This is a genomic window from Candidatus Thioglobus sp. NP1 (assembly GCF_003326015.1).
Lineage (GTDB): Bacteria > Pseudomonadota > Gammaproteobacteria > PS1 > Pseudothioglobaceae > Pseudothioglobus > Pseudothioglobus singularis_A.
Genome location: NZ_CP023860.1, coordinates 691,217 through 748,555, shown reverse-complemented (window position 1 = coordinate 748,555; position 57,339 = coordinate 691,217). Strand labels below are relative to the sequence as shown.

At 35.1% G+C, this 57,339-nt stretch carries 62 protein-coding genes and 2 tRNA genes (2 of these 64 only partly in view); 25 read left to right on the top strand and 39 right to left on the bottom strand.

Annotated elements, in window-relative coordinates; genetic code table 11:
* A protein-coding gene (locus CRN91_RS03870) for a pyridoxal-phosphate-dependent aminotransferase family protein (protein WP_114115131.1) crosses the window boundary here: on the top strand, nt 1-1,080 show its 3' portion. 30 nt of this gene lie to the left of the window's left edge; only the last 1,080 of its 1,110 coding nucleotides appear in the window; the start codon falls outside the window, past its left edge; the stop codon is at nt 1,078-1,080.
* 3 nt (nt 1,081-1,083) lie between these two features.
* Here the strand turns inward: CRN91_RS03870 and CRN91_RS03865 are convergent, their stop codons facing one another.
* Nucleotides 1,084-1,320: a YfhL family 4Fe-4S dicluster ferredoxin gene (locus CRN91_RS03865; RefSeq protein WP_114115130.1), complete on the bottom strand. Its 237-nt coding sequence runs from the start codon at nt 1,318-1,320 to the stop codon at nt 1,084-1,086.
* A 143-nt stretch (nt 1,321-1,463) separates the two neighbouring features.
* On the opposite strand from CRN91_RS03865, the gene CRN91_RS03860 reads away from it, so the two are divergent.
* From CRN91_RS03860 to CRN91_RS03845, 4 genes are read left to right on the top strand one after another with little or no spacing between them, the layout of a single operon-like run.
* The gene (locus tag CRN91_RS03860) at nt 1,464-2,462 is read left to right on the top strand and encodes a peptidylprolyl isomerase (protein ID WP_114115129.1); all 999 of its coding nucleotides are present in this window, start codon (nt 1,464-1,466) and stop codon (nt 2,460-2,462) included.
* 2 nt (nt 2,463-2,464) lie between these two features.
* Entirely contained in the window at nt 2,465-3,550 is a 1,086-nt protein-coding gene (gene mraY, locus CRN91_RS03855) for a phospho-N-acetylmuramoyl-pentapeptide-transferase (protein ID WP_114115128.1), read from the top strand.
* Nucleotides 3,551-3,583: 33 nt separating this feature from the next.
* Nucleotides 3,584-4,150, top strand: a complete 567-nt coding sequence (gene dcd, locus CRN91_RS03850) for a dCTP deaminase (protein ID WP_114115127.1) — start codon at nt 3,584-3,586, stop codon at nt 4,148-4,150.
* Nucleotides 4,151-4,155: 5 nt separating this feature from the next.
* On the top strand, nt 4,156-5,724 hold the full coding sequence (locus CRN91_RS03845) for a peptide chain release factor 3 (RefSeq protein ID WP_114115126.1): 1,569 nt from the start codon (nt 4,156-4,158) through the stop codon (nt 5,722-5,724).
* Between the two features lie 5 nt (nt 5,725-5,729).
* Here the strand turns inward: CRN91_RS03845 and CRN91_RS03840 are convergent, their stop codons facing one another.
* From CRN91_RS03840 to CRN91_RS03805, 8 genes are all read right to left on the bottom strand, one after another.
* The gene (locus tag CRN91_RS03840; protein WP_114115125.1) at nt 5,730-6,764 is read right to left on the bottom strand and encodes a quaternary amine ABC transporter ATP-binding protein; all 1,035 of its coding nucleotides are present in this window, start codon (nt 6,762-6,764) and stop codon (nt 5,730-5,732) included.
* Nucleotides 6,761-8,929 carry an ABC transporter permease subunit gene (locus CRN91_RS08755; RefSeq protein ID WP_114115124.1) on the bottom strand — a complete coding sequence of 723 codons (2,169 nt, stop codon included), beginning with the start codon at nt 8,927-8,929 and terminating at the stop codon, nt 6,761-6,763. Before CRN91_RS08755 ends, CRN91_RS03840 begins: the two co-directional genes overlap by 4 nt.
* A 238-nt stretch (nt 8,930-9,167) precedes the next feature.
* Nucleotides 9,168-10,172 (bottom strand): glycine betaine ABC transporter substrate-binding protein, encoded by a 1,005-nt coding sequence (locus CRN91_RS03830; protein ID WP_114115123.1) that lies wholly within the window; start codon nt 10,170-10,172, stop codon nt 9,168-9,170.
* 211 nt (nt 10,173-10,383) lie between these two features.
* Nucleotides 10,384-12,999, bottom strand: coding sequence for a DNA gyrase subunit A (gene gyrA / locus CRN91_RS03825; RefSeq protein WP_114115122.1), 2,616 nt, complete (start codon nt 12,997-12,999; stop codon nt 10,384-10,386).
* A gap of 103 nt (nt 13,000-13,102) precedes the next feature.
* Nucleotides 13,103-14,158 carry a 3-deoxy-7-phosphoheptulonate synthase gene (locus CRN91_RS03820; protein ID WP_114115121.1) on the bottom strand — a complete coding sequence of 352 codons (1,056 nt, stop codon included), beginning with the start codon at nt 14,156-14,158 and terminating at the stop codon, nt 13,103-13,105.
* A gap of 4 nt (nt 14,159-14,162) precedes the next feature.
* Entirely contained in the window at nt 14,163-14,954 is a 792-nt protein-coding gene (gene folE2 / locus CRN91_RS03815; RefSeq protein WP_114115120.1) for a GTP cyclohydrolase FolE2, read from the bottom strand.
* Between the two features lie 174 nt (nt 14,955-15,128).
* A complete protein-coding gene (gene parC / locus CRN91_RS03810) occupies nt 15,129-17,366 on the bottom strand; it encodes a DNA topoisomerase IV subunit A (protein ID WP_114115119.1) in 2,238 nt (745 codons plus the stop codon).
* A gap of 117 nt (nt 17,367-17,483) precedes the next feature.
* Entirely contained in the window at nt 17,484-17,822 is a 339-nt protein-coding gene (locus CRN91_RS03805) for a histidine triad nucleotide-binding protein (RefSeq protein WP_114115118.1), read from the bottom strand.
* A gap of 92 nt (nt 17,823-17,914) precedes the next feature.
* Here CRN91_RS03805 and CRN91_RS03800 point away from each other — a divergent pair, with 92 nt between their 5' ends.
* Nucleotides 17,915-18,496, top strand: coding sequence for a malonic semialdehyde reductase (locus tag CRN91_RS03800; protein ID WP_114115117.1), 582 nt, complete (start codon nt 17,915-17,917; stop codon nt 18,494-18,496).
* Nucleotides 18,497-18,509: 13 nt separating this feature from the next.
* Here the strand turns inward: CRN91_RS03800 and CRN91_RS03795 are convergent, their stop codons facing one another.
* A complete protein-coding gene (locus tag CRN91_RS03795; protein ID WP_114115116.1) occupies nt 18,510-19,016 on the bottom strand; it encodes an HPP family protein in 507 nt (168 codons plus the stop codon).
* Between the two features lie 143 nt (nt 19,017-19,159).
* On the opposite strand from CRN91_RS03795, the gene CRN91_RS03790 reads away from it, so the two are divergent.
* A complete protein-coding gene (locus CRN91_RS03790) occupies nt 19,160-19,900 on the top strand; it encodes an SDR family oxidoreductase (protein WP_114115115.1) in 741 nt (246 codons plus the stop codon).
* Nucleotides 19,901-19,907: 7 nt separating this feature from the next.
* Nucleotides 19,908-20,771 carry an NAD(P)-dependent oxidoreductase gene (locus tag CRN91_RS03785; protein WP_254424968.1) on the top strand — a complete coding sequence of 288 codons (864 nt, stop codon included), beginning with the start codon at nt 19,908-19,910 and terminating at the stop codon, nt 20,769-20,771.
* A gap of 31 nt (nt 20,772-20,802) precedes the next feature.
* On the opposite strand, the gene CRN91_RS03780 is transcribed toward CRN91_RS03785, so the two are convergent.
* The 11 genes from CRN91_RS03780 to kdsA form a co-directional block, all read right to left on the bottom strand.
* Nucleotides 20,803-21,438 carry a class I SAM-dependent DNA methyltransferase gene (locus tag CRN91_RS03780; RefSeq protein WP_114115113.1) on the bottom strand — a complete coding sequence of 212 codons (636 nt, stop codon included), beginning with the start codon at nt 21,436-21,438 and terminating at the stop codon, nt 20,803-20,805.
* 13 nt (nt 21,439-21,451) lie between these two features.
* Entirely contained in the window at nt 21,452-22,327 is an 876-nt protein-coding gene (rarD, locus tag CRN91_RS03775; protein ID WP_114115112.1) for an EamA family transporter RarD, read from the bottom strand.
* Between the two features lie 60 nt (nt 22,328-22,387).
* Entirely contained in the window at nt 22,388-22,747 is a 360-nt protein-coding gene (locus tag CRN91_RS03770; RefSeq protein ID WP_114115111.1) for a DUF4282 domain-containing protein, read from the bottom strand.
* A gap of 141 nt (nt 22,748-22,888) precedes the next feature.
* The gene (locus CRN91_RS03765; RefSeq protein WP_114115110.1) at nt 22,889-24,073 is read right to left on the bottom strand and encodes an ABC transporter substrate-binding protein; all 1,185 of its coding nucleotides are present in this window, start codon (nt 24,071-24,073) and stop codon (nt 22,889-22,891) included.
* Nucleotides 24,074-24,246: 173 nt separating this feature from the next.
* Complete coding sequence (locus CRN91_RS03760; protein WP_114115109.1) at nt 24,247-25,620, bottom strand: branched-chain amino acid ABC transporter permease; 1,374 nt, start codon at nt 25,618-25,620, stop codon at nt 24,247-24,249.
* A complete protein-coding gene (locus tag CRN91_RS03755; RefSeq protein WP_114115108.1) occupies nt 25,613-26,647 on the bottom strand; it encodes a branched-chain amino acid ABC transporter permease in 1,035 nt (344 codons plus the stop codon). The genes CRN91_RS03760 and CRN91_RS03755 overlap by 8 nt, the downstream gene beginning before the upstream one ends.
* Nucleotides 26,648-27,352, bottom strand: coding sequence for an ABC transporter ATP-binding protein (locus tag CRN91_RS03750; protein WP_114115107.1), 705 nt, complete (start codon nt 27,350-27,352; stop codon nt 26,648-26,650).
* Nucleotides 27,352-28,128, bottom strand: a complete 777-nt coding sequence (locus CRN91_RS03745; protein WP_114115106.1) for an ABC transporter ATP-binding protein — start codon at nt 28,126-28,128, stop codon at nt 27,352-27,354. The genes CRN91_RS03750 and CRN91_RS03745 overlap by 1 nt, the downstream gene beginning before the upstream one ends.
* A gap of 74 nt (nt 28,129-28,202) precedes the next feature.
* The gene (locus tag CRN91_RS03740) at nt 28,203-28,502 is read right to left on the bottom strand and encodes a YciI family protein (protein ID WP_114115105.1); all 300 of its coding nucleotides are present in this window, start codon (nt 28,500-28,502) and stop codon (nt 28,203-28,205) included.
* 9 nt (nt 28,503-28,511) lie between these two features.
* Nucleotides 28,512-29,243 (bottom strand): 4-hydroxy-tetrahydrodipicolinate reductase, encoded by a 732-nt coding sequence (gene dapB, locus CRN91_RS03735; protein WP_114115104.1) that lies wholly within the window; start codon nt 29,241-29,243, stop codon nt 28,512-28,514.
* Complete coding sequence (gene kdsA / locus CRN91_RS03730; RefSeq protein ID WP_114115103.1) at nt 29,236-30,075, bottom strand: 3-deoxy-8-phosphooctulonate synthase; 840 nt, start codon at nt 30,073-30,075, stop codon at nt 29,236-29,238. Before kdsA ends, dapB begins: the two co-directional genes overlap by 8 nt.
* 77 nt (nt 30,076-30,152) lie before the next feature.
* On the opposite strand from kdsA, the gene trpC reads away from it, so the two are divergent.
* The 4 genes from trpC to CRN91_RS03710 all read left to right on the top strand — a co-directional run bounded on the left by trpC (nt 30,153) and on the right by CRN91_RS03710 (nt 32,950).
* A complete protein-coding gene (gene trpC / locus CRN91_RS03725) occupies nt 30,153-30,953 on the top strand; it encodes an indole-3-glycerol phosphate synthase TrpC (protein ID WP_114115102.1) in 801 nt (266 codons plus the stop codon).
* On the top strand, nt 30,950-31,363 hold the full coding sequence (locus CRN91_RS03720; protein ID WP_114115101.1) for an OsmC family protein: 414 nt from the start codon (nt 30,950-30,952) through the stop codon (nt 31,361-31,363). The genes trpC and CRN91_RS03720 overlap by 4 nt, the downstream gene beginning before the upstream one ends.
* Before the next feature lie 54 nt (nt 31,364-31,417).
* Nucleotides 31,418-31,509, top strand: a tRNA-Ser gene (locus tag CRN91_RS03715).
* Between the two features lie 16 nt (nt 31,510-31,525).
* Nucleotides 31,526-32,950 (top strand): cryptochrome/photolyase family protein, encoded by a 1,425-nt coding sequence (locus tag CRN91_RS03710; protein WP_114115100.1) that lies wholly within the window; start codon nt 31,526-31,528, stop codon nt 32,948-32,950.
* Between the two features lie 131 nt (nt 32,951-33,081).
* Here the strand turns inward: CRN91_RS03710 and upp are convergent, their stop codons facing one another.
* Nucleotides 33,082-33,711, bottom strand: coding sequence for a uracil phosphoribosyltransferase (gene upp, locus CRN91_RS03705; protein ID WP_114115099.1), 630 nt, complete (start codon nt 33,709-33,711; stop codon nt 33,082-33,084).
* A gap of 129 nt (nt 33,712-33,840) precedes the next feature.
* Here upp and CRN91_RS03700 point away from each other — a divergent pair, with 129 nt between their 5' ends.
* The 6 genes from CRN91_RS03700 (at nt 33,841) to CRN91_RS03675 (ending at nt 39,123) form a co-directional block, all read left to right on the top strand.
* A complete protein-coding gene (locus CRN91_RS03700) occupies nt 33,841-34,782 on the top strand; it encodes a Gfo/Idh/MocA family protein (protein WP_114115098.1) in 942 nt (313 codons plus the stop codon).
* 76 nt (nt 34,783-34,858) lie between these two features.
* Nucleotides 34,859-35,641 carry a thiazole synthase gene (locus tag CRN91_RS03695; RefSeq protein ID WP_114116059.1) on the top strand — a complete coding sequence of 261 codons (783 nt, stop codon included), beginning with the start codon at nt 34,859-34,861 and terminating at the stop codon, nt 35,639-35,641.
* Between the two features lie 18 nt (nt 35,642-35,659).
* Nucleotides 35,660-36,769, top strand: a complete 1,110-nt coding sequence (locus tag CRN91_RS03690) for an aminotransferase class I/II-fold pyridoxal phosphate-dependent enzyme (RefSeq protein WP_114115097.1) — start codon at nt 35,660-35,662, stop codon at nt 36,767-36,769.
* Nucleotides 36,756-37,457 carry an alpha/beta fold hydrolase gene (locus CRN91_RS03685; RefSeq protein WP_114115096.1) on the top strand — a complete coding sequence of 234 codons (702 nt, stop codon included), beginning with the start codon at nt 36,756-36,758 and terminating at the stop codon, nt 37,455-37,457. The genes CRN91_RS03690 and CRN91_RS03685 overlap by 14 nt, the downstream gene beginning before the upstream one ends.
* Nucleotides 37,458-37,542: 85 nt before the next feature.
* Complete coding sequence (gene purE / locus CRN91_RS03680) at nt 37,543-38,031, top strand: 5-(carboxyamino)imidazole ribonucleotide mutase (protein WP_114115095.1); 489 nt, start codon at nt 37,543-37,545, stop codon at nt 38,029-38,031.
* 3 nt (nt 38,032-38,034) lie between these two features.
* Nucleotides 38,035-39,123 (top strand): 5-(carboxyamino)imidazole ribonucleotide synthase, encoded by a 1,089-nt coding sequence (locus CRN91_RS03675; protein WP_114115094.1) that lies wholly within the window; start codon nt 38,035-38,037, stop codon nt 39,121-39,123.
* On the opposite strand, the gene CRN91_RS03670 is transcribed toward CRN91_RS03675, so the two are convergent.
* The 6 genes from CRN91_RS03670 to lpxK are packed head-to-tail and all read right to left on the bottom strand — an operon-like array spanning nt 39,120 to nt 42,590.
* Nucleotides 39,120-39,497 (bottom strand): hypothetical protein, encoded by a 378-nt coding sequence (locus CRN91_RS03670; RefSeq protein ID WP_114115093.1) that lies wholly within the window; start codon nt 39,495-39,497, stop codon nt 39,120-39,122. The two genes, CRN91_RS03675 and CRN91_RS03670, sit on opposite strands and share 4 nt — an antisense overlap.
* Before the next feature lie 22 nt (nt 39,498-39,519).
* Entirely contained in the window at nt 39,520-39,891 is a 372-nt protein-coding gene (locus CRN91_RS03665; RefSeq protein WP_114115092.1) for a glutathione S-transferase N-terminal domain-containing protein, read from the bottom strand.
* Entirely contained in the window at nt 39,888-40,721 is an 834-nt protein-coding gene (gene folD, locus CRN91_RS03660) for a bifunctional methylenetetrahydrofolate dehydrogenase/methenyltetrahydrofolate cyclohydrolase FolD (RefSeq protein WP_114115091.1), read from the bottom strand. The genes CRN91_RS03665 and folD overlap by 4 nt, the downstream gene beginning before the upstream one ends.
* Nucleotides 40,718-41,455: a 3-deoxy-manno-octulosonate cytidylyltransferase gene (kdsB, locus tag CRN91_RS03655; RefSeq protein WP_114115090.1), complete on the bottom strand. Its 738-nt coding sequence runs from the start codon at nt 41,453-41,455 to the stop codon at nt 40,718-40,720. The genes folD and kdsB overlap by 4 nt, the downstream gene beginning before the upstream one ends.
* 2 nt (nt 41,456-41,457) lie before the next feature.
* Nucleotides 41,458-41,625: a Trm112 family protein gene (locus CRN91_RS03650; protein ID WP_114115089.1), complete on the bottom strand. Its 168-nt coding sequence runs from the start codon at nt 41,623-41,625 to the stop codon at nt 41,458-41,460.
* Nucleotides 41,622-42,590 carry a tetraacyldisaccharide 4'-kinase gene (lpxK, locus tag CRN91_RS03645; RefSeq protein ID WP_114115088.1) on the bottom strand — a complete coding sequence of 323 codons (969 nt, stop codon included), beginning with the start codon at nt 42,588-42,590 and terminating at the stop codon, nt 41,622-41,624. The genes CRN91_RS03650 and lpxK overlap by 4 nt, the downstream gene beginning before the upstream one ends.
* A 53-nt stretch (nt 42,591-42,643) precedes the next feature.
* Here lpxK and CRN91_RS03640 point away from each other — a divergent pair, with 53 nt between their 5' ends.
* Entirely contained in the window at nt 42,644-43,879 is a 1,236-nt protein-coding gene (locus CRN91_RS03640; protein WP_114115087.1) for a lipoprotein-releasing ABC transporter permease subunit, read from the top strand.
* Complete coding sequence (locus CRN91_RS03635; RefSeq protein ID WP_114115086.1) at nt 43,872-44,549, top strand: ABC transporter ATP-binding protein; 678 nt, start codon at nt 43,872-43,874, stop codon at nt 44,547-44,549. Before CRN91_RS03640 ends, CRN91_RS03635 begins: the two co-directional genes overlap by 8 nt.
* Nucleotides 44,550-44,585: 36 nt before the next feature.
* Here CRN91_RS03635 and CRN91_RS03630 read toward each other — a convergent pair whose 3' ends face one another.
* The 7 genes from CRN91_RS03630 to CRN91_RS03600 all read right to left on the bottom strand — a co-directional run bounded on the left by CRN91_RS03630 (nt 44,586) and on the right by CRN91_RS03600 (nt 49,465).
* Nucleotides 44,586-45,716: a sodium ion-translocating decarboxylase subunit beta gene (locus CRN91_RS03630; protein WP_114115085.1), complete on the bottom strand. Its 1,131-nt coding sequence runs from the start codon at nt 45,714-45,716 to the stop codon at nt 44,586-44,588.
* A 2-nt stretch (nt 45,717-45,718) separates the two neighbouring features.
* The gene (gene oadA / locus CRN91_RS03625; RefSeq protein WP_114115084.1) at nt 45,719-47,521 is read right to left on the bottom strand and encodes a sodium-extruding oxaloacetate decarboxylase subunit alpha; all 1,803 of its coding nucleotides are present in this window, start codon (nt 47,519-47,521) and stop codon (nt 45,719-45,721) included.
* Between the two features lie 3 nt (nt 47,522-47,524).
* Nucleotides 47,525-47,758 carry an OadG family protein gene (locus tag CRN91_RS03620; protein WP_114115083.1) on the bottom strand — a complete coding sequence of 78 codons (234 nt, stop codon included), beginning with the start codon at nt 47,756-47,758 and terminating at the stop codon, nt 47,525-47,527.
* Between the two features lie 20 nt (nt 47,759-47,778).
* Nucleotides 47,779-47,865, bottom strand: a tRNA-Leu gene (locus CRN91_RS03615).
* Between the two features lie 11 nt (nt 47,866-47,876).
* Complete coding sequence (gene infA, locus CRN91_RS03610; protein ID WP_018402165.1) at nt 47,877-48,095, bottom strand: translation initiation factor IF-1; 219 nt, start codon at nt 48,093-48,095, stop codon at nt 47,877-47,879.
* 132 nt (nt 48,096-48,227) lie between these two features.
* Nucleotides 48,228-48,677 carry a hypothetical protein gene (locus tag CRN91_RS03605; RefSeq protein WP_114115082.1) on the bottom strand — a complete coding sequence of 150 codons (450 nt, stop codon included), beginning with the start codon at nt 48,675-48,677 and terminating at the stop codon, nt 48,228-48,230.
* Between the two features lie 41 nt (nt 48,678-48,718).
* The gene (locus CRN91_RS03600) at nt 48,719-49,465 is read right to left on the bottom strand and encodes a uroporphyrinogen-III synthase (protein ID WP_114115081.1); all 747 of its coding nucleotides are present in this window, start codon (nt 49,463-49,465) and stop codon (nt 48,719-48,721) included.
* Nucleotides 49,466-49,616: 151 nt separating this feature from the next.
* Between CRN91_RS03600 and CRN91_RS03595 the strand changes: the two genes are divergently transcribed.
* From CRN91_RS03595 to CRN91_RS03585, 3 genes are read left to right on the top strand one after another with little or no spacing between them, the layout of a single operon-like run.
* Entirely contained in the window at nt 49,617-50,561 is a 945-nt protein-coding gene (locus CRN91_RS03595; RefSeq protein ID WP_114115080.1) for a calcium/sodium antiporter, read from the top strand.
* Nucleotides 50,552-51,010 (top strand): tRNA (adenosine(37)-N6)-threonylcarbamoyltransferase complex ATPase subunit type 1 TsaE, encoded by a 459-nt coding sequence (tsaE, locus tag CRN91_RS03590; protein ID WP_114115079.1) that lies wholly within the window; start codon nt 50,552-50,554, stop codon nt 51,008-51,010. Before CRN91_RS03595 ends, tsaE begins: the two co-directional genes overlap by 10 nt.
* Nucleotides 50,995-52,146: an N-acetylmuramoyl-L-alanine amidase gene (locus tag CRN91_RS03585; protein ID WP_114115078.1), complete on the top strand. Its 1,152-nt coding sequence runs from the start codon at nt 50,995-50,997 to the stop codon at nt 52,144-52,146. Before tsaE ends, CRN91_RS03585 begins: the two co-directional genes overlap by 16 nt.
* A 66-nt stretch (nt 52,147-52,212) precedes the next feature.
* Here CRN91_RS03585 and CRN91_RS03580 read toward each other — a convergent pair whose 3' ends face one another.
* A complete protein-coding gene (locus tag CRN91_RS03580) occupies nt 52,213-53,649 on the bottom strand; it encodes a glutamate synthase subunit beta (RefSeq protein ID WP_114115077.1) in 1,437 nt (478 codons plus the stop codon).
* Nucleotides 53,650-53,801: 152 nt separating this feature from the next.
* On the opposite strand from CRN91_RS03580, the gene rplS reads away from it, so the two are divergent.
* Together rplS and xerD are read left to right on the top strand one after the other, a co-directional pair.
* Nucleotides 53,802-54,152, top strand: coding sequence for a 50S ribosomal protein L19 (gene rplS, locus CRN91_RS03575; RefSeq protein WP_114115076.1), 351 nt, complete (start codon nt 53,802-53,804; stop codon nt 54,150-54,152).
* A gap of 83 nt (nt 54,153-54,235) precedes the next feature.
* Nucleotides 54,236-55,117, top strand: coding sequence for a site-specific tyrosine recombinase XerD (xerD, locus tag CRN91_RS03570; protein ID WP_114115075.1), 882 nt, complete (start codon nt 54,236-54,238; stop codon nt 55,115-55,117).
* A gap of 16 nt (nt 55,118-55,133) precedes the next feature.
* Here xerD and CRN91_RS03565 read toward each other — a convergent pair whose 3' ends face one another.
* The 3 genes in view from CRN91_RS03565 to CRN91_RS03555 are tightly spaced (at most 42 nt apart) and all read right to left on the bottom strand, a layout consistent with a single transcriptional unit that may run on beyond the window.
* Nucleotides 55,134-55,841, bottom strand: a complete 708-nt coding sequence (locus CRN91_RS03565; RefSeq protein WP_114115074.1) for a GNAT family N-acetyltransferase — start codon at nt 55,839-55,841, stop codon at nt 55,134-55,136.
* Between the two features lie 42 nt (nt 55,842-55,883).
* On the bottom strand, nt 55,884-56,327 hold the full coding sequence (locus tag CRN91_RS03560; RefSeq protein ID WP_114115073.1) for a GNAT family N-acetyltransferase: 444 nt from the start codon (nt 56,325-56,327) through the stop codon (nt 55,884-55,886).
* A gap of 2 nt (nt 56,328-56,329) precedes the next feature.
* Nucleotides 56,330-57,339, bottom strand: partial view of an aminotransferase class V-fold PLP-dependent enzyme gene (locus CRN91_RS03555; protein WP_114115072.1) — the 3' portion only. It continues 118 nt past the right edge of the window; 1,010 of the gene's 1,128 nt are visible here — the last part of the coding sequence; the start codon falls outside the window, past its right edge; it ends in the stop codon at nt 56,330-56,332.

Genomic DNA, 57,339 nt, shown 5'->3' with positions numbered 1-57,339 from the left:
TTAATGGGTCCTGGGCCTGCAGATGTTCATCCAAGAATTCTTGAAGCAATGTCAAGGCCAACAATAGGCCATTTAGATTCTGTATTTATAGATATGATGGATGAAATTAAAGAAATGCTCAAGTATGCATTCAAAACTGATAATGAGCTAACGATGCCTATCTCTGCCCCTGGATCAGCAGGTATGGAGGCTTGTTTTACTAATCTTGTTGAGTCAGGTGACAAGGTAATTGTTTGCATTAATGGTGTCTTTGGTTCTCGTATGAAAGAGAATGTAACAAGAATTGGTGGTCATGCAGTAGTTATTGAAGATGAATGGGGCAAGCCAGTAAGCTCAGACAAACTTGAACAAGCCTTAATTGAAAATCCTGATACTAAAATAGTTGCGTTCGTTCATGCTGAAACTTCAACAGGAGCCCTGTCAGATGCAAAATTACTTTGTCAAATTGCCAATCGATATGGCTGTCTAACAATTGTTGATGCTGTAACTTCGTTAGTAGGTTCAGAATTAAGGGTTGATGAATGGGGTATTGATGCAATCTACTCTGGTTCACAAAAATGCTTATCTGCAATGCCTGGGCTTTCACCTGTTAGTTTTAGTGAAAGAGCAATTCACAAGATCACACATAGAAAAAAGGCTGTTACTAGTTGGTTTTTAGATCTGAACTTAGTAATGGGTTACTGGGGTAAGGGCGCAAAACGAGCCTATCATCATACTGCTCCAGTTAACACTCTATACGGCTTACATGAGTCCTTGATTATGCTTACTGAAGAAGGGCTAGAAAATTCATGGCAGCGTCATCAAGATAATCATATTCTTCTTAGGGATGGGCTACAAAATTTAGGAATTAACTTCCTAGTTGATGAATCGAGTCGTCTTCCTCAACTAAATAGTATATTTATTCCAAAAAATACCGATGATGAAAAGGTGCGCTCATCATTAATTAATAAATACAACATTGAAATTGGCGCAGGTCTTGGAATCCTTTCTGGAAAGATATGGCGAATTGGGTTAATGGGTCACACATCAAGGAAAGAAAATATTGAACTTTGTTTGGCGGCACTAAAAGAAACTTTGTAAATTTTAGTCTTTAATTTTCGCTAATAATACCTCATCAGTTTCAACCCTATCAGGGTCAGGAAGACAACAATCAACTGGACAAACCTCTACACACTGAGGCTCATCAAAATGCCCAACACACTCTGTACAAAGATCACCATCTATTTCGTAGATTTCGTCACCCATATAAATTGCTTCATTAGGGCACTCAGGAACACAGACATCACAATTAATGCATTCTTCTGTAATCAATAGAGACATAAACTTTTCCCCATCTTTAATAATTAAACCAACAATTCACTAGAGTTGGATTTTTTTCAAGAAACCGAGCATATTTTAACGTATCAATACAAAAATAATTATGATATTCGGTATCATTAATAATTATTTTTTTTAGGGTTATTATGAGATCACTTATACTTATCTTCACTTTCTTATTTTCTTCACTTTCATTTGCCAACTTAGAAGATGGTATATATGCCCATATCAATACCAATAAGGGCGAAATAATTGTAGAGCTTGCATATGAAAAAGCACCCCTCACTGTCATTAATTTTATAGGGCTTGCTGAGGGCACAAAAGATAGCAACAAGGAGCTGGGTGTTCCTTTTTATGATGGAATATCCTTTCATCGCGTTATTGAAGACTTTATGATTCAAGGTGGGGATCCTGCGGGTAATGGGACTGGAGGACCTGGGTATAACTTTTCAGACGAGTTTAGTGACCTTATACATGATAAACCAGGAGTGCTTTCAATGGCAAACTCAGGGCCAAATACGAATGGCTCTCAATTTTTTATTACACATGTTGCAACTCCCTGGTTAGATGGAAAGCATAGCGTATTTGGCTTTGTTGTTAATGGTATGGATGTTGTCAATTCAATTAAGCAAGGAGACACTATTGAAAGTTTAGTGATAAAGCGTATTGGAGATGATGCTAATCAATTTTTAGCTAATGAGGAATCATTTAGAGCCCAAATGTTGATTATCAATGAGGGATTAATTGCGCAGCAAGAATTACGCATTAAAGACTTTGAAAATTATGTCTCATCAAATTATCCTAACGCTTTAAAAGATGAATTAGGTATTTTTAGTGAGGTAAACAATGAAGGTAATGGATTAAAGGCTACTAAAGGTCAGGTTGTTACAGTTGATATTGCTCTTATTGCACATTGTTGTCAGGTTATTCGTGAACCTGGCAATCCAATTCAATTTACAATTGGAAGTGGCGACATACTTAGCTTAATTGATAGTAGCGTTGCTCAAATGTCTATTGGTGAAAAACGAACTATTATTGCATTATATGAGGACGTTTTTGGAAGTGCCTCAAGCCAACAAACAAATATCCCCCAAGATTCTTATTTAATTTTTGAAATAAATCTTATTGAAGCTAAAGGTAATTAGTAATGTTTCTTGAACTAATAAGCTTCCTTTCTTCACTTGATTCAGGCTTTAATGTTTTAAGCTATCTAACTGTTAGAGCAGTATTTGCAATGATGACTGCGCTTTTAATTACTCTAGTTCTTGGTAAATGGATTATATCAAAACTTCAACATTATCAAATTGGCCAAGTAATCAGGGATGATGGTCCAGAGTCTCATCTTGAAAAGAAAGGTACGCCAACAATGGGAGGGGTTTTAATTCTTTTTGCTTTTTTCTTAAGTGTTATTATCTGGGGAGACTGGAATAATCCTTTCCTTTGGATTGTAGTAGTTACAGCACTGCTTTTTAGTTCGATTGGGTTTATGGATGACTATCTGAAAATTAAAAAACAAAACTCAGATGGTCTAAGTCGTAGACAAAAAATCGTAGCACAATCAATTAGTGCAATATTAATTTGTATATGGTTAATTAGCTTAAATTCTAAAACAATTGGTGCTGAGCTTTTAGTTCCTTTCTTTAAGGATCTTATTATCCCATTAAATATATTTGGGTTTTTAATTATTGGTTGGTTTGCAATTGTAGGAAGCTCCAACTCTGTCAATCTTACAGATGGTCTAGATGGTCTTGCAATAATGCCCGTTATTCTGATTAGTGGTGCTTTAGCAGTTTTTGCATATATTGGGGGAAACTATAATTTCTCTGGCTATCTTAATATGCCATTCATGCCTGGGACTGGAGAAGTATTTGTATTATGTGCTGCACTAATAGGGGCAGGTTTTGGCTTTCTTTGGTTTAATACTTATCCAGCTGAGATATTTATGGGTGATACAGGATCATTAGCCTTAGGTGCAATATTAGCAGTAATTGCAATAATTGTTCATCAGGAGATATTATTAATCTTAATGGGAGGCGTATTTGTAGCTGAGACCTTGTCAGTAATAATTCAAATAAGTTATTATAAAAGAACTCAAAAAAGGATTTTTTTGATGGCACCCCTTCATCATCATTATGAAAAAAAAGGACTAGCTGAACCAAAAATTATTGTTCGCTTTTGGATAATTACCCTAATACTAGTTCTAATTAGTCTAGCCAGTATAAAGATTCGATAATACAAATACTTTGGCACTGTAAAATATAAATTTATGAGTATAAAGTCTGATAATTGGATAAGAAAAATGTCTCTAGAAGAAGGCATGATTTCTCCATTTGAACCCTATCAACTCCGCAAGGTAAATGATCAAAAAATTATCTCTTATGGAACATCAAGCTATGGCTATGATGTTCGCTGTTCGACAGAATTTAAAATATTTACAAACATTAATCATAATATTGTTGATCCTAAAAATTTTGATGAGCAAAGCTTTGTTGAGGTCAATTCCAATGAATGCATTATTCCTCCTAATTCTTTTGCCCTAGCAAGCACAATTGAATACTTTAAAATTCCTCGTTCGACTCTTGTTATTTGCTTAGGAAAATCAACTTATGCAAGATGTGGGATTATTGTTAATGTCACTCCACTTGAGCCTGAATGGGAAGGACATGTGACCCTTGAATTTTCTAACACCACACCGTTACCAGCAAAAATATATGCCAATGAAGGTGTTGCTCAGATGCTTTTTTTTGAATCAGACGAAGTATGTGAGACGTCTTATAAAGATAGAGATGGAAAATACCAGGGTCAAACTGGCGTCACCCTTCCTAAGACTTAACTAATATGTCTGAACTCTCTAAGCGTCGCACCTTTGCGATCATCTCTCATCCAGATGCTGGGAAAACCACTGTTACTGAAAAACTTCTTCTTTATGGTGGTGCAATTAAGACCGCTGGAAGTGTTAAAGCAAGAAAAGCTGATAGTCATGCTACAAGTGATTGGATGGAGATGGAAAAAGAAAGAGGCATCTCTATTACCTCATCAGTAATGCAGTTCCCTTATGATAATCATATTATAAATTTATTAGATACTCCAGGTCATGAGGACTTCTCTGAAGATACTTATCGCACTCTAACCGCTGTAGACTCTGCCTTGATGGTTATTGATGTTGCTAAGGGTGTTGAACAAAGAACTATCAAACTAATGGAAGTCTGTAGACTTCGTGATACTCCTATCCTAACATTTATTAATAAAATGGATCGTGAGGGTCGAGAACCCATTGATCTTTTAGATGAAGTTGAATCAGTTTTAAATATTGAATGCTCTCCAATAACTTGGCCAATTGGAATGGGTAAAGGCTTTAAAGGTGTATTTCATTTTCTAGAAAATAAGGTCTATTTATTTGAAAGTGGTAAGAATGCAAAAATAGGTGAAAACACAATTATTGAAGGTATCAATAATCCTCAACTAGATGAAATTTTAGGTAATGAGTTTGCTCATGAGGCTCGAGAAGAAGTCGAGCTGATTAGTGGTACAACTAATCCTTTCAACTTAAAAGATTTTCTAGAAGGTAAACAGACACCAGTTTTTTTTGGATCTGCAATTAATAATTTTGGTATTGAAAATTTACTTGATGGCTTTATCAAATACTCACCAATTCCTCAAAGTCGTGAGAGTGACTCAAGGATTGTGTCCCCAGATGAAGAAAAGTTAACAGGCTTTGTCTTCAAAATTCAAGCCAATATGGATCCAAAACACCATGACAGATTAGCCTTTATGAGAATCGTAAGTGGTGAGTACCAAAAAGGTATGAAAGTTCTTCAAGTTTCTACAGGTAAACAAATAAAAATTGCTAACGCTGTAACTTTTATGTCTCGAGAAAGGAGCTCTACTGAAGTGGCTTATGCTGGGGATGTTATTGGGATTCATAATCATGGAGGTATTGGCATTGGAGATACCTTTACTCAAGGAGAAAAAATCAACTTTCAAGGAATCCCAAATTTTGCACCAGAACTTTTTAGGCGTGCATTACTTAAAGACCCTTTAAAAGCAAAAGCCCTCCAAAAAGGTCTTGATCAACTCTCTGAAGAGGGTGCAACGCAAGTATTTCGCCCCATCTCAAATAGCTCTCAAATTTTAGGAGCTGTAGGAATATTGCAATTTGATGTTGTTGCCCACAGACTTAAGTATGAATATGGCGTGGACTGTCAATTTGAAACAATAAATGTAGCTACCGCAAGATGGGTAGTAGGATCTGACAAAGATATTGATCAGCTTAAAATAAAAGCTGGTAATAATGTTGCAATTGATAGTTCTGGAATGTTATCTTATTTAGCGCCCAGTATGGTGAACCTTCAACTCACTATTGAGCGTCATCCAAATTTAAAGTTTAACTCTACAAGAGAGCACTAAGTCTTTTATACCTCTAAGGGTTTAACAACCTCAGCAATATCCTTCTTATTTAAATAACCAACATCTGAACCACTTGAATCTTGAATAATGCAACAGTCAGCATTTTCACGAAGCATCTCACACAAAGCAGAATCGATTGAATCCATATCACTAACTGCAATTGATTTAGAGCCCTTTGATGGCTTTTGATCTGTCATAACAGATTTAGTTTGAAGCACATGCGAGCGATTTACTTTTTTAACAAAGTCTCTTACATAATCGTCTGCAGGTGTCATTAAAATTTCCTGACTTGTACCATGTTGGACCAACTCTCCACCATTTAAAATGGCGATGCGATCACCAATTTTAAGAGCCTCGTCAAGGTCATGAGTAATAAAAACAATTGTCTTGTGAAGCTCTTGTTGCAGTTCTAGGAGTAAGTCTTGCATGTCACTTCGAATTAAAGGATCAAGGGCACTAAAGGCCTCATCCATCATTAATATTTCGGTATCACAAGTAAGAGCTCTAGCCAAACCAACACGTTGTTGCATTCCACCTGATAGTTGAGATGGGTAGCGATCTTCATAACCTGTTAAGCCTACTCGATCAATCCATTTTTTTGCTCTAGTAATGGCATCATCACCTTTCACACCCTGTAAGTGAACACCCAGGCAAACATTATCCAAAATTGTTTTATGAGGTAACAATGCAAAGCTTTGAAAAACCATCGCTGTTTTTTGCTGCCTAAACTTACGAAGTTGCTCCATAGGCATTTGAATCACATCCTCACCACCAATCATGATAGAGCCAGCGGTAGGTTCAATAAGTCGGTTGATATGACGAATAAGAGTCGATTTTCCAGAGCCTGAAAGACCCATAATTACTTCAATATTCTTGTTTGCCAGGTCAAGGTTAATATTACTTAGTCCAAGAACATGCTGATGCTCCTTAAGGAGATCATCTTTCCCCATCCCGTTATCGACATGTTTTAAAACAGACTCTGCCTTAGGTCCAAAAATCTTTGTCAGATTTGAAATTTTTATTTTTATATCCTGCGTCATAGGACATCTCCAGAACGGTGTTTTTGAATCCTAGTACCAAATGCTTGAGAAACTCTATCAAAAATAACTGCCAGGGCAACAATTGCAAGCCCATTTAGAGTACCCATTGATAAATATTGATTTTGAACAGCCTGGAGTACTGGTAGTCCAAGTCCTGCAACTCCAATCATTGAGGCAATAACAACCATCGCTAGAGCCATCATAATAGTCTGGTTTATCCCAGCAAAAATATTTGGAAGAGCCAAAGGTATTTGCACCATAAACAATCTTTGCCTATATGTTGCTCCAAATGCATCTGCTGCTTCCATCGCTTCTTTATCAACTAAACGTATGCCTAAATTTGTTAACCTCACAATAGGTGGCATAGCATAGATACAAACTGCAATTAATCCAGGAACCTTACCAATACCTAGCATCATAACAACAGGAATAAGATATACAAATGGAGGGATTGTTTGCATAATATCCAGTACAGGAGTTATTATTGATTGTGCTCTTTCGGACTTTGACATCCATACACCAAGAGGCATTCCTAATGTCAAACATAGAAGTGTTGCAGCTGAAATCATTGTTACAGTTGAGATCATAGGGTCCCACATATCTAAAAATCCAATTGCAAAGAATGCAAACATAACTGAAATTGAGACCTTAATACTTCTAGAGCCTAACCAGGCTAAAATTCCTGCTACCCCTAAAAAAATCGGCCATGGTGTTGATAATAATAGCCTTTCGAGCCAAACTAAAAAAAACATTAACGGATCAAAGAAAGCCTCAATATTACTCCCAAACTCTCTTGTAAAGTCTTTGAAAGCAGCATCAACACAGTTACGAGAACTCATCATTACATCCCCAGGTATTGATATTACATTGTTTACAAATATACTAAAGTCTGAAGTCGTTATTGAATCTCCAACTCGAGAAGCCATGCTACTAAAGTATTGAATTTGCGACTCAGGGTTGACTGGGCGAATTGCGTTAATACTTAATCCAACATCGTTAGCATAACCACTTATATTTGCAGCCAAAGCCTCTGGATCAGTTGATCGTATAGAGATATACTGCCTATCCAGTCTTTCCACAGTTTTATCAAAACTAGCCACTGCTCTTACTTTAATATCACCATAATTACCCGCTTCATAGAGGCCAGCTAACTCGTTTACTTTCGCACTTAACTCATTTGCTTTATTTACTAATGGCATTAGGACATTCTCAACAGTCGAGACATCGGTTCTAATAGCAGCTTCTTTGACAGCTCTGGAAAGAGCCTCTGAATCATTTATATAAGGCATTAAATCTGAAACTATTTCATTACTCTCTGCCATATCCTTAACTTTTGCATGGGTAGAGATACTTAGCGTATCTAAGTTATAAATCATATCTCGAACACCAGGGTAATTCTTATATATTGAGGATGAGGCATTCACTTGCTCACGAATTTGTGACAATTGATCTAAGTGAGTTTGGATTGAAGAATTTGAACTAAGGAAATCAATATTTCCTTTAAGACCTGTAATTTTTTGATTTAGTAATGCAATTTGAGAACCCATTTCACTCATAAAGGAATCAGTATATTGCTCTGCTTTATCTGAATATATACTTGAAAGCTCTTCAACCTTAGCAAGCAACTCTTGTGCCTTTGGATTATTATTTATATATCGCGCATTTTCACTAATAGCTTTAAATAAAGTTTCTGTTTCAGCAAATAAAGAAATAACCTCATTAGGGGTAGTTATAGAGTCAACCTTATTTATTAGCTCATTAATAGTGCTACCATAGTTTTCTAATAATGAGTTTTCGTTTGAACTATAGAGACCAGAAAGCTCTTGAGTCTTACTCTCTAGGGCTTGAGCTAATAACTGAACCTTTTCGAGAAGTTCTGCAGAATTGTTAACTTCGGTTAATCGATTAGAGTCGTTTGCTAATTCTTTTAACGTTTTCGTTTTGGCTTCTGCCCGATCAGTAAGCTTTACAAAACTATCCGTTATTTGAACCAACTGAGAATACTCTGTAGCATTTAGAGCTTGAGCTGTTAAGTCATCAGCTCTTTTTGTCATCGCTTGGATAAAGTTTAAATCTTTCCCAAGTATTCTTAGATCTGCAATTTCAGATGCTGGCGGAATACACTCTATTATTGACTGTTGAGGGATTGGCCTAACTGCCGACATACTAAACTCCTTTAAACTCTTTTAAACTCTTTTAATTTAAACATTTTTTTTCTTCAAATTGCAATTCAATTTAAACTTAAATTAAAAATGACTTATCCAAAATAAATAATTTTTATGATTAAAGACTGATATTTAGTCCTTAATCATAAAAATTGCCCGTAATCATAAAATCTACGGGCAATTAGTATTTACCTAAAACCAGAATAACTAAAAAAGTTTTACTGGTTTCTTTGAACCTTTATAGAGAAGCTTCTACTGAGGCAGCAACATCTGCACTGACCCAAGCTTTCCATACGTCTCCATGAGATGATAAGAATTCAACAGAAGCGTCAGCTCCTGTTCCTCCAGTATCTTCCATCCATACTAGCATTTGATTCATTACAGAACCAGGCCATGTACGAGCTTCAAAATACTTCATCGCATCACTTGGACCGTTGTAGTACATGTTGTCACTTAGTAGTGTATTCACTCGAGAATTAATCCAAGATGAAGCCTCACAACCAGTACTAGCGACAGCAACACAACCTACCCAGTTATCGTCACCAGCATAAGAGCCCATATCGATAGCCTGCATGTCATATTTACCAACTAACGAAGTTGGATTCCAGTAATAACCGAACCAGTTATCACCACTCTCTGAAGCTTTTGCAATTGAACCATCAAGTCCAGCAGCTGAACCAGGATCGATTAACTTCCAACCTTTTGCTTCCATATCAAACGCGTCATAAAGAGCTTGGTTTGATAATTGGCAACCCCAACCAGCAGGACAACCATGGAAAGCACCCATTGAAGGATCTTCCTTGTCAGGGAATAAGTCAGGACGTGCAAGAATTGCTTCAGCTGAAGTTAACTCAGGATGTGCATCAAGTGTAGCAGGTAAAACCCACCAGCCTTCACCAAGACCTGACATTGGAGCTATATTACCAATGTGTAAACGACCCGCACCAACAGCACTATCAACTAGATCAGCCATTGCATTAGCCCAAATTTCTGGAGCAACGTCTGGTGAACCAGTTTCATTCATTGAAGTAAATGTAGGCATAGTAGAACCAGCAACTAGCTCAATTTCACAGCCCATTGCTTCCAGCATAGCCTTGTCAACATTAGCCATCAAAGAAGCTGATGCCCAGTTCATGTCAGCAATAGTTATTTTTCCACATGCAGCATTTGAGGCAGTACTAAACATTAATAAAAATGCAGTAGCAGTTGCACCAAATACCTTAGTGATAAATTTAATATTCATATTTTCTTTCTCCTAAAGGATTAATTTATATACAGATATAGAGTGAATAATTTCAAACTCTGATAAGATTATAGCAATAGAATAATAGGTTTTTGATGTTTTTTAAAAAAAAAGAGGCTAGTTTTTCTTAATGTAAAAAAAGATAAAGCTCATCCATTTAAAAGTTGTAGTTCAAAATGAAATTTAATATATTTAATTAAATAAAAAATAACTACTCTTCTGGCTCAGACGATACCGCATCATTATTTAAATCATTAGTATCCTCATCATTACTATCCTCATCATCAGTTTCAGCAATTTTAGCAACTGAAACTAATTTTTCATCTTCCGCTATATTAATTAGTGTTACGCCCTGAGTATTTCGACCAATTACTGAAACATCTGCAGCACGGGCTCTTACAAGAGTCCCTTTATCTGAAATAAGCATCATTTCATCCTCATCAGTTACCTGAATAGCACCAACAACTTGACCATTTCGATCTGATGTTTTTATTGAAATTACTCCAGAACCACCTCTAGCTTGGGCACGATATTCATCCAAAAGAGTTCTCTTACCATAGCCTTTCTCAGTAGCTGTTAAAATAGGGTCACTTGATTCAGCAACAATTAAAGAAACTACCCTATCATTATTTGCTAATCGAATACCTCTAACACCAATCGCAGTTCTTCCAACTGATCGAACATCAGACTCTCTAAATCGTATTGATTTTCCAGCAGAAGAGAAAAGCAATATATCATGCTCTCCAGCAGTTATTTCAACCCCAACCAATTTATCATCATCTCTCAATTCTATAGCTATAATGCCACCCTTTCTTGGACGAGAAAAGTTTTGCAGTGAAGTTTTTTTACAAGTTCCAGAACTCGTAACCATAAATACGAACTGATCATCGGTAAACTCTTTAACTGGCAAGATTGCATTTATTGACTCATCTTTTTCGAGAGGCAGTAAGTTGATAATAGGCTTTCCTCTTGAAATTCTAGAAGCCATTGGAAGCTCATAAACTTTTAACCAGTGGACCTTTCCTGTAGAGGAAAAACAAAGAACTGTGTCATGTGAGTTGGCAACAAATAATTGATCAACAAAATCCTCATCCTTCATTTTCGTTGCAGCCTTTCCTTTACCTCCCCTTCGTTGGGCGTGGTAATCACTGAGAGACTGAGCTTTGACATACCCGCCATGGGAAAGAGTTACTACACGATCCTCTTGAGCTATCAAATCCTCAAGAGTTAAATCTATTTTGTGCTCAATAATTTCAGTGATGCGAGGACCACCAAAACTATCTCTGATCTCAGTTAGCTCTTTGCGAATGACATCCATCAAAAGGTCTGGTGTTTGAAGTATATCGAGCAAAGCTTTAATCTGCTCTAATAGTTCATTAAATTCATTAAATATCTTATCTTTTTCAAGACCAGTTAACCTATGAAGTCTTAAATCAAGAATCGCCTGGGCCTGTTTTTCTGATAATTGATAATCTCCATTCTTTTGAAGACCAAGATTAGCGCCTAAATCTTGAGGCTTGAATTGAGCCATATCTCTATCACCAATAAGCTCTTGAATTACGGAACCCTTCCAGACTTTTGCAACTAGGCCTTCTTTTGCTTCACTTGGATTAGGGGCAGCTTTAATAAGAGCAATAACCTCATCAATGTTAAAAAGAGCTACAGACAATCCCTCTAATAGGTGAGCACGATCTTTTGCCTTATTAAGTTCAAAAATTGAACGGCGAGTGACAATCTCTCTTCTATGAGCAATAAATGCACTTAGGATAGACTTCAGGTTCATTAATTTTGGCATTCCATGGTCTATTGCAACCATATTAATACCAAAGACAGTTTGCATTTCTGTAAGCTTGTAAAGGTTATTAAGCATAACCTCAGGTACTTCACCCCTCCTTAGCTCAACAACCATTCTCATACCATCTTTATCTGACTCATCTCTTAGGCCAGTAATACCATCAATCTTCTTATCTTTAACAAGTTCTGCAATCTTACCAATTAATCTAGCCTTATTAACCTGATATGGGAGCTCAGTAACTACAATACTAAGTTTATCTTCGCCCTCGACATGAGATCTAGAGCGTAAATATATTTTGCCTTTACCTGTTTCATAAGCCTCACGAATACCACTCGCACCATTAATGATTCCAGCAGTTGGAAAATCTGGTCCAGGTAGGATTTCTAAAAGCTCATCAATTGAAATATCTTCATTATCGATAAACCTCAAGCAGGCCTCTGTGACCTCTGTAAGGTTATGAGGTGGAATGTTTGTGGCCATACCCACAGCAATTCCTGAAGATCCATTGATTAATAAATTTGGAACACGTGTTGGTAGAACTGAAGGCTCACTTTCAGAACCATCATAGTTATCAATAAAATCAACAGTCTCTTTTTCTAAGTCTCTTAAAAGCTCATGTGAGAGTTTTGTCATACGTATTTCTGTATAACGCATTGCTGCAGCACGATCACCATCGACCGAACCAAAATTTCCTTGTCCATCTACAAGAACGTTTCTCATTGAAAATGGTTGTGCCATTCTAACAATAGTGTCATATACTGCAGTATCACCATGAGGGTGATACTTACCAATAACATCGCCCACAACTCGGGCCGATTTTTTATATGATTTATTGTAATCGTTGCCAAGAACATCCATGGCATAAAGAACGCGTCTGTGAACTGGCTTTAAACCGTCTCTTACATCTGGTAATGCCCTTCCAACAATGACACTCATTGCATACTCCAGATAAGAGCCACGCATCTCGTCTTCTATTGTTACAATGGGGTATTTTTCTTCAAAAATTTCTTCGGAATCAGTATCGTCAGACATACAATAAACCTATAAAAAGAAGTAGATTAAATTGTACCCTATATGAGTTAAAAACGGACTTAAAATTTAAGCATTTTTAACTATAAAGATGAGTAAAAAAAAATTAATTATTTCTAGATTTAACAGACTTTGCAAGATCTCTTAAAAGTACTTCAGTATCGTCCCAACCAATACAACTATCAGTAATACTTACTCCGTACTTTAAAGAAGATAAAGGACCAACTTTTTGATTACCTTCATTCAAATGAGATTCAATCATTACTCCGAAAATAGACTGTGAACCATCTTCAATCTGTTTTGCTATATTAGAGCCAACTTTTAATTGATTTTTATATTCTTTTTCAGAATTTGCATGAGAAAAATCTATCATTACTTTATCAACCAGTCCTTTACTTTTTAGGGACTCACATGTACTTTTAACATGCTCATTAGAGTAATTAGGACCATCCTTACCACCTCTCAATATAATATGAGTTGTATCATTACCTAGAGACTTAAAATGGCTTATTCCTCCGTCTTTATTAACAGAAAGAAGGTTATGTGGGCTGTTAGCAGAAAGAATCGCATCAAAAGCTATATCTAAAGATCCACCAGTGCCATTTTTAAATCCAACCGGACATGATAATGCAGATGCTAATTCTCTATGAGATTGACTTTCAGTAGTTCTTGCCCCAATGGCTCCCCATGCAATCAAATCAGAGAGATACTGAGGAGTCAAAACATCTAAATACTCAACGCCTACTGGAAGATTCATTTCACCCAAATCAATTAAAAGCTTTCTAGCAATCTCAAGACCTTTATCAATATTAAAACTTTCATCAAGATTTGGATCATTAATTAATCCTTTCCATCCAACTGTTGTTCTAGGCTTTTCAAAATATACACGCATAACAATAAATAAATCTTCGGATAACTCTTCCTTTAACTGACAAAGTTTATTGGCATACTCTATTGCAGCCTTAGTATCATGAATAGAACATGGACCAACTAGTACCATTAGACGATTATCGTCTCCATAAAGTATATTCTTTATTGTATTTCGAGAGGTAACAACACTTGAGGCTACTTTCTCAGATAGAGGAAGTTTATGAATAAGATAGTTAGGTGACACCATTGGTGCACTGGAAACAATTCTAACATTATCAGTATTATGTGCCATTGGCTTACTTTTGATTCGTAATTAATGCGTATGCTGAATGGTTATGAATTGATTCAAAGTTTTCTGATTCAAGAGAATAATAATTAACTTTTTTATCCTCATTTAGCTCAACAGCAATATCTCTAACAATATCTTCAACAAAAGCAGGGTTTTCATAAGCTCTTTCAGTAACTACTTTCTCATCATCACGCTTTAAAATGGCGTAAAGCTCACTTGATGCTTTTTGCTCTGCAAGATCGATTAAATTTTCTAAATGAACAACTGAACCCTTTGAGGCTTTTGCTTCAATTGTGATATGAGACCTTTGATTATGAGCCCCATACTTAGAAATACTCTTTGAGCAAGGGCAAAGACTTGTTACAGGAACAACTACCTTGACACTTAAATTAGCTTCACCATCCTTAATATCACCTATTAATGTTGCCTGATAGTCTAAAAGGCTCTTAACTCCAGATGATGGTGCTGATTTATTCCTAAAAAATGGAAAATCAACAACAATACGAGCAGTATTTGAATCAAGTTTTTCAGCAACTGATTGCACCAAATCCATAAAGCTTTCAATACTAAAAGTACACTCATTAGCGTTTAAAATTTCTATAAATCTTGACATGTGCGTACCTTTAACATTCTCTGGCAACCTTACAGTCATTGTAAAATTACCAATAGACGGGAATGACTCATTGTCTCGATTAATAAAATTGATGGGGTGCTTTATATCTTTAATACCAACTTGATTGATAACGATATTTCTTAAATCTTTAGTGTTTTGTGTATCTGGAAGTAGTGTATTTTTCATTATATTATTCCGAATAAGTAACTTAAGACCTTTGGTATTACCAAATGGCAACCTTTGTACATAAAAAAGTCGCAATTATACCTGTTTGATTATTACTAATCCACTTACAATTTTTGTTAGATTAGCCTAAGATGTAGAAACTATAAGGCTTTTTGAACTATATTGATTTAGTTATTAATCAATTGCCTCTATACTATCAACTTTTTTGAAAAAACCAGGTACGATCGTACCCTTCCTTGCGCGGTGACTTACAAAATTAATTAGCTCCTCAAAAGAGTAACTCTTACTTCTCTTTCCAGAAATAAATTTTAATTTTTGATTTTCTTTTACAGAACAAATACCTACCAAAAATTCTTCTCGATCTGCAAAGTCTTTAGTTGAAATCTGAATAAGCTTATTTCCTTTACCTTTCGAAAGTTGGGGAAGCTCAGAAACTGGAAATATTAATAATCTAGCTCTATTTGTAACAACGGCAACAAAGTCACTATCAAGATCTTGAATTGAAGCAAGCCTCATTGTTTTTGCATGAATTGAAAGTGTAATTAAATGTTTACCAGATTTAGTTTTTGACTTTAAATTGCCAAGCGATGTTACAAAACCATATCCTGCATCTGAAGAAACCATTACAAGCTGCTCATCTTCACCCATAACAACATCAATAAATTCAGCACCAATTGGTGGCACCAATCTTCCCGTCAAAGGCTCTCCTTGGCCCCTTGCGCTAGGCAGGCTATTGGCCAATAATGAGTATGACCTTCCAGTAGAATCAATAAAGAAAGCCATCTTATTACTTCTTCCTTTGGCATCCTTTAAGTAAGTGTCGCCAGACTTATAATTTAATGAAGAAGAGTCAATTTCATGACCCTTAGCTGCTTTAACCCAACCCTTTTCACTGAGAACAACAGTAACATTTTCAGCAGGCATCATATCCTGATCATTAAATGCCAAAGCAGATGGCACATCTGAAATGACTTGGCAACGCCTCTGATCACCAAATTCTTCTAAAATAACCCTTAACTCTTTTTTTATATAAGTCTTTAATCTTGTTTCACTCGAAAGAAGAAGTTCAATTGATTTTTGCTCTTTTTGTAAAACCTCAGCTTCACTTTTAATCTTATCTTCCTCAAGTTTTGCTAAATGGCGCAACTTCAACTCTAAGATTGCTTCAGCTTGAATTTCACTAATCTTAAATTGTTTAATAAGAACAGGTTTTGGTTTCTCTTCACGTCTTATAATTGCAATAACTTCATCTAAATTTAAATACGCTACAAGAAGGCCTTCAAGGATATGCAATCGATCGACAATCTTTTTGAGTCGAAACTGTAATCGATTAACAACAACCTGCGTTCTAAATTGAAGCCATTCTTTTAATAGAGGAATTAATGGTTTAACTTGTGGCTTACCGTCTAAACCAATAACATTCATATTAACACGATAATTTTTTTCGAGATCAGTAGTAGCAAATAAATGCAGCATTAATTGATCACAGTCAACCCTATTCGACCTAGGGACAACAACAATACGGGTTGGATTTTCATGATCTGATTCATCACGAAGATCCTCAACTAGGGGTAATTTTTTATTTCTCATCTGTGCAGCAATTTGAGTGACTACCTTTGCGCCTGATGTTTGATAAGGAAGAGCTTCAATAATAATCTCTCCATCTTCTTTGATATAGCTTGCTCTCATTTTGACTGATCCATTACCAGTCTCATACATTTGATAGATATCCTCTTTAGAACTGACAATAAATGCATTAGTTGGGTAATCAGGTGCTGGAAGAATACTCAATAATTCCTCAAGACCTGTAGAAGGTTTTTCAAGAAGTTTAATACATGCTGCAATAACTTCGCTAAGATTGTGAGGAGGCATATCTGTTGCCATTCCGACTGCAATACCTGATGTTCCATTAAGCAACAAATTAGGTACCTGAGCTGGCAACTGTTCAGGTTCCTGAATTGTGCCATCAAAATTATCAGTCCAGCTGACTGTGCCTAAATTAATTTCACTAAGAAGTAAATCAGCATAAGGTGATAACTTTGACTCAGTGTATCTCATTGCAGCAAAGGATTTTGGATCATCTGGAGCACCCCAGTTACCTTGGCCATCAATGAAAGGATAACGATAGGAAAAAGGTTGTGCCATTAATACCATAGCTTCATAGCAAGCGCTATCACCATGGGGATGGAATTTACCTAAGACATCACCAACCGTTCTAGCAGACTTTTTAAACTTTGCAGTTGACTTAAGACCAAGCTCACTCATAGCATAAATAATACGTCTCTGAACGGGCTTTAAGCCATCTCCAATAAAAGGGAGTGCGCGGTCAAGAATGACATACATCGAGTAATCAAGATAAGCGCGTTCACTATACTCTCCAACGCTTTGTCTCTCAATGCCGTTTTGGCTCATTTTTTCCTTAATATTTTAAATCGAAGATCACATTCAGAAGAATGATGTGAGTTAATGTTATTTTAATTCAACTATGCGTTCATTAAAAGATTAATTATTTAACTATAGCAAAAATAATTAGCCTGGAGGCCATGACAACTGCCGACCACCAAGGCAATGTAAATGGATGTGAAAAACACTTTGACATCCATCACTATTACAGTTCATAACAAGCCTATAGCCCTTTTCAGAAAATCCTCGTTCTTTTGCAATCGAGGATGCAACCATACTCAACCTACCTAATAAGGCTTCATCATTAGCATCGTTAGGAGTTGCAATGTGTTCTTTTGGTATTACCAAAAAATGCTCAGGCGCTTGGGAGTTAACATCGTTAAAAGCTAAAACTTTATCATCTTCATAAAGTTTTTCGGCAGGAATCTTGCCTTCAATGATTGAACAAAAAATACAGTTTTCCATAATTCAATTTTATATCTTTCAATATCTAATATAAAGAAATACTAAAAGCACTTATAATCAGAATTGTTATTTAATTATTATAGGTAAATTATATGCTTTCATCTTCAAGTTTAGATACACTTTTTACAAAAGCTAGAAGCCACAAGGGATGGCTAGATAAAGAAATAACTAGTGAACAAATTTTGCAAATTTATAATTTACTAAAATTTGCCCCCACCGCCGGTAATTGCTGTCCTGCAAGGTTTACTTTTATTCAAAGTGAGGAAGCAAAAAGAAGACTTAAACCAACATTAGATAGTGGAAATGTTGACAAAGCAATGCACGCACCAGCTGTTGTCATTATTAGTTACGACAGTGAATTCTATAATAAATTACCTTACCTAGCTCCTCACTATGATGCTAAATCTGGATATGAAGGTAAAGAAATGAAAATAAAGTTTGCTGGAGAATTTAATTCAGCCCTTCAGGGTGCTTACTTTATTATGGCAGCCAGATCGATAGGTCTGGACTGCTGCCCAATGCTTGGCTTTAGTAAAGAAAAATTAAATCAAGAGTTTTTTCCTGAAGAAAAAAATATATCAACTTTCATTTGCGCAATTGGATATGGTGATGAATCTAAACTTCAAAATCGAGCACCAAGGCTTGACTTCAATGAGGCTTGTAGTATCTTATAATATTTCTAAACTTTTACCAATATTTTGGATAACTACGATCCCTAGAAATATTATTATAGATAAGAGCAACCACTACTATTAGTATTGCACCAATAACAGTTGGCATCCATAAATAATCCCAATTAGCGCCTAACAAAAAAACAATAAAAGGGTTAGATCCTGCTGGGGGGTGAGGCACTCTTAAAAGCTGCATAGCTGCTATAGCAAATGCTAAGGCTAAAGCCATACTCCACCAATCTGAACTCACAAGATTATAAAAAATTAAACCAATTAGAGTCGTTATAAAGTGCCCAATAATGACATTTCTTGGTTGTGCGAAAGGTGAATCAGGAAGCACAAATAAAACAAAAATTGATGCTCCAAATGACCCCATAATGATAGGTTGCTTAGTGTAATAAGCCAAAAATCCAATTACGCTTGCTGCTAAAAAAGCACCAATTGCGATGAAGATAATTTCTTTCATAGATGGGCTAGGAGGAATTGCTGCTGGAGAACCTTTAAGCTTAGTAAGATAGGACATAATGCATCCAAAAAATAATTAATAAATTATATATTATTTACTTACTTTAATAAAAATCAAATAGTATTTATAATACGAAACAGAAAGCTAATTTCATATAAAGTAGAATGAATTTAAATCAATAATAGTAAGGAGCAAATTTGATGAATAGGTTATTAGGTAAGAAAGTTTTAATAACAGCTGCTGCTCAAGGAATGGGACGAGCTGCAGCATTAGCAATGGCAGCTGAAGGTGCTAAAGTTTTTGCAACTGACATAAATGTTAGTGAGTTAAAGACACTTTCTGAGGAAAATAATGAAATTGAAACCTTTGAATTAGATGTTATGGACCCCATTGCAATTGCCAATGCTCCAGAGAAAACTGGGCCCTTGACTACCTTGTTTAATTGCGCAGGATTTGTACATAATGGCACAATTATGGATATGTCAGATGATGACTGGGACTTTTCATTTACTCTAAATGTTAGATCTCAATTCCGCTTTATCCGTGCCTACTTGCCTGGAATGCTAGAAAATAAAGACGGATCTATAATTAATATGGCATCTGTAGCTTCATCAATAAAGGGCGCTCCAAATCGCTGTCTTTATGGCTCAACAAAAGCCGCTATTCTAGGCCTTACAAGGGCTGTAGCTGCTGATTATGTTAGTAAAGGCATAAGATGTAATGCACTTTGCCCAGGCACAATCATGACGCCATCTTTAGAAGAACGCATGCGTGCAACTGGAGACTATGAGAACGCAAAAATAGAATTTTTAGCTCGTCAGCCAATAGGGAGATTTGCTACTTCAGAAGAAGTTACTGGTATTCTAATTCATCTTGCAAGTGACGAATCAAAATTCACTACGGGCACCTTCCAAATTGTGGATGGTGGATGGAGTCTATAGTAAAAAAATGAATAACAATAATAAAATTGGATTTATTGGTGCTGGAATTATGGGTCAAGGTATGGCTCAGAACCTTCTTAAGGCTGGCAATGAGGTGAGTATCATTGCCAATAAAAATAGGCGCCCTATCGACGAGCTTGTTGCATTAGGAGCTAATGAAGTATTATCTTTAGCTGATATGGTAAGCTGTTGTAATAGTTTTATTCTATGTCTTCCAAGTTCAGCAACTGCAACCTCAGTTTGTGATGAATTATTCCCCCTATTATTTCCAGAAACTTTAATTATTGATTGCACTACCAACGAGCTTGTTTCAGTAAAAGAGTTAGAAAAAAAAGCTAAAGCTTTAAAACTAAGATATGTTGAGGCGCCTCTTACTGGAGGACAAAAACAATCATGGGATGCTATGTTGGGAGCAATAGTTGGCTGTGATAAGGATGATTTTGAATTGGCTAGTAATATTCTTAAACCTTGTTGTGCGCAAATTGAGTGGCTTGGTGAATTAGGAATGGGAGCAAAAACTAAGCTCGTTTCTAACTTTCTAGCACTTGGTACGGCTACTTTAGTTGTTGAGGCCATGAAGTCAGCTAATAAACTTGGGATTGACTGGGAGAAATTCTATAAACTTGCCTCTCAAGGCTCTGGTCATTCAATGAGTCTTGATCGAATTGCCCCTAAAGCAATTGAAGGCTCTCATGATGGTTATGTTTTTACTATTGCAAATACAGTTAAGGATATGGAATATATCTTAGCTTTATTAAAAGATCAGCCAGATGCAGCAGCCCTTACTGAGGTTTTTTTAAGAATTTATAAAGATGCTGCAAATGCTGGCATGCAGGATTCTTTTTTAAGTGCCCGGGTTAAAAATAAATAGTTTTTGCTTTAATAAACTCAAATTATTATTTTTATTCAGTAACTTGATAAAGGCATAATTGACAATTAATCCCTTCTTTAGTATTGTAGTTTGATGCATGATGCTCAATTTTTTTCCATAAATTGGAATTTTCTAAATCCTTAATAATTTTTTCATAAGGGGATAACTCCCACTCTTGTTTTCGAACAGTAAAGCATATAAAACCCTTACTTTTTGCTATCCGGACCATTTCGTAAAGTGCCTCAGGACCTACATGGCCACAAGTAAATGTTCCAGCACAAACAATTGCATCAAAGGAGTTATCTTTAAAATTAAGCTTTTGAGTTAAATCACAAAGATTTAAAGATTTATAAATATTTTTTTTTGATGCCTTATCAAGCATTTTTTGAGAAAAATCAACACCAAAAATATTCTTATAATTACTCTTGTAAAGAATATCGCCAGCAAGCCCAGTTCCACATCCAGCATCTAATATCTTAGATTTTGTATTTTTTAAGTATCTTAGTAATATTTCAGTTGTAACAATATGGCCAACATACCCAGCCAATTTAATTACATCATGTTCATAATGAGATGCCCATTGTGTATAAATACCTTCTAACTCTTTCATATCAGAAGCATGAAGTGTCTGATAGATTGTTGAGATCATATTTTTAGTATTCTTCATTACACTTATATTTTTATTTAAAGTTACTATTTTCTTTCATAAGACAATAACAATATATTATAAGTCCAGCCCAAACTCCAATAAATCCTAGTAATTGGTTTGAGTTAACCAACTCATTTTGTAAATAATAGCCAATTAGGAATTGAATTGTTGGAGTAATTAAAAATAAAATCCCAACAGTGGTCATAGGTAGTAGCTTAGCTCCTGCATTAAATAGAGCAAGTGGTATAACTGTTACAGCGCCTGCTAGAAATAATAAAATATCAGTGGAAACATCTATATTTAGAAAAGAAGCATCGTAGTTTAAATAAAACCATACAGAGAATATTAAAAAAAATGGAAGCAGTATTAGCGTTTCGATGTACAGTCCTGGAAGAGCAGATGAGGCCATTGCTTTTCTGGCAATACCATAAGCTGCGAAAGTAAATCCTACTATGAAACCTAACCATGGAAATGAGTCCCCACTAAAAACATAGTATAGAGAACCAATTGTTGCAAATAATACTGCTAATTGCTTTAGTTTTGAAATCCTTTCATGAAAGAAAAAGTATCCACCTAACATATTAATTACAGGGGATAAAAAATAACCCATTGAAGCCTCTACAACTCGTCCTAAATTTACTGCAAGAATATAACAACCCCAATTAATAGTAATAAGAATTGCTGTTAGAAGTAAAAAAACTAATTCTTTTTTAGAGGATAGAGAGTCCTTAAAATTGGACCTCCAAGACGATTTAGAATAAACTAAAAAAAATAAAACAGGGACTGACCATAACATTCTATGCAAAAGAACTTCTGAGGGATTAACATGATTAAGTAATGCCCAATATATAGGGAAACAGCCCCACATTAGATAGCCTGAAAGTACAAATAGAATGCCTTTATTCATAGAAATCAAGCAAAAAAGAGAAAACCTTATTGTAGACTAAATAAAATTTTTTAAGGGTTATTAATGTTTATAGTAATCTTTTTCGACACTTGAACTAACCATAGCATCACTTTCATTAGTTTTATCGTTTATTTCTTCTAGATTTTCATTAATCCTAAAGAGGATAACAACCATTTCACAGGCCACACGAGATGCAAGAGAGCCACCGATAACCCATACAAGACCTCGCCAAAAGTCGCCCTCAATAAATATGTCTCCAAGCCCCTTAGTTATAAAGGCAAACAAGAGGATCCAATAAAACAAAGTAATTAGTTTAGGAGTAACCATTTCATCTAAATAAAACATGTAATGGTTATCAAGCTTTTGCAATGTAACTTTAAAAGCTTTTTTTATACTGTCCCAGATTTCATTATTATCCATCCTGATTGTCCTTTTTTTTCTTGAAGCTAACTTATTATAATACTAATCAAAGAAAAAGTTTTAAATTCATGTACTTGTAAAAAAAATTATAAAAAAAAGCCCGTCATTAAGACGGGCTTTTTTGTAGATATTTAAAGCTTATTATTTATGGATCTTTACGTTAGTAAATGCACCACCAATAACTTCACGCTCTGCATATGAACCATTTGCTGTTCCACCTGCATCCATCTCAACACCTGTAGCGCCAACGTAGTCAACCACTACACCACCTGAGATATATTTTAAACATTCAGCTAATTTACCAGCATGACATTGAACACCAGGAGCATTTGCAACATTCAAGACTTGTGCCTGAATAGCAGCTCTATCTGTTGAACCTGCGGCCTGTGAAGCAAGAATAATCAAAGCCATAGCATCATATGATTCAGCTGAATAAACACCTGATCCATCAACACCACCAGCCGCAGCAACTGCTAACCAGTTTGCACCAAGTTCTGCATCTGGAGAAGGAAGAGTACCCCATGAACCATCGCCTACAGCACCTGAAGTTACATCACTAATCATACCATCACCAAAGACATAGTCAGTGAAAGCACCAGTGTCTTCTGAAGCAGCAATAATTCCTCTACCACCAGTATCAGCATAGCCTAATATAGCTAAAGTAGCTGAACCACCTGCAGAAAGTGCAGCAACGTCAGCTGAATAGTCAGCTTTATCGTCATCATGTCCTGCCATTACTGTAACTGTTCCACCCATTGCTTCATAAGCATTCACAAAAGCATCTGCCAAACCTTTACCATAGTCACTGTTTGAGTGAGTTACAGCCATATCAGTCTGTCCTCTAGCCATTGCAATACTTGCAAGTACTGGACCCTGTCTAGCATCTGAAGGAGCAGTTCTAAAGAACCAACCACCATCTTCTAATGAAGTTAAAGCCGGTGAAGTAGCAGAAGGTGAAATTGAAACAATACCGTTTGGTACTAATACGTTAGTAATTACAGCACCAGTATTACCAGAACAGTTAGGGCCCATAATAGCCATAACATTATCATCGTTTACCATTTTTTCAGCTTGTGCAATTGCAACCGCTGCATCAATACATACTGAATCACCTTGAATTACATTAATTGTGCCTTGTAGGTATTTGCCAGAAGCGTTTGCTTCTGTTACTGCTAAGTTTGCACCACCAGACATTGCACCAATCATAGATTCTAGTGGACCAGTAAATCCTTGAAGTTCACCAACGTTGACAGTAGCACCGTATGATGCAGTTGCCATCGTAGCTGACAATACAATGCCAGCTGTTGTTTTTAAATAACTTTTCATTTTGTCTCCTAATTTTAAAAAAAGATTCCCAACGCTTAATAAAATATTAAGACGTATTTCCTATGGGATTCGGGTTAATGATAAACAGTTTCCTGTGCTTTGTGTCAAAAATGTAAGAAAAAAAATGAAGTAAACCTAACTACAGTATATCTTTTAAGCATGATTTAGAGAAATTATAGCTCTTTATTTTTCTCTGGAAGAAGCCCACCTGGAGAAAATCTCATAATCAGAAGGAGTATTGTCCCCATAAATACTAACCTAAGGTAATGGACTCGATCCTCAATAAATTCTAAAGATGCGCTGCCTTCCTGCAAAGTATTACCAAGCATTTCAACCACCCAAAGGCCCATTGGGCCAGACTGGATCCACATAAACCAGATTATAAAGGCACCCAAAACAGAGCCTAAATTATTCCCTGAACCACCCAGAATTACCATTACCCATATCAAAAAAGTAAATCGAAGGGGTTGATAAGCAGTAGGAATAAATATTCCATCATAGGTTACCAATAAAGCACCTGCTACTCCAACAATTGCAGAGCCCAGGATAAAAATTTGAAGATGTTGACGTTTAATATTCTTACCCATTGCTGAGGCTGCAACTTCATTATCCCGAATTGCTCTAACTTTTCTTCCCCAAGGGGAATTTAAAGCAAGATTAGAAAGCATAATGAAGGCAACTAAAATTAAAAGAATTAAGCCTGAATAACTAAGCTTTACAAAAACGACTGACGCCTCTCTTACATAATCACCAAGTTTATCTATTTGATCTGATTGAGACAACAACTGTAGTTCTGATTTATGCATCCAGGCAACAATATTTTGAAGCCATTCAGACTTTTGCATATCAACTTCATAAGCAACAGGCCTAGGAATTCCATAAACGTTTTTGAGGCCACGAACAAACCAGTCCTCATTCTTAATAACATACAAAATAATTTCAGAAATACCCAATGTTGCTATTGCTAGATAATCTGTTCTTAAACCTAAAGTTATCTTCCCAATCCACCATGCTGCTCCAGCAGCAACCACTCCTCCAACTATCCATGAGAATGCTATCGGAAGACCAAAACCACCTAAATAACCTGTAATTGCAGGATCTACTTTTTCAATAATATCTGCAGCTTGAGAGAAATAGAATCTAGTAAACAAATAACCAATAACTACAATCGCAGCTACTAACCATTTATTAATACCTCTGCGATTCAGTAATACACCTGCAGCAATTGTTACAGCTCCAAGAATTAATGCAAAAAGCATTTTTAAACCACCAGCATTAACCGCCTCGGTAACTGGTTGTTGCGCAATTAAAACTACGCTTACCCCGCCCAATGCTGCAAACCCCATAATTCCAACATTAAATAGGCCCGCATAACCCCATTGAATATTTACGCCTAAAGCCATAATTGCTGAAATTAATGACATGTTAATAATACCAAGTGCCAAAGCCCAGGATTGATTTAGTCCTACAAATAGGAGTATGAGACCCATTATAGTAAAATAAGCAATTGCTTTATTGGCTTGCCAAATATTATTTAAATTATTCATCAACTATCACCTTACCTTTAAATAACCCAGTAGGCTTTATAAGAAGCACAATTACCAATATAACGAATGAAATTGCGTATTTATACTCAGTACCAATAAGTTGAACTAGCGAAGTAGGATGCATTGATAGTGGCAACAAGTAAATTAAAAATTTCTTATAGGCATAAGTTAATAATATCTCAGAAAAAGCGACCAGGAATGCTCCTGCAATGGCTCCAATAGGTGAGCCAATGCCACCCACTATAACTGAAGCAAAAATTGGTAATAATAATAGATGATATTGCTGGGGAGCAAAACCTTTATCAAGCCCATAAAGTGTTCCTGCAATTGTTGTAAATAAAGCAACTAGCAACCAGGTTATTTGAACTACTTTATCTGGATCTATCCCAGATAGAAGTGCTAATTCTTTATTATCTGAATAAGCTCGCATAGCTTTTCCTGTTTTTGTTTTTTGCAAAAAATAGAATAGAAAAGCAACCAAAAGTATTGCAAGAGTTATAGTCAGAAATTGAGATGTTTTAAATGCAATGCCCTGCTCAAGGCCAGTAAATGCTTTAAACTCTCTTACAGAAAAGATAAACCTCTCACCGTCTCCAAATCTTTGAGCAGAGGCACCCAATACAAATCTGACTATTCCACCAGTAACAAACATAACGCCTATTGATGCTGAAATACCAACAATTGATTTAGCTTTTATTCTGCGATAGTGCCTATAAACCAATCTATCCATTGTCAATAAATAAATTGACATACCTATTAATGCCAATGGAATTGCCAAAAGAGCAGTAGGTATACCAGTTATTGTCCACCCCCTACTAATCATATAACTACTTATTAATATGACAAGCATTGTTCCAAAAGCCATGCTATCACCCTGTGCAAAGTTTGAAAACCTCAAAATTGAATAAACTAAAGTGACTGCCAAAGCACCTAGAGCCAATTGGGATCCATAAGATAGAGCTGGAAGAATTACAAAATTTGTAAGTAAAGCAAATGCATTAATAATATCAATTGATTCTGATGTCATCTACCCTCCTAAAAACTTTTTTCGAACTTCAGGATTATTTATGAGCTCTTTACCAGTGCCCGTATGCTCATTTCGACCAGACACTAAAACATAGCCCTTGTCTGCAATATTAAGAGCTTGTTGTGCATTTTGCTCTACCATAAGAACGGCCATACCAGCATTTCTTACATCCAATATATTAGAAAAAATTTCATCCATTACTATTGGTGATACCCCTGCAGTTGGCTCATCAAGAAGCATAACTGAAGGCCTCGTCATCATAGCTCTTCCAAAAGCAACCTGTTGCCTTTGACCACCCGATAATTGCTCAGCCAATTGTTTTCTCTTCTCATGCAATATTGGAAACAACTCATAAACCTCATCAATAGTTTTACTAATATCGTCTTTTCTAATAAAGCCACCCATTTGAAGATTTTCTTCAACAGTCATTGATGGAAAAACATTTTTTGTTTGGGGAACAAACGCAAGACCATGATTAATTCTTTCTTGTGTAGTGAGTGTTGAGATGTCTTTACCATCAAACTTAACTGAGCCTGAAGTTGCTTCAAGCATCCCTAAAAGAACTCTCATGACTGTTGATTTACCAGCACCATTTGGACCGACTATGACAGCAAGCTCACCCTTTTCAACCTCGACAGAGCATTCATGTAATATTGGAACTACACCATAAGAGGCTACCAAATTTTTTCCTTCAAGGTAAGCCATTAGCTAGCTACCTCAGTTTTAATACCTTTACCAAGATAAGCCTCAATAACTGCATCACTGCTTTTAATTTCATCAGGAGTACCAGTAGTTAATATTTGTCCTTCAGCAAGAACAACAACTGGATCACAAAGTCTTGAAATAAAATCCATATCATGCTCAATCATACAAAATGTATAGCCTCTCTCTGAATTTAGTCTCAAGATTGCATCTCCGATTTGTTTAAGTAAGGTTCTGTTAACCCCAGCTCCAACCTCATCTAGAAGAACCACCTTAGCATCAACCATCATAGTTCGAGCTAGCTCTAATAATTTTTTTTGACCACCAGAAAGATTTCCAGCCCTTTCATTCTTTAGATGACTTATACTTAGAAAATCAATTACTTCCTCTGCTTTCTCTTGAAGTATCCTTTCTTCCTCTTGAATTTGTCTTCTCTTAAACCAAGTATTCATCAGATCTTCTCCCAGCTGGTTAGCCGGAACCATCATTAAATTCTCTAAAACACTTAATGTTGGAAACTCATGAGCAATCTGGAATGTCCTTAAAAGTCCTTTGTGGAAAAGTTGATGTGAAGTTAAATCTGTAACGTCTTCACCATCAAGAATTATTTCACCCTCTGTTGGTTGATAAAGTCCAGCAATCAAGTTAAACATGGTAGTTTTACCAGCTCCATTAGGACCTACCAAACCAGTAATTGATCCCTTATTAATGTGCAAATCAACGCAATCCACGGCTTTAATGCCACCAAAATGTTTTGATAAGTTTTTAACTGTAATCATTTTTTAATGATTTAACCTAAGTGCTGTTTAAAAAATGCCAAATTATCCTAGAAATCAAAAGTTATTGTATTGTTTTAAGGCAAAACTTTATTAAATGTTTTGACGACAAAACTCGAATAAACTCCAGCTTTCACATAAGGGTCTGAATCTGCCCAAGATTGAGCCGCCTTTAGATCTTCAAACTCAGCAACTACAAGCGAGCCTGTAAAGCCAGCATCACCAGGATCCTGGTTATCAACTGCAGGATGGGGTCCAGCTAAAATCAACCTCCCTTCATCTTTCAATTGATTTAATCGGGCAACATGCTCTGGTCGAGCGATCTTCCTTTTCTCCAGGCTATCTTTGACATCTTGTGAAATGATAGCATACAACATTAGTTACTCTCAAAGATCCAAAACATCTTGCATTGAATACAAACCATTTGGTTTATTATGAAGCCAATGAGCAGCCCTTACAGCACCATTTGCATAAATCATTCTAGAAGATGCCTTGTGAGTTATTTCAACTCGCTCTCCTTCCATAAAAAATATAACTGTATGCTCACCTACAACATCTCCACCTCTTATAGAAGAAAAACCAATCGTGTTCAAATCTCTAGGCTCTTCTATTCCTTCACGCCCATATATAGCACATTTTGACAAATCTCTTCCAAGAGCATTCGCCACAACCTCACCCATTTTTATAGCAGTACCTGATGGAGAATCAACTTTGAAGCGGTGATGGGATTCAATAATCTCTATACTTGAATCTGGACCAATAACTTTTGCAGATGTCTCTAGAATTTTAAGTGTTAAATTTACACCAATACTCATATTAGGAGCAAATACAATGGGAATTTTATTTGAGGCTTGGTTAATAGTTTCAAGCTCATTATCACTGAAGCCAGTTGTTCCAATTACCATAGCCTTACTTGAGCTTAAGCAACTTGATAAAGCACTTAAAGTTGCCTCAGGCCGAGTAAAGTCAATTAAAACGTCAAAGTCATCAAGTGCCATGTCAAGGCTGTCTCCTTTATCAAAGCCACCACCAAAATTAACATTTTTATTCAAATTAATAGAATCAATAAGAGCTAACCCCATTTTTCCTTTTGCTCCATTAATTGCTACTTTAGTCATTGATAGAATCCTCTAATAAATCATTATTTTTTGTCACAGCATCAATCTTTTTAAGTGTCTCTAATAACGTATACATCAAATTCATAGGCATTGAATTTTTGCCATCACTTTTGGCCATTGCTGGATCTGGATGAGTTTCCATAAAAATACCAGAAACGCCAACTGCAACTGCAGCTCTAGCTAAAACGGGTACCATTTCTCTTTGTCCACCAGAACTAGACCCTTGAGCTCCAGGCTGCTGGACAGAGTGCGTTGCATCAAAAACGACTGGACAATTTGTTGATCTCATGCTTGAAAGTCCCCTCATGTCTGAAATCAATGTGTTATAACCAAAGGAAGTGCCTCGATCACAGACCATAATTTGTTGATTACCCGTATCTTTAGCTTTTTTAACAACGTTGTCCATATCCCATGGAGCCTGGAACTGTCCTTTCTTAATATTTACTGGAAGTCCTTGTTTACAAACATTTTGAATAAAGTTAGTTTGTCTGACAAGAAAGGCTGGAGTTTGCAGAACGTCAACTACTGAAGAGACCTCATCTAAAGGCGAGTCTTCATGAACATCTGTCAAAATAGAAACACCAACTTCAGTTTTAACTTTTTCAAGAATACGCAACCCTTCAGCGATACCTAGACCACGAAAACTATCAGCACTCGTTCTGTTTGCTTTGTCATAAGATGACTTATAAATAAAATTAATTTCAAGCTCAGAACACACTTTTTTTAAATAGATAGCACTCTCAATCGCCAAAGACTCTGACTCAACAACACAGGGCCCAGCAATTAAAAAAAATGGGTGTTCAATACCAGCATGAAAATCTAATAAATTCATGTACTTCACTCAAGACTTAAATATATATACGTAAATTATACGTTTAAAATAAGCATAGTTATAAATTCATTAAAACCATGCCAGAAGAGACACCTAATATACTTAAAAAAATAATTGCTAGAAAGCATCTAGAGGTTGCTGAATCAATAACTCGAGTCCCGCTAGAAAGAATAATTGAACTTTCAAGCTTAGCTGACAAAACTCGTGGATTTTTCAATGCCTTACAAGTACGAATTCTCAATCATCAAAGTGGTATTATTGCTGAAATTAAAAAAGCTTCTCCAAGTAAAGGTGTACTTAAGGAAAACTTTAATCCTGTTGAGATTGCAAAAAGTTATGAAAAAGGTGGTGCAAGCTGTCTTTCAATCCTAACAGATCGAGATTTTTTTCAAGGAGATCCACAATACTTAATAACAGCTCGTGCAGCAGTTTCAATTCCAGTCATACGTAAAGATTTTATCATTCACCCCTATCAAGTCTATGAATCTAGAGCGATGGGTGCAGATTGTATTTTATTAATTGCTTCTTGCTTAACTGATGAAGATATAAAATCTCTAAGTGATATTGCTTTGTCTTTATCAATGGATGTCTTGATAGAGGTGCATAACCTAGATGAACTTGAAAGGGCTCAAAAAATTAATTTACCCATGATAGGAATTAACAATAGAAATCTTCATAACTTTGAAGTAACTCTGCAAACAACTATTGATTTAATCGATAAAATTAGTGATGATAAAATTATTATTACTGAATCTGGGATTACCTCTAAGGCAGATGTTGAGATGATGCATGAAAATAATGTGTTTGGATTTTTAGTTGGTGAAGCATTTATGAGACATCCTAATCCAGGCCAACAATTAAAGGAGTTTTTTAAATGAATATTTCAGTTAACTGGATTGATGGCATGCTAATGGTTGGTAAGTCTGATAGTGGACATGCTATTACCATGGATGGACCTCCAGAAATTGGTGGTGCTAACTTAGGTGTTAGGCCAATGGAAATGATGCTACTTGGGATGGCTGGATGCACAATGATTGATGTTGTTTCTACCCTTGAAAAGATGCGTGAAAATCTTGTTCAATGTGAAACTAAGGTCAGCGCAGAGCGCTCAGATGAGCACCCAAAGGTTTTTACAAATATTCATATTCACTTTATTGTTAAAGGGGAGGCTCTTAATTCTAAAAAGGTTGAGAAGGCGATAACACTTTCAGCTGAAAAATACTGTTCAGCTTCAATCATGCTTAGTAAAACTGCCTCTATAACTCATGACTTTGAAATCATAGATTAAGATCATATTACTAAATCCTTGAAGAAAAAATTTCCAGTATAATATTCCTTCTCCGGAGAGATGGCCGAGTGGCTGAAGGCGCTCCCCTGCTAAGGGAGTATAGGCTTTAACTCCTATCGAGGGTTCGAATCCCTCTCTCTCCGCCACTAATTTAAATACATTATGAAAAAGTCTAAAGCTATCCATTGGTTTCGTCAAGATCTGAGGTTATCAGATAATCCTGCATTATATGATGGAGCAAAAAATAACTCAATTCTTCCAATATATATTCTTGATAATAAAAATTCAAAAGATTTATCAATGGGAGCAGCAAGTAAATTTTGGCTTCATCACTCATTAGCTTCTCTTGACAAAAGTTTAAATGAAAATTTATCAATCTATCAGGGCGATCCACTTGAAATCTTATTAGATATCATTAATCGTTTAAATATTGAAGAAATATATTGGAATCGATGTTATGAACCATGGCGCATTAAACGTGATACTTTGATTAAAAAAGAATTAGAATCGAATGGCATCAAGGTAACTACTTTAAATGGTTCATTATTATGGGAACCTTGGACAATAAAAAAAGGAGATGGAACTCCATATAAAGTTTTCACACCCTTCTTTCGAAAAGGTTGCCTTCTATCAGATGAGCCTCGAAAACCTCTTCCTACCCCAAATAATTTAGATTTTTTACATGATAATGATAAATCCTTAGAAATTAATGATCTTGCTTTATTGCCCTCCATTAGATGGGATATTGAGATGAAACCATTTTGGAATATTGGAGAAGATGGGGCGAATAAACGCTTATCAGAATTTCTTGGTAATGGAATTGAAAACTACAAGAAAGGTAGAAATTTTCCTGCAAAACCTTTTGTTTCTAGAATCTCTCCACACATGCATTTTGGTGAGATATCACCTAACCAAGCCTGGTATGCTGCTAAAAATAAAGGTAATGATGCGAGTATTGATCATTTTTTGAGTGAACTTGGTTGGCGAGAATTCTCTTATACACAACTTTATTTCAATCCTGAGCTTCCTAAAAAAAATCTCCAGTCAAAATTTGACCAATTTCCTTGGGATGATAATCCAAATAATTTATCAGCCTGGCAGAGAGGACAAACTGGTGTCCCTATGGTTGATGCTGGAATGAGAGAGCTTTGGTTGACTGGGGCAATGCATAACCGCGTGAGAATGGTTGTTGGATCATTCTTAGTTAAAAATTTATTGTTGCATTGGCATCATGGAGAACGCTGGTTTTGGGACTGCCTTGTTGATGCTGATCTAGCAAGTAACAGCGCAAGCTGGCAATGGATTGCTGGATGTGGTGCTGATGCTGCGCCCTACTTTAGAATCTTTAATCCAGTAACGCAAGGTGAAAAATTTGACTCTGATGGTGAGTATATTCGTAAATACATACCTGAAATAAAAGCGCTACCAAATAAGTATTTATTCAGCCCTTGGGAGGCGCCAAAAGAAGAGCTAGGTAAAGCAGGAATTGTTTTGGGGCATGATTATCCAAATCCTGTTATTGATCTAAAGGAATCTCGACAAAAAGCTCTTGATGCCTTCAAATCGTTAAAAAAAGCTGAAGAATAATCCTCAATTCCATAAGTCGCATCTGATTTAAGAAATTTCCATTCTAGAGTTGGTATTTTAGCTTCAGATAATTGAATGAATTCTCCATTCATCCAAGTGGTTCCTTGAGGAAAAATATCCTCCTAAGCTATTTATTTTGTTCCAAAAATCTTATCGCCAGCATCTCCTAGACCTGGAAGAATATATCCATTTTCATTTAAGGAATCATCTACTGAAGCTATAAATAAATCAACATCTGGATGTAATTTTGTAACTCTTTCTAGCCCCTCAGGAGCAACGACCAAAAATAAGCCTATAATTTTTTTACAACCCTTTTGTTTTAATAGATCAATTGTAGCGAGCAATGTTCCGCCTGTAGCCAACATTGGATCAATAATAAGTGCAGTTCTTTGGTCAATGTCAGTAATCACTTTATCAAAGTAAGCTACTGGATTTAGTGTTTCTTCGTCTCTATAAAGTCCAACAACGCTAACTTTTGCATTGGGCACTAGAGTCAATACACCATCGAGCATACCCAAACCCGCTCTAAGAATAGGAACAATTGAAAGTTTTTTACCTGTTAACATTTGAGTTTTTATTGGCTTACCTTGCCAACCATTAATCTCAATATCTTCCAAGGGTAAGTCACGAGTAGCCTCATAAGTTAAGAGACTTGCAACCTCATTAGCAAGTTCTCGAAACTGTTTTGTACTTATTCCCTCTTGCCTTAGCAAAGCAATTTTATGGGCTAATAGGGGATGTTTTATAGCATTTAAAGGCATCAGAGTTCCTTAAAAAAAAATTGATTAACAAATGATTTTACATGTTAATACAATTTGTAATATTATTCTAAAAACTAAATATCAATAACTTGTATTATTAATAGTTAAATTACTAAAAAAAATTATTTTATGAAGTTTGGAATTTTAGGAGAAGCAAAAATTGCTCGCGAACATATTGTGCCAGCAATATTAGCTGCAGGACATGAAGTTACCCATGTTGGAAGAAGAAATCCTGGTCAAGTTCCATTACCAAGTATTTATAAAGACGCTATTGAGACTGACTATGACTCCCTCCTATCAGAACCATCAATAGATGCAATTTATAATCCACTACCAAATCATCTGCATGTGCCCTATTCTATTGAAGCACTTAAATTAGGCAAGCATGTTCTTTGTGAAAAACCTGTCGCACTTAACTTAGATGAATTAATCAAACTAGAGTCAGTAGCCAAAGAATCTAGTGCATTTTTCTATGAAGCCTATATGGTTAGAAGTCATCCACAGTGGGATTGGCTTAAAAAGCTTGATATTGGAAAACATCAGTCCTCTCATTTTATTTTTAGCTATCCTCAGCAACCAGCAGATAACTATCGTAATCGTGCTCAAGATGGTGGTGGTCCTTTATATGACATAGGTTGTTATGCAATATTGTCTGGCTGTTTACTTTTCAATGGTTCACCTGAAGTGCTTTCAGCAAGTGCAATAATGAATGATAGTTTTGATGTCGAGAAGCAAGTAGATGCCTCACTTAAATGGCCAAATGGTGAAACTCTTAGCTTTACTGTTTCAGGAAGTGCTGCATTATGCCAAACATTGACATTATTAGGCTCAAATGGCTGGGCAAAACTCAATGTTCCTGTAAACCCACCTGAGATAACACATGCTTATTGGTCAAATGGGGGCTTAGATGAAGGCAATAAAATAAGCTTTCCACCTTGTAATCAATATCAACTTATGGTGCATGACTTTGTAACTCTTGCAGAGTCAGGATCAAAATCTGACTTCTCATTGTCAACTATAGTAACTAAAGCTATAAATGAAATTCAGCAAGCTACTGGATTAAGCGTATAGATAATTCATCTATAATTCAAAAGAATACTGAGCGATTTAACATTATTTTTACCATCTCATGGTATCTTATAACGCTATGAAAAAAGACACTCCATTTACTATAGCAGGAAGAACTTTTAACTCTAGACTCCTCGTTGGTTCCGGAAAATATAAAGATTTAGAGGAAACTAAGTTAGCTACTGAAGCCTCTGGTTCAGAGATTATTACTGTGGCAATTCGTCGTGTAAATATTGGCCAAAATCCAAACGAAGAAAGTCTTCTTGATGCTATCTCACCTTCAAAATATACTATTCTTCCAAATACTGCTGGCTGTTACAACGCAAAAGATGCAGTTAGAACTCTACTTCTAGCGAGAGAATTGTTAGACGGGCATAACCTGGTTAAATTGGAGGTTCTGGGTGATGAAAAAACACTTTATCCTAATATTGTAGAAACTCTTGAAGCATCTAAAATATTAATAAAAGAAGGTTTTGATGTCATGGTTTATACTTCAGATGATCCTATAGTAGCTAAAGAACTTGAAGAGATTGGTTGCTGTGCAATTATGCCATTAGCTTCTCTTATTGGATCAGGCCAGGGGTTGACTAATCCCTTTAACATTAAGCTAATTAAAGACCAAGCCAGTGTTCCTGTCCTAGTTGATGCTGGAATTGGCTGTGCGAGTGATGCAGCCAAAGCAATGGAGCTCGGATGTGATGGAGTATTGATGAATTCAGCTATTGCAAATGCGGATGACCCTCTATTAATGGCAAGTGCAATGAGGCATGCCATTATAGCTGGAAGGGAATCATATCTTGCAGGTAGAATGCTTAAGAAAGTTTATGCTAGTGCATCATCGCCTATGGAAAACTTAATATAGATTTTCAATAATATTGCCATGAGCTTCTCAAAAAAAATTAGTTATATTGAGCAGAATCATTTATTTCGTTTACGAAGAGTCGCTGCAAGTGCCCAAGGCACGGAAATGTGTATTGATGGTAAAAAAATTATAAACTTTTGCTCTAATGACTATTTATCCCTTGCTAATCACCCTCAAATAAAAGAGTCTCTAATTAAAGGTATTAAGGACTATGGTGTAGGGTCTGGAGCATCACACTTAGTTAGTGGGCACTCAAAATTACACCATGAACTTGAAGAAGCATTAGCTGATCATACTGGACAACAAAGAGCGCTACTATTTTCATCTGGGTATAGTGCAAATCTTGGGGTATTCTCTGCCTTGAGGGACGAAATTAAATGGACACTCCAAGATAAACTTAATCATGCTTCATTAATTGATGCAAATAGATTAATCGAACTTCCAATTCAAAGGTATCTCCATAATAATCTGGACTCTCTTCAAAAAAAACTCGATAAACAAAAAGGTTCTGGACTTGTTGCAACTGATAATGTCTTTAGCATGGATGGTGACAAAGCCAATATTAAAGGAATTGAAAAGATTCTAAATCAAAAAAATGCTCTTCTAATGCAAGATGATGCTCATGGCTTTGGTATTTTTAATCCAATGATTCCTAAACACTCTATTTATATGGCAACTTTAGGAAAGGCTGCTGGAGTTATGGGTGCTTTTGTTGCTGGTGATGAGGACTTAATAGAATTTCTAATCCAAAAATCAAGACCCTATACATATACTACTGCTATTCCTCCAAGTTTTTGTATTGCAATCCTCACAAGTTTAAAGTTAATAGACAATGGTGAGCAGAAACAAAAATTACTCACTAATATTAGCTATTTTAAGAGTATTGCTAGTCAATTAGGTCTTCAATTTGGAATATCCAATAGTGCCATCCAGCCCCTAGTTATAGGTTCAAGCAGTGCCGCTCTAAAACTGAGTAACCAGCTATTTGAAGAGGGATTTTTTGTTAGTGCTATTCGCCCACCTACGGTTCCACCTAATACAGCTCGACTGCGATTTACATTATCAGCAAACCATACTTCACAACAAATAAATAAGCTTCTTGAAAAGGTAAAAAATGTTATGGCATAAAACTGTTGGTGAAGGCCAAGACTTAGTTTTATTACATGGTTGGGCTTTTAATAGTGACATCTTTCAAAGTCTGGTTGATATGTACTCTACATACTATCGTGTAACAGTTATTGATCTGCCTGGACATGGAAGGAGTAGTGATATTAATGGCAATATAGATTCCTGGAGTGATGAAATAATAAAACTAATTCCTGAGCAATCAATTCTTGTTGGATGGTCCTTGGGTGGGCTTTTATCAATACGTATTGCCAATAAAATTAGTCTAAAAAAACTAATCCTAATTGCAGCTTCGCCATGCCTTGTTTCCAAAGATAACTGGAATTATGGAATTAAAAATGAAGTATTTGATCAATTTGTTTTAAATTTAAAAAATGATAGTACAAAGGCCCTTATGCGTTTTGTAAGTCTCCAAAGCAAGAAAAAATCACAAGTTCAAGAACTTCATAAAGCGATCCAAAGATTCCCTGCCTCTAGAAGTGCACTGAAATATGGACTTAATATAATTTTAGATTCAGACTTACAAGATGAATATAAAAAAATTACTATTCCAAAAACTGTAATACTTGGCAGTCTAGATAGTCTAATTCCAATTAGTATAAAAAATTGGTACGAAAAAAATGGTACTCAGATCTATGAACTTCATTGTGGACATCTACCCTTTTTAGATGAGACTTTTAAATTACCTTAAAGGGTAATTATCACTTTAGTTTGAACTCTTAATACATCTTCATTTTGGTATAATCTGAATAATTTCCTTATTCAAAATAAAAACAATGAGTGCATTAGTCGGGGTTATTATGGGCTCCAAATCTGACTGGTCAACAATGAAAAGTGCCGTTGATATGCTAGAGGAATTTGAGGTTCCATATGAAGTCAAAGTTGTTTCAGCTCATCGAACTCCAGACCTTATGTTTGAATACGCAGAGACAGCTGAAGAAAGAGGCTTAGAGGTAATCATAGCTGGTGCTGGAGGTTCAGCTCACCTTCCAGGAATGGTAGCGTCAAAAACAATTATTCCAGTTCTTGGAGTGCCTGTTCAATCGAAAGCTCTAAGTGGTCAAGATTCACTTCTTTCAATTGTTCAAATGCCTGGGGGTATCCCTGTTGGAACTCTTGCTATTGGAGAAGCTGGTGCAAAAAATGCAGGCATTTTAGCTGCTCAAATCGTTGGCAATCATAATGATAAGATAAGGCAAAAGGTTGCTAAATTTCGCCTAGAGCAAACTCAGAGTGTTCTTAATAACCCATATCCTGATAATTAATTTATGAAAATTGGTGTTCTTGGTGCTGGTCAATTGGGAAGAATGCTTGCGCTATCTGCATACCCATTAGGCCATCAAATGAGTTTTTTAGCTCTTTCAGAAGAAGATCCATCATCTCTACTTGGGAAGACATTTATTCATAATAATGATCCAGAAGTTGTAAAAAAATTTGCTTCTCACTCAGATGTAATAACATATGAAAGTGAAAATACTGATATCAATATTGTTAATGAAATTAATAATATGACATCAGTTTATCCAAATGAAAGGTCATTATTTATTTCTCAACATCGAATTCGGGAAAAGGAACTTCTCAATAAACTTGGTATTCCGTGTGCTCCTTATGAAATAGTTAATTCTCTAGTTGATCTGGAAGTTGCCGTTAAGAATATTGGGGTTCCCTCGATATTAAAAACAACTATAGATGGTTATGATGGTAAGGGTCAGTTTCTAATTACATCTGAATCTCAGATAAATCAGGCATGGAAAGTTTTGTCAGGCAAACCATCAGTGCTTGAAGGTTATATAAATTTTAAACGTGAGCTTTCATTGATTGCAGTCAGAGGGATTGATAGTGATATCAAATTCTATCCATTAGTTGAAAATTCTCATCATGAAGGTATTCTGAGACTAACAATTGCTCCAGCAAGAAACGTCTCAGATTCAATTCAAAATAAAGCTGAGGATTATATGAAATCCATTCTTACTGAAATTGAACATGTTGGTGTTTTAACTATTGAACTTTTTGAGACTGATAATGATCTTGTTGTAAATGAGATTGCACCAAGAGTTCATAATTCAGGGCATTGGACAATTGAAGGTGCAAAAACGTCACAATTTGAAAATCATATTAGAGCAATTACTAAATCACCTTTAGGGCAAACAAATTGTATAAATAAATATAGTGCCATGATAAATATAATAGGAACTCATGGTGCCATAGAGAAGATTCTTAAAACTAAAAATACCCATCTTCATCTTTACAATAAAAAGGAACGTAAAGATAGAAAATTAGGTCACGTAACAATAACTGCTGATTCTATAAAAGATTTAGATAGTTCTATTGAAACTCTTAAAGATTTTTTACCTTAGTCTTCGTTGAGATCAAAAATACTGACATCAGCCCGAGCATCAAGAACTTCATGATAAAACTGCTCAGCAAGGTTTCCTTCATAACGATAGGCTGAGATTTCACTTACTTCAACACCAACTAGAAATTGACAAACATGAATCATTTCATGGGATAAGGTAATAATGAATTTTTTCTGATCTAGGGATTCTTCAATTTCTATATAAAACTTACCATTTCCCTCATAATCAGTCCAAGCTAGGGCATCATCAACTTTTTGAATAGTAAGATCTATATTTGGAATATCATTCTTTGGAAAAAAACCATTACTGCAGAAGTTAAACAACTGATGAGAAAGCCTTATTTGTTCTTTATTACCACCATGAATATAAAGCATTTTTTACAAAAAATCACATAGTTTATTGAAAACGTTCATCCAAGTATTTGATTATATCGTTTGACTCATAGGTCCAGATTGCTTCTCCAGAGCCTTCTATTTTAAGGCATGGAACCTGAATCTTCCCACCACCTAACTCCAACTCTCCTCTAAATTCACCACCAACTTGAGCATTGAGTGTCTCTATTTTAAGATTCAAGCGTTTAATTGCTCTTCTTGTCTTTACACAAAAAGGACAAGCATAGAATTGATATAGTTTAAGATTCTGCGTTTCTTTATCAACCATTGCTTGGTCTTCGACACTTCTTTGAACTATTGTTGGTTTGAATAACCAATCAATTAAGATTAATAATCTACCAGATCCTTCTCGTAATAATTTTAAAATACTTCTCATAAGTTTTGCCTATACGCTATTAATGTATTTTCAAGGAGCGTTGCAATAGTCATTGGGCCTACTCCTCCAGGAACAGGGGTAATTGCACTAGCTTTGTCTTTAATTGCATCAAAATCAACATCACCAACCAAAGAGCCATCATCTAAACGATTAATACCAATATCTATTACTACAGCACCATCTTTAACCCAATCACCTTTAACCATTTTTGGAATTCCAACACCAACCACAACAATGTCTGCCTGCATAACCTTCTCAGCAACATTTTTAGTTTTGCTGTTACAAATAGTTACTGTACCTCTTGCATTAAGAAGCTCCATTGCCATTGGCCTACCTACAATATTGGAAGCACCAATTACCACGCAATTCATTCCCATAACCTCGCAACCAATTGAAGCCAGCATTGTCATTACTCCTTTTGGAGTACATGGACGTAGATGAGATTTATTTTGCATAAGCTTACCAATATTTTCGCTATGAAAGCCATCAACATCTTTAAGTGGAGAGATATGCTCAATAACCTTATTGGCATTTATATGACTAGGAAGTGGCAGTTGAACTAATATTCCGTCTATTTGAGGATCATGATTAAGACGCTCAACCTCTTCAAGAAGTTGCTCTTCAGTGATATTTTCAGATTTAATAATCTTGTCAGAAAAAAAACCTGCCTCATTACATGCACGTTCTTTATTTCTAACATAAACTGCTGATGCTGGATCTTCTCCAACTAATATTACAGCGAGTCCAGGAGGTCGATCAAGTTTTTTTACTTCTTCAGAAATTTTTAATCTTAAATTTTTAGCAATCTCTTTACCATCAATAATTTTCATTTTTTTAATTCCTTTTTTACTTTTTTTAAATCACTAACCGTATCAACTCCATAGCCTGTTGGAGCACAAGCAACATCAACATGTATATCAATTCCATGATCAAGTATGGTTAACTGTTCTAATTTTTCAGCTAATTCAAGAATAGATTTATCCATTTTAAAATATTTTTTTAAAAAATTAGCGCGGTATGCATACAGACCAATATGCCTAAAACACAAATCTAAATTAATATCGCTAGCATCTCTAAAAGCAGGAATTGGTGACCTCGAGAAGTACAAAGCTTTGCCGCCAGAATTATATACGACTTTGACACAATTAGGATCAAAGTAAGACTCTTTACTTTCAATTTTTTCACATAAAGTAGCAACGCTCATATTACTATTGATCAGATTAAAAGCAACCTGATTGATAACCTTTGAGTTCATCATCGGCTCATCACCTTGAACATTAACAACAACATCACTCTCATGAAAATTCATTTTAGTGACAACCTCAGATAAGCGGGATGTTCCAGAAATATGATTTTCACTAGTCATACAAACCTCAGCACCAAAATCTTTAGCAACAAGTCTTATTTTTTCATTATCTGTTGCAATAATGACTCTCTTGGCACTGCTTTTAATAGCATTTAAGTAGGTATGTTCAATAAGTGATTTTCCATCGATGTTTTCAAGTAATTTTGCTGGCAGACGACTGGAGGCGTATCTAGCAGGAATGATAACGGAAAAGTCCATTACTATTTAGAATTAATCTTTCTGGCCTCTTCAACAAGAAGCACTGGAATACCATCTTGAATGGGATAGGCTAATTGACTTTTTTCACATATTAGCTCATCTCCAACTAGTTCAAGCTTAGATTTACTTTCTGGACAAACTAACATTTTTAAAAGCTCTTCATCAATCATAGTTTAGACTCCAATTGCTGATAAAAATCTGCACTAATCATTGCTCTAACAGACAAATACCACATGTTACTTGTTGCGAATTGTCTACATTTTACACAATCCTTTGCTGTCATTATGATTGGATAATCTTCTTTAAAAGTTATATCATTTTTAGAAAAAGTATGATGATCAGGGAAGACTTTATTAATTAAATTTACTCCTTGACTTTCAAGAAGATTATGAAAATTCTTTGGATTTCCAATTCCAGATACAGCTAAACATTTTTTAGTCTTAAAATAATCAAGCTCTTTTTTTTCATTTGTTAATAAATTTACATAGCACTCAGCTTCAATTTGACTAGAGATTTCACCTTCAGCCTCAGCGCCATTATTTATAATCATATCAACTGATTTGAGTCTATTTTTTGTTTCTCTAAGAGGTCCTGCAGGGAGAAACCATCCATTACCTAAGCGGTTATGACCATCTATAACAGCAATTTCAATATCTCGACCCATTGCATAGTGCTGAAGACCATCATCGCTAATAATTACATCTACTGAATAGGCTTTAATTAAAGATTCAATTGCATAAAATCTTTTTTTTGATACAAAAACTGGCACTTGTGTTTGTTGTTTTATTAATAATGACTCATCCCCACATTCACTGGGATCACTCTTTAGAGTAACTTCTAATGATTCTTGTGTAAATTTACCTCCATACCCCCTTGATACAACTCCTACTTTTTTATTTTGAGATAAAAAATAATTTGTAATTGCCATTACGATTGGAGTCTTTCCAGTTCCACCCACAGTTATGTTGCCAACAACTATTATTGGTATTGGTGAAATGTTGACTTTTAATAAATTAAGCTTATAAAGCCAAAGTCGGATATTACTAAGAATAAAGAAAATAATTGAAAAAGGGATTAGAAGAAAGTTAACTAAACCAAACTTATTATGATTGATAAAACTTGTATTACTTGACATTTTGATAACTTTAATCACTTTTAAAACATTAATTATGACAAAATATTGCGATCATGAGCGTTGAATTTCTAATTTCTAACAAATATTTAAGATCTAATAGAAAAAAAGGATTTGTTTCCTTTATTTCTGGGGTCTCAATGGTTGGTCTAATTCTAGCAGTTATGTCGCTTATTACAGTCTTATCTGTAATGAATGGCTTTCATGAAGAAATAACAAATCGTGTATTAAATACAATCTCACACTCATACATAACTGAATCTGATGATACACTTGAAGACTGGGTGGAACTTAGAAAAAAAATCAACTCACAAGAACATATAGTTGCTTCTTCGCCTTATGTTGAAGATTTCGCTTTAATGACTTCTAAAAATGCCTCTCAAGGCGTCAGTGTTAGAGGCATACTTGTAGACCTTGAATCAACTACATCATCCTTACTTAATGATATAAAGTATGGTGATTTAAGCCTCAATGAAGATGACTCATCAATCCTAATTGGTGTTGGACTGGCAACAATTATGGGCACAGGTATTGGGGATCAACTTACACTAATAGCCCCTACTAGAAATTCCCTTGGCCTTTTGGTTCCTATATCAACGACTTTTACTGTTGGTGGAATATTTAATGCAGGTTTGAATGAATACAACAATGGCCTAGCATTTATTCATCTTTATGATGCTCAGGACTTATTTACTCTTGGAAATGAGGTCACTGGTATTCGTTTAAAAGTAGATGATTTGTTTAAAGCAAATATAATTACACAAGAAACTGTCAAGAGTCTTGGCGATGGTTTTTATGGTGTTGATTGGATGCAACAAAAACAAAACTTCATGAGAGCATTAAATCTTGAGAAACAGATGATAGCAATTATTCTCTCCCTAATAATTGCAGTAGCTGCCTTTAATATAGTATCTATGATGGTTATGGTTGTAACAGATAAAAAAACTGATATAGCAATTCTTAGAACTTTAGGAATGACGCCTAAAAGAATTGTAAGAATATTCTTTTATCAAGGCCTTAGTATTGGTTTTATTGGTATCTTAGTTGGAACAGTTCTTGGATTGTTATTAGCCCTTAATATTGAATCTGTTATTTCTGGAATTGAGACTATTATTGGCTTCCAGTTTTTTCCAAAGGATGTTTTTTATATTAATCGTTTTCCATCTAAAATTCTTATGAGTGATGTGGCTAGTATTATGATAGGTGCTTTTATCTTGGTAATTATTGCTGCCATTTACCCTGCTAGAAGAGCTGGTAAAGTAAATATTTCTGAGGTCTTAAGGCATGAGTAATATTATTGAATGTCGATCAGTGTGCTTTTCATATACTGAAGGTAACAATCAAACTCCCGTTCTTAGGAACTTAAATCTTGAAGTTAGCTCGGGTGACTCAATAGCAATTCTTGGACAATCTGGCTGTGGGAAATCAACATTGCTTAACTTAATAGCTGGGTTAGATCATCCTACTGAAGGTGAGGTACTTGTTAATAATATAAATATTTCAGAACTTGACGAAAAAAATCGAACTGACTTGAGATCCAATAATCTTGGATTTATTTTCCAATTTCATCACTTGTTAAATGATTTCACTTCTCTTTATAATGTTGCCTTACCTCTTTTAATCAATGGCTCAAATATTGATAATACAATAGCATTATCTACAAAATTATTAACAGACGTAGGTTTAGAAAATCGATTAAATCACAAGCCTTCTGAGCTATCTGGTGGAGAACGTCAAAGGGTAGCAATAGCAAGAGCAATGATTACTAAACCAGCATGTCTAATTGCTGATGAGCCTACGGGAAATCTTGATTCAAAAAATGCAGAAGGGATATTAGAACTTATTATAGATTTAAACAGCAAGGCCACTTCAGCCCTATTGATAGTAACTCATGATTTAGGGATTGCAAATAAGATGGAAAGAAAGCTTAATTTAGCTGATCAAGAGTTAGTAGAGATATAAGTTCAAATAAGTTATAAATTAACTCCTATCTACAAGCTACCCCAAAAATTGAATCATAATACCAGCGGCAATTGCTGAACCAATAACACCTGCAACATTAGGCCCCATTGCATGCATTAGTAAGAAATTATTAGAATCTGACTCTAAACCAACCTTATTGGAAACTCGGGCGGCCATTGGAACAGCTGAGACACCGGCAGAACCAATCAGAGGGTTAATTTTATTTTTACTAAATACGTTCATCAATTTTGCCATCAGAAGTCCACACATAGTGCCTATAGAGAATGCAACCAAGCCTAGTAATAAAATTCCTAAAGTATCTAATTGAAGAAACTTATCTGCCATTAGTTTTGAGCCTACTGCCAAACCAAGAAAAATAGTAACGATATTAATTAAGGCATTCTGAGTTGTATCACTTAGCCGATCTACAACCCCAGATTCTTTCATTAAATTACCAAAAGCAAACATGCCAAGCAATGGAGCAGCTGCTGGAAGTAAAAGTGCGACAAGAAGAAGCAATACTATAGGAAAAACTATTTTTTCAGTTTTGGAAACTTCTCTGAGCTGGACCATCTTTATTTTTCTCTCATTTTCATTAGTCATAGCTCTCATAATTGGTGGCTGGATAAGAGGAACAAGTGCCATGTATGAGTATGATGCAACTGCAATAGCTCCTAATAGTTCAGGCGCAAGAATTGAGGCGACATATATTGAAGTTGGTCCATCAGCACCACCAATAATTCCTATAGCAGCGGCTTGCTTAAGACTAAAATCAAAAACACCAAGTACAGAAAGTCCAACTGCTCCCAATAGAGTTGCAAAAATACCAAATTGAGCAGCTGCACCAAGAAGCAATGTTTTAGGGTTTGCTAGGAGAGGACCAAAGTCTGTCATTGCACCTACTCCCATAAATATAATAAGTGGGAATGCTCCTGACTCAATACCAACCATATAAAAAAGATGCAGTATTCCACCATCAACTGCTAAATTAGCGCCTGGAATATTACTGAGAAGAGCGCCAAATCCAATAGGCAAAAGAAGTAGGGGTTCAAACTTTTTAACAATTGCTAAATATATTAATACTATTCCAACTAGAAGCATTAATCCTTGACCCCAATCCATTTGGTAGAGACCAGTATTCAACCAAAGTATTTTTAGGTTTGCCATAACTATCTTAATGAGAGAAGTAACTGGCCAACAGTTACTGAATCACCCTCTTTAACATCAACACTTATAACAGTTCCAGTTCTTGTTGCTTTTACCTCAGTCTCCATTTTCATAGCCTCCAAAATAAGGAGTGTATCTCCTTCATTAATGCTTTGATTAGGGCTTACTAGAACCTTCCATATAGTCCCTGATAGAGGCGCAGCAACCTTTTCTTTAGCTGTAAATTTAGAAGGATCTGATTCAGCATCCTTTTGGACCATATTATGAACTTCTGTAACTGCTGAAGAAGAGCCAATTGATGCTATATCACCACCTGAAGTAACATTTACAGTATAAGATTGACCTTCAAATGATACGGTATAGATACCTTCACTATTATCGTTAGGGTTAAATTCTCTAGGCTCTTGAGGAACTGGCTCAAAAAAATCTGGGTTATCTCTATTTTCTAAAAACTGAACACCAACTTGAGGGAAAAGTGCATATGTCATTAAATCATCAACCTTCTCATCTGCAACCCTTATACCCTTATCAGCTACTATCTTATCAAACTCAGCTTCAAGTATTTCTAACTCTGGCTTAAGATTGTCTGCAGGCCGACAAGTAATTACTTTTGATCCTTCTAGAACTCTATCTTGAAGCTCTTTATTTAGTGGTGCTGGAGAAGCACCATATTCCCCCTTAAGTATTCCTGATGACTCCTTAGTTATAGTCTTATATCTCTCTCCAGTTAGCACATTCAACACTGCTTGAGTACCAACAATTTGAGAGGTAGGAGTAACTAGAGGAATATATCCAAGATCTTTCCGCACTCTAGGAATCTCTAATAAAACTTCATCCATTTTATCAATTGCATTCTGCTCTTTTAGTTGCCCTTCCATATTGGTAAGCATACCTCCAGGAACCTGAGAAGTTAGAATCCTTGAATCTACACCCTTCAGAGATCCTTCAAATTTTGAATACTTAGCTCTAATTGGTTTAAAGTATTGGTCAATCTCTTCTAATTTTTCCAAATTAAGCCCAGTTTTACGTGGGCTATTTTCTAATATAGATACAATCGAATTAGTTGCTGAGTGACTGTATGTCATACTCATAGAACCAATACAAGTATCAACACGATCTATGCCAGCCTCAACCGCTTTAATAATTGATGCAGTAGATAAACCTGTTGTAGCATGAGCATGCAATTGAATAGGAATATCAATCGCTTTTTTTAATTTTTTAACTAGCTCAAAGGCAACATATGGTTGTAATAATCCAGCCATATCTTTAATACAAAGGGAATGAGCACCCATATCCTCAATTCTTTTGGCCATCTCAATCCATAATTCAATTGTATGAACGGGACTAACAGTATATGAAATAGTACCTTGGGCATGCTGGTCAACTTTTATAGTTTGATCAATTGCAGTTTCAAGATTACGGACATCATTCATAGCATCAAATATTCTTAAAACACCAACACCATTATCTGCACATCGATCCACAAACTTTCTAACTACATCATCACTGTAATGCCTATAACCTAGAAGATTTTGAGCTCTCAACAACATTTGTTGTGGAGTATTTGGCATTACTTTTTTAATCTCACGAATTCTCTCCCATGGATCCTCTCCAAGGAAGCGAATACAGGCATCAAATGTTGCGCCGCCCCAGGATTCCATTGACCAGTAACCAATCTGATCTAGTTTTTCTGCTATTGGAAGCATGTCATCAATTCTCATTCGAGTAGCGAATAAAGATTGATGACCATCTCTTAATACTAACTCAGTAACTTCAACAGGCTGATTGTTTTCTTTATTTGACATAATTTATTTCTTTACATGCAATTTTATTGCAGCTTCAATTATTGTTCTTGTTTTTTTATCAATTTCAACTGAATTATTTGAAATAGTTGATTGTGCAAAACTTAATGGGGGGTCAATCTTTGAAATAATTATGGACATTAAATTAGTAATAATAACCATCAAAGCTAAAAATAAAAAAACAAATCCCATACCAAACATGGTTAGATTTATTGCTTCACTTAGAAGATTATTTTCCATTCTATTTCATCCTAAAAATTTGGTACCAGTGGACGGGCTCGAACCGTCACTCCCGTGAAGGAACCGGATTTTGAATCCGGCGTGTCTACCAATTCCACCACACTGGCCTATCTTAGGTTTATTTATGTCTGAAAGTGATTCTGCCTTTTGTTAAATCATAAGGAGTCATCTCAACAGTTACCTTATCGCCAGGTAATATGCGAATATAGTGCTTTCTAATTTTTCCAGAAATATGAGCTAGAACGCTGTGTCCATTTTCTAATTCAACTTTAAAAGTTGTATTAGGTAATTTTTCTTTAACTACGCCCTCTAACTCAATGTAATCACTTTTCGACATATCGTTTAAATAATAATTTAAAAAACCAGAATGTATTATACATATTGGATTTAATTACAGATAGTCAAATTCGCGTCAGAGATAGTTTAGACCTAGATGTCTTATGATTTAATTTGTACTAAAAAAAATTATTTAGTGAAAATGTCTTTTTGAATGGACCCAACCTTGAAGCTTTTGAAAGTCTGTCTTCTTTTCAGGCTGAACAATTTTTTCTAATTCAATCAATCTTTCATTGAGCTCGTTAAAGGCATTAGAGTAATGCTTACTTTTAATAGACTCTTGATATAGCTTCGATTTCAAAGTTGCTATTACAGAAACGAGATCATGGTCATTACTGGCATTGCTTATTGCGTCACCCTCACTTATCTTTACTTGAGTATCTTGAAAGCGCTTAAGATGTTCTGAAGCACTTGGATGCGAATAAGTTGGTGAATTTTGAGTTGCAAGATTATCAGGATTAAAAGGGATAACTCTTGAAGAGATGTTTAGATCTTGAAATGAACCACGAGACGTTGGTTGCTGGACGGTAAATCCACTAACGCCTAGTAAGCGTGCAACCCATGATATACCAAATCTAATCACCTAAACTCCCGATATAGTTTTGTATATGTTACCCAAAGAATTTAAATACGGGTAATTTTTTTATTATTTTTAGAACCTAATAAATCAACAACATCTTGATCTGATGGATTTAAAGTAACAGTAATTTTCTGAAAGCCTAAGATTTTTGCTTGCTTTTTAATTCTATCACTCAAAACAATCATCTCTCTTGTTTTAAATTGATCAAGGAAAATTTTTGATTCTTTATTTACAAGTTCTATCATTAATGACAGACTTTCTAAACTATTTATTACTATTACACCATCATCAACTTTTAAAAACTCCTTAATTGATTGCGAATGTAGTCTAGTTAAGTCACAAGGCACTCTTTCATAAACTTCAAAATAATTTACATTATTCTTTACTTGGAGAGTATTTTTCAAGTATTCACTTCCACCTTTTCCTCTAACTATAAGAATTTCTGAATCTTTTAAGTCTTTGAAATAAGGCATATTTAAAAGAACTTCACTAGATGAATTATTTTTTGGATAGCCATCCACTTTAATATCTTTCTCAATTAGTTTTTTTGCAGTAATTGGACCTATCGCAAATATACTAATAGGCTCAACAATAATATTATTGAAATATTGTTCGGCATAATCTACTGCATTTGCACTAATAAAAATAATTACATTAAATTTCTGTTTAGGAATTTCAGCCTTAATTTTATTTATTTCAAAAGTAGGAAATAATGCAGTCTTTATCCCTAAATTATTTATTAAAGATTTAAGATTAGTAGCTTGGGCTAATGGACGAGTAATAAGAATCATTAATTTGAAGTATATTTAGTTTCTATTTTCTTAAATAATATTTATATTTTAAACTTAGGCTTACTAATTAAAAACCCTCTTTTATTTATTCTATGAAAGATGCCTTTATAATAATGTCCATATCAATTCTGTATAAAACTAAAATTTTATTATGTTAATGTCAATTATAGCTCTTATTTCTGGCTTTCTATTATTGATGTGGAGCGCCGATACATTTACAGATAATGGTGCCAAAATTGCCAGAATATTCAATATTTCACCTCTCATAATTGGTTTACTCATCTTTGGCTTTGGGACATCTGCACCCGAGATGCTGGTCTCTGGGTTAGCTGCTTTTGATGGTCATCCAGAACTTAGCGTTGGCAATGCATTTGGTTCAAATATATTTAATATTGGATTAGTCCTTGGAGTTACAGCAATTATTCTTCCAATAAGTGTTGATAAATTGATATTAAAAAAGGAGTGGTTATTTTTATTTTTATCTACCCTTGTTGCAGGAGCTCTATTATTAGATCAATACTTAAGTTTTAATGATGGCTTAATCCTTATTTCGCTTCTATTATTATTTTTGTATTATGTTTATACTGAGTCTAAAAAAAATAATCCTAATAATCTTGATAATATAGATGATGGGCTTAAAAATGAGAAAAAAAGTAGAATATGGTTTTTATTAATTTTATCTCTCATAATTCTCGTATCAAGTGCGAGACTTGTGGTTTGGGGTGGCACATCATTAGCATTACAATTTGGGATAAGTGATTTAATAATTGGTCTAACAGTTGTTGCTTTAGGTACCAGTCTTCCAGAACTAGCAGTTTCTGTTAGTAGTGTCCTAAAAAAACAACATCAAATGGTGATTGGAAATATTATTGGCTCTAACTTATTTAATACATTAGGAGTCCTTGCAATTCCAGGGCTAATACTCCCCTTTCAAATACCAGGAGAGGTAATGAGTCGAGACTTCATAAATATGATAATTCTCACTTTATTAATAGTGTTGTTGGCTGTAATATTCAAATTTAAGATTAATCGTTTTGGTGGCTTTATATTGTTATTTATGCTTGGTGCTTATTTATATCAATTACTTTGGATATAGTTCTTAAAAATTTAATTGAAACGCAAGAACTTGGTAAAAAACTTGCCCACTGCTGTAGTTCACTTCAAAACCCATTTGTTATTTATCTAATAGGTGATCTAGGAGTTGGTAAAACTACATTAGCGCAAAGCTTTATTCAATATTTTGGCTTTAAGAGAGTCAAGAGCCCAACCTACTCCCTAGTAGAAAGTTATCAAAATAAATATATTAATATTCATCATTTTGATTGTTATAGACTCACCAATCCTGAAGAATTAGAATACATTGGTATAAGAGATTATCTTCTAGAAAATAATCTTCAACTCATAGAATGGCCTGAATTAGGTGAAGGTGTTATTGCCGATTCTGACCTTTCGATTGAGCTTAGTGGAGATGGAGATCAAAGAAGTGTAAATATAGAATTTCAGTCAGATATCGGCAAGCATATTCTAAGATGCGCAACTACTTAATTTTAATAATTGCTTTAATAGCAACTTCAGTGTTCAGTGATGAAAATACGTCGCTTTATGACTTTAGGTATTGGACAGCCCCAGATAATACAAGGATTGTAATTGATACTGAGGAAGATGCACTTTTTAATGTTTCCAAACAAAATGATTATGTCATCATTAGCTTCGATGATGCTGAGGTTTTTTCAGAGACCTTTAGTAATATTTTTTTTAATGATGAGAGGGTAAAAAAGGTTGAAATTAAACGTGACAAAGAAACTATAAAGCTTATCTATTATATCAACCGAGATTTTATAGTTAAACAATTTACTCTTCCTCCAAATACTAAATATAAGCACTATCGTCTTGTTGTTGATATTATTGATTCAGATGTAAATTCGTCACTTAAAAAAACTAAGATAGCTGAGACAACTAAGACAACTAAAAAAGTATTACCCAAATACAAGAAAATTATCATAGTTGATGCCGGTCATGGTGGAGAGGATTCTGGAGCTATTGGCAAAAACAAATCAAAAGAAAAAGATGTTAATCTTGCGATTGCAAGAAAATTAGTGACAACAATTAATAAAAATTCAGATTTAAAAGCAGTCCTTACTCGAAGTGGTGACTACTATATCCCCTTAACCAAAAGAATAACAATTGCTCAAAAAGAAAATGCCACAATGTTTATTTCTATTCATGCTGACTCAGTAGAAAGCATAAGTGCTAAAGGAGCCTCTATTTATTTACTTAGTGAAAAGGGAAATAATAGTAAATTAGCAAAACAATTAGAGCAATCTCAAAACTCAGTCGACCAATTTGGTGGAGTAGAGAATGTTATTGATAAGGATAAGTTTTTAAAAAATATTTTGTCTGATTTTTCAAGAAAAGATAGGGAAATACAATCGTTTGAACTAGCTAAAAAAATACTCGAACAACTTGGAAAAATTGGACCTGTTCATAAGAAAATACCTCAAAAGGCAAATTTTGTAGTATTAAAGTCCCCTGCAATTCCTTCAATACTGGTTGAAACTGCATTTATCTCAAATCCGACTCAAGAAAAGAGATTAACAAATACCAAACAACAACAAAAAATAGCTAATGCTATATATAGAGGAATTATTAATTATTATTCAGAGATAGAAAAAGATCTATGAAGTCTTTTCAAAGCTAGGCTCTGAATTTCTCAAAGAATATAAATAGCTATAACTTCTTAAACCTTATTAATCTGCAAGAAAATTATCGACACTCTTTGCAACACCTCTACCCTCGTTAATTGCCCATACAACTAGTGATTGGCCTCTTCGACAGTCGCCAGCAGAAAAAATACCTGACTTTGAAGTACTGAATTCTCCATGCTCAGCCTTATAGTTACCCCTTTCATCTATTTCTATTTTGGCATCATCACTTAGATAATGCTCAGGCGAAACAAAACCCATTGAAAGTAATACTAACTGGGCATCCCAAGTTTTTTCAGTATCTTTAATTTCATTTAATTTTCCATTTACAAACTCAACATTAACAGTTTTGATACCACTAACTTTATCATTACTATCTTTAATGAAAGATTTTGTTAAAAGTTGATATTCCCTTGGGTCTTTTCCAAAAACCTTATGGGATTCTTCATGGCCATAGTCAACACGAAAAATTGTTGGCCACTCTGGCCAAGGGTTACCTTCTGAACGATCAGAAGGGGGTTGGCTCATTAGTTCAAAATTTGTAATAGACTTAGCACCTTGTCTAAGGGCTGTTCCAATACAATCAGTTCCAGTATCTCCACCTCCAATTACTATTACGTCTTTGCCTTGTGCTGAGAATTCACTATCATCAGCAACACCATCATTAAGAAGGCTTTTAGTGTTTGAAGTTAAAAAATCCATAGCGGGATAAATACCTGAAGCACTTCGATTTTCAGCTGGAAGATCTCTAGCATTTGTAGATCCAGTAGCAAAAATAACAGCATCAAACTTCGACTGCAATTCTGCTGTTGAAATGTCTCTTCCAATATCAATATTAGTGGAGAATTTAATACCTTCTTGTCTTAAAAGCTCGACTCTACGATCAACAATGTCTTTACCTAACTTCATATTTGGGATGCCATACATTAAAAGCCCCCCAATGCGATCGCTTCTTTCATAAACTGTAACTGAATGGCCCATTTGGTTTAGTTCATCTGCAGCAGCAAGGCCAGCTGGTCCAGATCCAACAATCACAACTTTTTTACCAGATCGAGATTCAACATCTCTAACTTTAATCCAGCCCTCTTCAAAACCTTTATCGACAATAGCTAATTCAATATTTTTAATAGTTACTGCTGGATTATTTAAACCGAGAACACATGATCCTTCGCATGGTGCAGGACAAACTCGGCCAGTAAATTCAGGAAAATTATTTGTCTTCTCTAGACGCTCTAAAGCCTCTTGCCATTCATTGTTGTAAACTAGATCATTCCATTCTGGGATTAAATTATCTATTGGGCAGCCATTTGAAGACTGACAAAAAGGCACTCCACAATCCATACAACGAGAGCCTTGTTCTTGGAGTTGGTCTAAATTATGGGTGCCAGAAAAAATCTCATCAAAATCTTGGATACGAGTTCCAACATCTCTATAAGACTCAACCTCTCTATCTAGCTCCAAAAAACCAGTTACTTTACCCATCATTTATTCTTGCTATTTACAAGATTAGATTATCTCATAATATATAAAAAATAAAGTGATTAATAAAAATTATATGCCTCTAGAGTTCTTGTAAGGAAAAGAAAACCTCTGTATAATCACCTGATTTTGAAAAACCCTTAAAAGGCATAAACGTGAATTTAATTAATCAAATTGAGAATGAGCAACTGAAATCAGATATACCTGAATTTTCATCAGGTGACACTGTGGTTGTTCAGGTTAAGGTTCGTGAAGGAACTCGTGAAAGATTACAGGCCTTTGAAGGTGTTGTTATTGCTAAGAAAAATCGAGGACTAAATTCTGCTTTTACTGTTAGAAAAATCTCCCATGGTGAAGGTGTTGAAAGAGTTTTTCAAACACACTCTAATATGATTGATAGTATTTTAGTGAAGCGAAGTGGTAAAGTTCGTAAAGCGAAACTTTACTACTTACGTGGTCTAACTGGAAAGGCTGCCAGAATTACTGAAAAACTAAAAAAGAAATAATTTTTTCTTATTCTTAAATGCCAGTTAATTTACTGGCATTTTTTTTGCCTAATCTATAAAAGACTCAAGTAGAATAACTAAAGATGAATAACGACCTGATAGACCAATTTATTGATTTCTACTGGTTGACAACTGGTGCTAGTAAAAATACTCTTAGTGCCTATCGCTCTGATATAAAAATATTTAGTGATTGGCTTAATGAAAACTCACTTAAAGATGTCAATCACGATATGATTTTAGATTATTTATCTTATAGAAAAGATACTAGGATAAGCCCATCAACTCAGTCTAGATTTCTGACTTGCCTTCATTCTTTTTATCAATATTTAATAGCTAATAAGCTCATAAAAATTGATCCTACTGAGCAATTATCTTATCCAAAATTAGAAAAAAAATTACCTATATTTTTAAATATTCAAGAAGTAGAAAGGTTACTAGATACTCCAAACAGCTCATCATTATTTGGACAAAGGGATCGAGCAATGCTTGAACTTTTATACTCCTGTGGCCTTAGGGTTTCTGAGTTAATTAATTTAAGTTACCATAATATAAATCTCAAAGAAGAATTTATTCGTATTCATGGAAAAGGAAATAAAGAGAGACTACTTCCAATGGGAGAGCTTGCTATTGATTATTTAACAAAATATGAGATTAATTCTAGACCAATATTACTAAAAAATGGTCAGAGTGATAGTTATTTCTTATCTAATAGGGGCAAGGCAATGTCCAGACAAAATTTCTTTTATATAATTAAAGGTTATGCAGCTCAAGCAGGAATTGAAAAGCCTTTATCTCCTCATTCATTAAGGCATGCTTTTGCAACTCATCTTGTTCAAAAAGGGGCTGACTTACGTTCAGTTCAGTTGATGCTTGGTCATAGTGATATTTCTAGTACGCAGCTTTACACGCATATTCAAAATGCACAACTTAAGACTCAACACGAGAAGCACCACCCAAGAGGGTAATATTTTATATTTGGATTTAAGAGCAATCCATATTGTCAATCTTATAAAGCAAAGGTTTTGTTAAAGATGAAAGAGAATATTTTGATTTTTCATCAAGATTAATGTCTGATAAAAATTGGTGAAAACATTTTTGAATGACCTGCCAGTCTTTATCAATGATAGCAAACCAGGCTGTGTCACGGTTTCGGCCTTTACTGATAGTCATTTGTCTAAATACACCTTCATAAGAAAAGCCTAATCTTTGAGCTGCCTTTCTAGATCTCATATTTAAAGCATTACATTTCCACTCATATCTTCTATAGCCATTATCAAATGCCCACTGCATCATTAAAAACATCGCCTCCGTTCCTTCAGTTGTTCTTTGAAGAAGTGGGGAATAATTGATATGGCCAACTTCAATTAAACCTTCGTTAGGATTAATTCTTAGATAACTTGCAATACCAATCGCTTTTTTTAATTTTTTACTAATTATGGCAAAAAAAACTGGATCGTCATGCTCTTCAAATGACTGTATCCAATCTATATAATCACTTAAACTTTCAAATGGACCATAAGGGAGATACTCCCAATTAATACCTTCCTTATCAAGTGCATTAGCCATAAAAAGTTCCTCAGCAAATTTATTTGCAATTAATGGCTTTATAGAGACTAATTTACCGTCAATAGAAATTCCTTTAGGATGAGGGGGAACTTTGAATCCACTTACAACTTCTCCTTTTTTCATGATGGTTCAATGTTAAATTATTTAAAATTAGTATTAAAAAAATTAGCTACTTTGCATTTGGTAAGTAACAAAATCTATCACTCCAGAAAGTTTGTCGTAAACTTTTCGAGCCCTATGGTTATCACTGGCAGTAATCCATCTCACGTATGGCCAATTATTTGCCTTAGCAATCGACTTAAGCTCTTTAAATAATAATTGAACTGCACCTGAACCTCTAAAATCAGGATGAATGTATAAATCATCTAAAAAACCAACAAGAGAGCCTCTTAAAGGAGATGGCATCTCACGAAAATGCATAAATCCAATAAGCTCACCTTCACTAGATTTAACTCCTATTGCATAAAATTTTATTTCTTTATCAAAAATCCAAGACCAGACCTTATCAAGAATGTCATCATTCATTGGCATTTTGTAGAATTCAGCATAGCCTTCATAAAGCATGCTCCATTCATTTCTATCAGATGACTTTAACTTTTCTACAATCAAAATTAAATTACTTTATTAAGTGCATGCTCGAGATTACGCACAGCAGAATCAACATCTTTCAACTTATCCAGGCCAAACAAACCAAGACGAAATGTTTGATAATCTTCACCCTCATCACATTGAAGTGGGACTCCTGCAGCGATTTGCATTCCTATATCTTTAAATTTTGAACCATTATGAATTTCTTTATCAGCAGTATAACTAACGACCACTCCTGGAGCATGATAACCATCTGCAGCAACGCTTTTGATATTATATTTTTTAAGAAGTAGACGAACTTTATCACCAAGTTCTTGCTGTTTTTTACATGCGTTATCAAAACCAAAATCAGCAGTTTCATTAATTGTATCCCTGAAGTGTTTAATAGCATCTGTTGGCATTGTGGCATGATAGGCATGCCCTCCACTTTCATATGTCTTCATAATTTGATGCCATTTGAGTAAGTCACAAGAAAAACTTGTACTTTTAGTTTCATTTATCTTATGACCTGCATTTTTTGAAAGCATCACCATACCAAATGCAGGTGAAGCACTCCACCCTTTTTGAGGGGCACTAATTAAGACATCTACTCCACAGTATTTCATATCAACCCATATTGCACCTGAAGCAATACAATCTAAAACAAACATGCCACCCACAGAATGAATTGCGTTTGCAACAGCTTTAATATAATCATTAGGTAGAATTACTCCAGATGAAGTTTCAACATGAGGTGCAAAAACCATAGCTGGTTTTTTATCCTTAATTAAGTTTATTACTTCATTAATATCTGGTGGAGCAAATGGAGCTTGAGGGTCTTCACTAATCCTTTGGGCTTTTAAAACAATTTCTTCAGAAGGAATATCTCCCATTTCAAAGATCTGAGACCAGCGAAAACTAAACCAGCCATTTCTTAGTACTAAACAACTTTGATTTGTAGCAAACTGACGAGCTACAGCCTCCATTGCATAGGTCCCACCTCCAGGAACTAAAATAACCTCATCTGCTTTATAAACCTCTTTTAAAGACGTTG

Coding starts and splice junctions, on each gene's coding strand:
- CRN91_RS03745 (WP_114115106.1), bottom strand. CDS start 28,128: ATGATTACAGTTAAAAACTTATCAAAACATTTTGGTGGCATTAAAGCC.
- CRN91_RS03840 (WP_114115125.1), bottom strand. CDS start 6,764: ATGACGCAGGATATAAAAATAAAAATTTCAAATCTGACAAAGATTTTT.
- CRN91_RS03595 (WP_114115080.1), top strand. CDS start 49,617: ATGTTAATGTCAATTATAGCTCTTATTTCTGGCTTTCTATTATTGATG.
- CRN91_RS03720 (WP_114115101.1), top strand. CDS start 30,950: ATGAATATTTCAGTTAACTGGATTGATGGCATGCTAATGGTTGGTAAG.
- mraY (WP_114115128.1), top strand. CDS start 2,465: ATGTTTCTTGAACTAATAAGCTTCCTTTCTTCACTTGATTCAGGCTTT.
- CRN91_RS03620 (WP_114115083.1), bottom strand. CDS start 47,758: ATGGAAAATAATCTTCTAAGTGAAGCAATAAATCTAACCATGTTTGGT.
- CRN91_RS03585 (WP_114115078.1), top strand. CDS start 50,995: ATGCGCAACTACTTAATTTTAATAATTGCTTTAATAGCAACTTCAGTG.
- oadA (WP_114115084.1), bottom strand. CDS start 47,521: ATGTCAAATAAAGAAAACAATCAGCCTGTTGAAGTTACTGAGTTAGTA.
- CRN91_RS03580 (WP_114115077.1), bottom strand. CDS start 53,649: ATGGGTAAAGTAACTGGTTTTTTGGAGCTAGATAGAGAGGTTGAGTCT.
- CRN91_RS03760 (WP_114115109.1), bottom strand. CDS start 25,620: ATGAATAATTTAAATAATATTTGGCAAGCCAATAAAGCAATTGCTTAT.
- CRN91_RS03865 (WP_114115130.1), bottom strand. CDS start 1,320: ATGTCTCTATTGATTACAGAAGAATGCATTAATTGTGATGTCTGTGTT.
- CRN91_RS03670 (WP_114115093.1), bottom strand. CDS start 39,497: ATGCTTTATATTCATGGTGGTAATAAAGAACAAATAAGGCTTTCTCAT.
- CRN91_RS03795 (WP_114115116.1), bottom strand. CDS start 19,016: ATGTCCTATCTTACTAAGCTTAAAGGTTCTCCAGCAGCAATTCCTCCT.
- CRN91_RS03755 (WP_114115108.1), bottom strand. CDS start 26,647: ATGACATCAGAATCAATTGATATTATTAATGCATTTGCTTTACTTACA.
- CRN91_RS03765 (WP_114115110.1), bottom strand. CDS start 24,073: ATGAAAAGTTATTTAAAAACAACAGCTGGCATTGTATTGTCAGCTACG.
- CRN91_RS03790 (WP_114115115.1), top strand. CDS start 19,160: ATGAATAGGTTATTAGGTAAGAAAGTTTTAATAACAGCTGCTGCTCAA.
- CRN91_RS03600 (WP_114115081.1), bottom strand. CDS start 49,465: ATGATTCTTATTACTCGTCCATTAGCCCAAGCTACTAATCTTAAATCT.
- CRN91_RS03675 (WP_114115094.1), top strand. CDS start 38,035: ATGAAAATTGGTGTTCTTGGTGCTGGTCAATTGGGAAGAATGCTTGCG.
- CRN91_RS03860 (WP_114115129.1), top strand. CDS start 1,464: ATGAGATCACTTATACTTATCTTCACTTTCTTATTTTCTTCACTTTCA.
- CRN91_RS03785 (WP_254424968.1), top strand. CDS start 19,908: ATGAATAACAATAATAAAATTGGATTTATTGGTGCTGGAATTATGGGT.
- CRN91_RS03820 (WP_114115121.1), bottom strand. CDS start 14,158: ATGGCACATAATACTGATAATGTTAGAATTGTTTCCAGTGCACCAATG.
- folD (WP_114115091.1), bottom strand. CDS start 40,721: ATGAAAATTATTGATGGTAAAGAGATTGCTAAAAATTTAAGATTAAAA.
- CRN91_RS03700 (WP_114115098.1), top strand. CDS start 33,841: ATGAAGTTTGGAATTTTAGGAGAAGCAAAAATTGCTCGCGAACATATT.
- CRN91_RS03690 (WP_114115097.1), top strand. CDS start 35,660: ATGAGCTTCTCAAAAAAAATTAGTTATATTGAGCAGAATCATTTATTT.
- CRN91_RS03770 (WP_114115111.1), bottom strand. CDS start 22,747: ATGGATAATAATGAAATCTGGGACAGTATAAAAAAAGCTTTTAAAGTT.
- xerD (WP_114115075.1), top strand. CDS start 54,236: ATGAATAACGACCTGATAGACCAATTTATTGATTTCTACTGGTTGACA.
- dapB (WP_114115104.1), bottom strand. CDS start 29,243: ATGACTAAAGTAGCAATTAATGGAGCAAAAGGAAAAATGGGGTTAGCT.
- CRN91_RS03685 (WP_114115096.1), top strand. CDS start 36,756: ATGTTATGGCATAAAACTGTTGGTGAAGGCCAAGACTTAGTTTTATTA.
- purE (WP_114115095.1), top strand. CDS start 37,543: ATGAGTGCATTAGTCGGGGTTATTATGGGCTCCAAATCTGACTGGTCA.
- CRN91_RS03710 (WP_114115100.1), top strand. CDS start 31,526: ATGAAAAAGTCTAAAGCTATCCATTGGTTTCGTCAAGATCTGAGGTTA.
- CRN91_RS03630 (WP_114115085.1), bottom strand. CDS start 45,716: ATGGCAAACCTAAAAATACTTTGGTTGAATACTGGTCTCTACCAAATG.
- CRN91_RS03800 (WP_114115117.1), top strand. CDS start 17,915: ATGCTTTCATCTTCAAGTTTAGATACACTTTTTACAAAAGCTAGAAGC.
- CRN91_RS03640 (WP_114115087.1), top strand. CDS start 42,644: ATGAGCGTTGAATTTCTAATTTCTAACAAATATTTAAGATCTAATAGA.
- upp (WP_114115099.1), bottom strand. CDS start 33,711: ATGCCTTTAAATGCTATAAAACATCCCCTATTAGCCCATAAAATTGCT.
- dcd (WP_114115127.1), top strand. CDS start 3,584: ATGAGTATAAAGTCTGATAATTGGATAAGAAAAATGTCTCTAGAAGAA.
- kdsA (WP_114115103.1), bottom strand. CDS start 30,075: ATGAATTTATTAGATTTTCATGCTGGTATTGAACACCCATTTTTTTTA.
- trpC (WP_114115102.1), top strand. CDS start 30,153: ATGCCAGAAGAGACACCTAATATACTTAAAAAAATAATTGCTAGAAAG.
- CRN91_RS03805 (WP_114115118.1), bottom strand. CDS start 17,822: ATGGAAAACTGTATTTTTTGTTCAATCATTGAAGGCAAGATTCCTGCC.
- kdsB (WP_114115090.1), bottom strand. CDS start 41,455: ATGGACTTTTCCGTTATCATTCCTGCTAGATACGCCTCCAGTCGTCTG.
- gyrA (WP_114115122.1), bottom strand. CDS start 12,999: ATGTCTGACGATACTGATTCCGAAGAAATTTTTGAAGAAAAATACCCC.
- CRN91_RS03635 (WP_114115086.1), top strand. CDS start 43,872: ATGAGTAATATTATTGAATGTCGATCAGTGTGCTTTTCATATACTGAA.
- CRN91_RS03845 (WP_114115126.1), top strand. CDS start 4,156: ATGTCTGAACTCTCTAAGCGTCGCACCTTTGCGATCATCTCTCATCCA.
- CRN91_RS03830 (WP_114115123.1), bottom strand. CDS start 10,172: ATGAATATTAAATTTATCACTAAGGTATTTGGTGCAACTGCTACTGCA.
- CRN91_RS03565 (WP_114115074.1), bottom strand. CDS start 55,841: ATGAAAAAAGGAGAAGTTGTAAGTGGATTCAAAGTTCCCCCTCATCCT.
- folE2 (WP_114115120.1), bottom strand. CDS start 14,954: ATGAAAAATACACTACTTCCAGATACACAAAACACTAAAGATTTAAGA.
- CRN91_RS03650 (WP_114115089.1), bottom strand. CDS start 41,625: ATGATTGATGAAGAGCTTTTAAAAATGTTAGTTTGTCCAGAAAGTAAA.
- CRN91_RS08755 (WP_114115124.1), bottom strand. CDS start 8,929: ATGTCGGCAGTTAGGCCAATCCCTCAACAGTCAATAATAGAGTGTATT.
- infA (WP_018402165.1), bottom strand. CDS start 48,095: ATGTCGAAAAGTGATTACATTGAGTTAGAGGGCGTAGTTAAAGAAAAA.
- CRN91_RS03750 (WP_114115107.1), bottom strand. CDS start 27,352: ATGGCTTACCTTGAAGGAAAAAATTTGGTAGCCTCTTATGGTGTAGTT.
- lpxK (WP_114115088.1), bottom strand. CDS start 42,590: ATGTCAAGTAATACAAGTTTTATCAATCATAATAAGTTTGGTTTAGTT.
- CRN91_RS03780 (WP_114115113.1), bottom strand. CDS start 21,438: ATGAAGAATACTAAAAATATGATCTCAACAATCTATCAGACACTTCAT.
- parC (WP_114115119.1), bottom strand. CDS start 17,366: ATGAGCCAAAACGGCATTGAGAGACAAAGCGTTGGAGAGTATAGTGAA.
- CRN91_RS03695 (WP_114116059.1), top strand. CDS start 34,859: ATGAAAAAAGACACTCCATTTACTATAGCAGGAAGAACTTTTAACTCT.
- CRN91_RS03740 (WP_114115105.1), bottom strand. CDS start 28,502: ATGTTGTATGCTATCATTTCACAAGATGTCAAAGATAGCCTGGAGAAA.
- CRN91_RS03665 (WP_114115092.1), bottom strand. CDS start 39,891: ATGAGAAGTATTTTAAAATTATTACGAGAAGGATCTGGTAGATTATTA.
- rarD (WP_114115112.1), bottom strand. CDS start 22,327: ATGAATAAAGGCATTCTATTTGTACTTTCAGGCTATCTAATGTGGGGC.